Origin of the sequence: Szabonella alba (genome assembly GCF_016765775.1) — a bacterium.
Taxonomy (GTDB): Bacteria; Pseudomonadota; Alphaproteobacteria; order Rhodobacterales; family Rhodobacteraceae; genus Szabonella; species Szabonella alba.
Map to the genome: position 1 here is coordinate 568,533 of NZ_JAESVN010000001.1, position 57,318 is coordinate 625,850.

A 57,318-nucleotide genomic window follows, 5' to 3' on the forward strand; every position below is an offset into this window, starting at 1 on the left:
GATCTATCCACCCGTCCCTTCACCGCAAGCGCCGACAGTGGCACGACCTATACCGCCGATGCGGTGATCCTTGCCACGGGCGCGCAGGCAAAATGGCTGGGCCTGCCCTCGGAAGAGAAGTTCAAGGGTTTCGGCGTGTCGGCCTGCGCCACCTGTGACGGGTTCTTCTATCGCGGCAAGGAGGTCGTGGTGATCGGCGGTGGCAATACCGCCGTGGAAGAGGCGCTGTTCCTGACCAATTTCGCAACCAAGGTGACGCTGATCCATCGCCGCGACAGCCTGCGCGCCGAAAAGATCATGCAGGAGCGTCTGTTCAAGAACCCCAAGATCGAACTGCTGTGGAACCATGAGGTGACGGAAGTGCTGGGCGATGACACTCCGCCGGGCGTGACGGCGGTGCGCGCGCGCAATGTGCAGACGGGCGAAGTGACGGATGTGCCCTGTGCGGGCTTTTTCGTCGCGATCGGTCATGCGCCCGCCTCGGAACTGGTCAAGGATCAACTGGAATTGCACAATGGCGGCTATGTGGTGGTCGAACCCGGTTCGACACGCACCTCGATCCCGGGGGTCTTTGCAGCGGGCGATCTGACCGACCATATCTACCGGCAGGCAGTGACCAGCGCGGGAATGGGCTGCATGGCGGCGCTGGATGCCGAGAAATTCCTGTCCGGTCACGACTGAAGCCGGTTTTTGTTGACGTGGCGGCGGGGCTTGGGTCCAATTGCCGCCTCTTCAACTTCAACCGCAGGTTCGATGCCCAGATTCAGAACGCTCGCCGCAGGCGACCCCGCCCCATCCGTCACGCAACGCTCTCCCGCCAATCCGCGCTATGTGCTGGACAGCGCCGCCGGGCGTTGGCTGGTGCTGTGTTTCTTCCATTCCAACACCCATCCGCAAACAGCGGCCGCACTTGCGGCGGTTCGCGCGCGCACGGATTTCTTCAACGATCAGACCGGCTGTTTCTTCGGCATTTCCACCGACCCGGCGGATGAGGCCGAGGCGCGGATCGGCAACCGGCTGCCCGGCTTCCGTATCCTGTGGGATAGCGATCTGACTGTCAGCCGTGCCTATGGTGCGGCCTGCATCGACAGCGATCCGGCACCGTGCCGCGCGCTTTGGGTGGTGGTCGACCCGACGATGCGGGTTTATGAGGTCATACCCTTCGCGCAGGACGGCAGCGATATCGCGCGGCTGGGGGCCTGTCTGGACGCATTGCCGCCGCCCGATCGTTTCGCCGGAATCCCGCTGCAGGCCCCGATCCTGTATCTGCCGCGCGTGTTTGAGCCGGATTTCTGCCAGCGCCTGATTGATCTTTATGACGCGCAGGGCGGCGAGGTTTCGGGCTTCATGCGGCAGATCGACGGCAGGACGGTCGGCGTCAACGATCCCCGTCACAAAAGTCGCCGCGACGTGAATATCGAGGACAAGGCGCTGATTGCGGACCTGCAAAGCCGCATCCTGCGCCGCGTCGTCCCTGAAATCGCCAAGGTCCACCAATTCCATGTGACACGGATGGAGCGCTATCTCGTGGCTTGCTATGACGCGGTCGAGGGCGGGCATTTCGGCGCACATCGCGACAACACCACCTCGGGCACCGCGCATCGGCGCTTTGCGGTCTCGGTCAATCTGAACGCGGATTTCGACGGCGGCGAGGTCAGCTTTCCCGAATACGGGCCGCAGGGGTTCAAGGCTCCGCCGGGCGGTGCTGTGGTCTTTTCCTGCTCGCTGCTGCATGCGGTCAGTCGTGTGACGCGCGGGCGGCGCTATGTCTTTCTGCCATTTCTTTATGATGATGCGGCCGCCGCGATCCGTGACCGCAACCGCGCGCTGGTCGACCATTCAACGCTGGCAGCGGCAGGCGGCGCGACAGAGTAAGGCACTGGGACTAGGAAGACAGGACGATTGCCCCCGCATGGCACAAGGCCGGGCGGGGGCCACCCTTCAATGCACGTTGACCGCAGCCAGATCGTTCTGTTCCGCAATGGCAAAGGCGATGCTGCGGTCGGCGGCCAGGGCCAGCCTTTCGCCATCGGCACCGTGCAGCGCATAGATCACCTCGCGCCCTTCGGCCTGTTCGCGGATGTCCTCGGGCAGATCGGCCACGGCTACGGGGCGGATATAGACGGTCCGGGCATCGGCCCCGGGCAGCGACGGATAGGGGGTGTTCATCTCAGGCTCCTTTTCGGCAGCGATATCCCGGTCCTTCAAGGCCACCGGGAGGGAATGGACAGTCGGGCCGGGATCAGCGGCGCTCAATCCGGATAGTCTGCACCACCGGATCGGGCTGGGCGCGGATCAGATCGACATGCAGCAGCCCCAGTTCCAGCGCGGCGCCCGCAACCTCAACCCCTTCGGCCAGAACGAAGGACCGTTGGAAGGCCCGTGCAGCAATGCCGCGATGCAGGTAAAGCCGCCCCTCGGGATCTTCGGCCTGCCGCCCGCGCACGACAAGCTGGCGGTTCTCGACCGTGATCGACAGATCCTCGTCGCGGAACCCTGCCACGGCAAGGGTGATGCGATAGGCGTTCTCGGCCACGGCCTCGATATTGAAAGGCGGATAGGTTTCGGAGGCAGTCTTGGCCGTCCGTTCCACCAGCCGTTCAAGCTGTTCGAAGCCCAGAAGATGGGGATGCGCGCCGAAGCTGAGTTTGGTCATCGGATCTGTCCTTGCAGGAAGCGACATTCGGTCCGGTGATCCCGCATTCGGCAATCTCCGGTTCTCAGAATATGGGGCGCGGTGCGCGTCATCGCAAGAGGCTGAAAGCCCGCAGGCCCCTGCAGAAATATGGCGCAATACCCGCGCCAGCGGCTATAATTGCCCAAATGCAGCCTAACGACTCGGAACCGGAACCGCCATGAATGCCCCCAGCGAACTGCGCTATGACGAGATGCTCCGCATCAAGCTTGAGGTGCTGCGCCGCGAACATCGCGATCTCGATGAGGCGATCCAGGCCGTCGAGGCCAGCCTGCGGCCAGACCAGTTGATGCTGCGCCGGCTGAAAAAGCAGAAACTCGGTCTCAAGGACCAGATCGTGAAGATCGAGGATGAACTGATCCCCGACATCATCGCCTGACGGCCCGCGACCTTGGCGATTGCTGCGCGCCTGTGATCCGTGGCTGGGGGACTCCCGACCTTGTTTCACCTTGGCGCAACTACCTTCGGGGGTGAGGCGCGGGCAGCGCCGAGTGGGCAGAAGGCCCCTTTCTGCCTGTTGAAACGCGCGGAAGGCCTGTAAGCCGGATTCTGTCCGGGGGTTGCCCCCCTGGATGATCATTCCTCTGCCGCATCCGTTGCCGGTGCGGTCAAGCTGCCAACCCGGGCCTCTGGGCTGAAGCGTCCCTGCGGCGGTATCGGTTGTCCGACCTGCCCGCGTGAGGCCCCTATTCGGCATTGCTCCGGGTGGGGCTTGCCATGCGGTTCCGGTTGCCCGGCCCCCGGTGGGCTCTTACCCCACCGTTTCACCATCACCGCCGCGTCCCGTTGCCGGATTGCGACGGCTGTCTCTTCTCTGTGGCGCTTTCCCTCGGGTTACCCCGGCCGGGCGTTACCCGGCACCCTTGCTTCATGGAGTCCGGACTTTCCTCGTGCGCATCCGGTATCCTTTGCAGGACCAGAATGCGCCCGCGACCATCCGGCCTTCCGCGCAAGGCAGTCGTTACGCCGGGGCTGGCGTCAGGTCAACCGCGAAGCGTGCACGGGATAACGCCGGGCAAGATCGGCGGCCTCGCCGCAGTCGCGGGGTGACAGCGGGCCGCGCCGCCAGGGGGCAAAGCGCAGGCGAAAGGCGGCCAGCAGGATTTCGGGTGCCGCAGGCGGATAGCCGAAGCTGACCAGATCCCGCGCGAAACCGGAAGCGTCGGGCACGGCCTCCTGCGGTGCGGGCCAGACCGACAGACCCTGAAACGCCAGCCGTTTCCAGTCAAAGCGCGCGCCGGGGTCGGATTTGCGGGCAGGCGCCATGTCGGAATGACCGATGACGCCCTGTGGCGGGATCTGCCAGCGGTCCAGAATTCCGGCCAGCAGCCGCTCCAGCGCCGCCATCTGGGCGGCGGGAAAGGGTTCAGCCCCGTTATTGGCGAGCTCAATCCCGATCGAGCGGGAATTGACATCGCCCCGCCCGGCCCATTCCCCGGCCCCCGCATGCCATGCGCGCAGCGCTTCGGGCACCAGAGGCTCGGCATGGCCGTCGTAATCCAGCAGCCAATGGGCCGAAACCTCGGTCAGGGGGTCGCAGAGCCGCGCGCGGGCAAGGGGGGCGCTTTGCATTGCGGTGAAATGGATCACCACCAGTTCCGGCATCAACCCGTCGCGGCGCGGCCCGTGATTGGGCGAAACCACCCGACCGGCCCCGGGCCTAGTTCAGGGCGTTGCGGAAGGGGCGCGGATCCCAGCCGCAGGCGAAACCGTCGCCATCGGGATCGACGCCCAGCCGGTCACGTTCCGGCCCGCCTTGCGACAGAAATTCCTCTTGCGCCAGATCGGGTGAGGCGAAACGCGCGCAGGCGGTCTGGCTGTTGCGCTGGAACAGGCTGGAGCGATTATAGACCTGCGTCCCCGGATTGTGCCGGGTCGACAGCGCGAATTGCACAATATTGGGCCGGCCGCTATTGGTGCGTTCGGGCAGGGCGGTCGGGGCGATGACCTGATATTGCGCGCGCTGGCGAGCCAGACGCTCGGCATCACTTTCGATGGTTTCACGGGCGGCAACGGCATCGAAATTCTGTTCGTCGGAAATCCGGGCCGAGCCGGGATTCATCTCACCCGATTGCGGCTGAATGGTCAGGGGGGCATCGCCCCTTGGGCGCGTGGCCTGCTGGGCCGTCCCCGAACCGGACAGATCGCCGATCATCCTGCCCTGAGCCGGGCCGCCGGACGATGCGGAAGCCCCGCTGCCCGTGCCATCCAGCGCAGCTCCGATCCTTTCGGTCGAGAAGACAGGCGCGGCGCCGGTCGCAACCGGGGCCTGACGCTGGGCCTCCTGCTGGCGCAGGTAATCGGAATAATCGCCGAAGCCTACGCCTGCGCCACTATCGGGCACGGCCGGCGCGCAGGCGGCAAGCAGGGCTAGGGCCAGCAGGGCTTTGGGGGCGGACATCGGGCAAACTCCGGCAAACCTTACGTTGAGCGGGGCGGATTACCACCATTTTGCGGGCTTGGCCACAAATCCCGCCGCCTGTTCGAGCACATGGGCGTGATTCAGCAGATCGCCCTCTTCCCAGGGCCGCCCGATCAGTTGCAGACCCAGCGGCAGGCCCTGACGATCCAGCCCCATCGGCACGGATATGCCCGGCAGACCGGCAAGGTTGACCGTCACGGTGAACACGTCGTTGAGATACATCTGGATCGGGTCGGCGCTGGCCATTTCGCCCAGACCGAAGGCTGCCGAAGGCGTGGCCGGCGTCAGGATGGCATCAATCCCTGCCGCAAAGACCTGATCGAAATCGCGTTTGATCAGGGCGCGGACGCGGCGGGCGCGGTTGTAATAGGCATCATAGAACCCCGCCGACAGCACATAGGTGCCGATCATCACGCGGCGCTGCACCTCGGGTCCGAACCCTTCGGCGCGGGTCTTCTCATACATCTCGGTGATGCCGTCGCCCTGCGCCAGTTTCGCGCGATGGCCATAGCGGACCCCGTCATAGCGCGCGAGGTTCGAGGACGCCTCGGCAGGTGCGATGACGTAATAGGCGGGCAGGGCATATTTCGTGTGAGGCAAGGAAATATCAACGATTTCCGCGCCCGCATCCTTCATCATGGCGATGCCGTCGGTCCACAGCTTTTCAATCTCGGCAGGCATCCCCTCCATGCGGTATTCACGCGGGATGCCGATCTTTTTGCCCCGGATATCCCCGGTCAGTGCGGCCTCGAAATCCGGCACGGGCAGGTCGGCGGATGTGCTGTCCTTGGGGTCATGGCCCGCCATGGCCCCCAGAAAGATCGCCGCATCGCGCACCGATTTCGTCATCGGCCCGGCCTGATCAAGGCTGGAGGCAAAGGCCACGATGCCCCAGCGCGACACCCGGCCATAGGTCGGCTTGATGCCCACTATGCCGGTAAAAGCCGCAGGCTGGCGGATCGACCCGCCGGTATCGGTGCCGGTCGCCGCAAGGCAAAGATCGGCAGCCACAGCGGCGGCAGACCCGCCCGAAGACCCGCCCGGCGTCAGGGCGGTTTCGTCATTGCCGCGCCGCCACGGGTTGATCGCGTTTCCGTAACAGGATGTTTCATTGGACGAGCCCATGGCGAACTCGTCCATGTTCAGCTTGCCCAGCATGACCGCGCCTGCGTCAAACAGTTTCGCCGTCACGGTGGATTCGTATTCGGGGCGGAACCCGTTCAGGATTTTCGAGGCCGCCTGCGAGGGCACGCCTTTGGTGCAGAACAGATCCTTGATGCCAAGGGGAATGCCGCAAAGGTCGGGCGCATCGCCGCCCTTGATCCGCGCATCTGCCGCGCGCGCCTGTTCCAGCGCAATCTCAGGCGTCTTGTGAACATAGGCGTTCAGCCCGTCGCCCGCGTCCATCGCCGTCAGGCAGGCCATCGTCAGATCCGTCGCGGACAATTCGCCCTTGCGCAGCGCGTCGCGGGCCGCCGCGATGGTCAGTTCGTTTGCGTTGGTCATCATTCCACCACTTTCGGCACGGCAAAGAAGCCCTCGCGCGTGTCGGGCGCGTTCTTCAGGATCCGGCTCTGGATATTGCCGTCGGTCACCTGATCGGCCCGCCGCCTGAGCCGCATCGGCGTAACCGAGGTCATCGGCTCCACCCCCTCGACATCGACCTCGTTCAACTGCTCCATGAAGCCCAGAATACCGGAAAGTTCGGTGGCAAGGGCGGGAAGCTGGTCTTCCTCGACCCGGATTCGGGCAAGTTTGGCAACCTTGCGGGCGGTGTCGATGTCGATTGACATGGGCGCGGACCTTTTTCTCGGGACGCTTTCGTTTAACGGGGCGGCGGGTCCGGTGCAAGCCGGGCGGGGAAGGGCGCGCGACGCCTACAGCTCCGGACAGGATGGCGAGTACAGGTGGCCCAAACAAGAAGGGCGGTCCCTGAAGACATACCAGAGGAGTATGTCAGGACCGCCTCTTGAAACCACACCGACCGCTCGAAAACCAGTGCTACAGCACCGGCATTCGATCTGCTTACCTCCGGCCGGTAGTCACTTAGGCCGTGCGATAAATATGGCGGGCAGGCGGCAGTTTGTCAAACATTGCGGCGGATTCGCATTGGCTGAGGCGTCAATTGCGGTCAGGCCCCCCTATTGTGGACTAGGCCGCAACGAAAGCGGCGGGTTGATGCCGAAAACCGGGGCTCTACGGTCACAGCCGGTGCGGGAAACGCCGAATCAACCGACCCTCAGCCAATCTTGCGGCCCACACCCGGATGCCGTGCCCGGATCACTGCCGGACGCGCGGTGTCGTTCTGCGCGGCGCTGGACCGTCCCGGGCGCTGTTGCCGCGCGAAGGGCTGGGTGGTCGGGGTCTGGGCTGCGGTGGCAATCACGGATTTCATCCAGCGGCGTTGGGGTTTCATCGTCTTATCCTCGGATCCTTGGGCTGCCCTGACGGGCGGGACGGTTCTGATACCCGCGACATTCGCCTTGCAATGCGGCGCCTTGGCGGCGAGTTTCCGGATTTTCCGCGATAATGCCGAAGATCGGGTTAGCGGAAGGCGGTGGCATCCGCTACACCGTCGATTTCGGTGCCGCGCCCTTGTTTTCAAGGCGAATCCGGAAACCATCCTGTGGTTATGGCTGGTATTGTTTCCGGTCTTCCCGGGACAACCGGGCCCTGACGGCCCGATTTCCGCCCTGTTTCACAGCCGGATCGCGGAAATCAGGCGGCCATAATCCGCTTCACCCAGATGCGTGCTGCGGCGGAAGGAAAAGAAACGTTCCGCATCGCGATAGGTGCAGTGGCGCGTCCATTCGGCATGACCGATCCCGGCGTCCCGCAGCCGCGCCAGCCCGAAGGCCGGCAGGTCGAACAGGGGGCGGTCGCCCTTGCCACTGGCAAAGAAGCGGGCATTGCGGGGGTCATCGTCGATGAAGATTTCAACGAATTCCGGCCCGACCTCATAGGCGGCCTGACTGATCGTCGGGCCGATCACGGCCGCGACGCGGTCGCGTCTTGCGCCAATCGCCTCCATCGCGTCCAGCGTCGCCTCCAACACCCCGGCCTGCGTGCCGCGCCACCCCGCATGGGCTGCCCCGATCACTCCGGCCTGCCGGTCGGCAAACAGCACCGGCTGACAATCGGCCGTCAGCACCGCCAGCGCCAGCCCGGGCGTGGCGGTCACCAGCGCATCCGCCTCGGGGCGGGGCGCATCCAGCGGGCCGGTCAGTGTCACGACAAGCGGCGAATGCACCTGATGCAGGGTCTGCAGATCGCTGGGCGCAACCCCCATCGCCTCGGCGACCCGGGCGCGGTTGATCGCCACCGCCTCGGCCAGATCACTGCTGCCGGTGCCGCAGTTCAGCCCCTGAAACACGCCCGAGGAGGCACCGCCCTTGCGGGTGAAGAACCCGTGACGAAGCGGGAACAAGGCGTCAGAGGTGATGATGTCCAGCATGTCAGTCAAATCCCGGCGGCGGTTTGCATTCGGACGGATGAATCGCCAGCGCCTTGAACAGCGTTCCCATTTCCGCGTCATGGGTCAAGCGATGCGTTGCGGCGTGATGCGCGGCAAGCGGCCCATCGGTCAGGTTTTCGGCAAGCCGCGCCGCCCGTGGCCCGATCCCGAGCCGCGCCAGAAGCAGCCCCTGCGGCATCGGGCCTGCGCTTGCGGCGGGGCGCGCGGCCTCGGCAAGGGCGCGGAAATCGACATGGGCGGTCAGGTCGGCCCGGCCGGGTTCGGCCAGCGGATCGGTCGGGGCATGGCCGGACAGGGCCTGAAACGTATCCCCCAGTGACGGCCCCGCACCGTAATCGACGATCAGCGCCACGCCGCCCCGATCCGCGATGCGCGCCCCCAGACCGGCCGCGATGGCCGCCCCCGCCGGGCAGATCTCGACCACATCGCCCTCAACCGTGTCGGCCAGCCGCGCGGTCAGCGTGGCCAGCGGGGCGGGCGGGGTCAGTCCGCGGCGCAGCGCACCGTCATGCAGGCCGATCACGGTTTCCGACCAGCCATTTCCCCGGCGGGTGAACTGCCGGATCGGCAATGCATCAAAAAATTCATTCGCGATCAGGAAAAGCGGCCCATCGGGTAGATCCTCAACACGGTCGAACCAACGCGGATCATGGCCCGCCAGTCGTCCGGCCTGTGCTGTTCGCAGAACGGGGGAACCTTCAACCAGACAGAGCCGCATCGCGGCGTGAAAGCCCGGCACGGCGCGGGTGGCGCGCAACAGATCGGCCATCAGCGTGCCACGCCCGGGGCCAAGCTCGGCCAGACAGAACGGCGCGGGGGCGCCCTGATCCAGCCAGCTTTGTGCAAGGCAAAGGCCCAGCAATTCACCGAACATCTGGCTGATTTCCGGGGCGGTGGTGAAATCCCCGGCCAATCCCAGCGGGTCGCGGCCGGTGTAATAGCCGTGTTCGGGATGCATCAGGCATTCGGCCATGTAATCGGCCAGCGTCATGGGGCCGTTCTGCGCGATCCGGCGGATCAGAAGATCGGCCAGCGGGGTCATGCGCCTGCCATGCCCGGACCGCGCCGCGCGCGCAGGATCAGCCAGAGCCCCGCCAGAATCATCGGCAGTGACAGGATCTGCCCCATGGTCAGCCCATAGCCGCCGATATGCCATGCCAGACCCAGCGGATTGCCGGCTGTCACGAATTGCAGATCGGGCTGGCGGACAAATTCAACGAAAAACCGCGCGGCCCCGTATCCGGCGAAGAAAACGCCCGCCACCAGACCGGGCCGGAACAGTGCCCGCCCGCGCCAGACCAGCCAGATCAGCACGAGCCCGAGCAAAAGCCCCTCCAGCCCCGCCTCATAAAGCTGTGACGGGTGGCGCGCGCAGATCCCCTCGACCCCCGGACAATTCTGACCTGCACCGGGAAAGGCCACACCCCAAGGCATGTCCGTCGGGCGGCCCCAAAGCTCGGCATTGATGAAATTCGCGATCCGCCCCAGCAGCAGACCCGGCGGAGTGGCCAGCGCCAGCAGATCCGCGCCGGACCAGACCGGGATGCCCTCACGCCGGAAGAAGATCCATGCCGCCGTGACCACGCCCAGAAATCCGCCATGGAAGGACATGCCCCCCTCCCAGATCTTCAGGATGTCACCGGGATGGGTCAGATAGTGACCGGGTTGATAGAACAGCACGAATCCCAGCCGCCCGCCAAGGATGACGCCCGCGATGATCCATGTCAGCAGCCGTTCCACCTGTTCGCCCGTCATCGCCGCCGGACCGGGCCAGAGACCGGGTGAGGAAACCGCGCGCAGGATCAGCCGCCAGCCCAGCAGAAGCCCCGCGATATAGGCCAGCGCATACCAGCGCAGCGCGAAGGTCATGCCACCAAGGGTGATCGAGAAGAGTTCGGGCGAGATTTCGGGAAAGGGGATATGGGACTGCATCGCGCGCCTCCTGCAAGGGGATGCCTGCGGCGGGAAGGTCCCGCGTGATCCCGCGCGGCGCCGTTTTCCCGTCTGACGCGGGCGAAGTCAACCGAAGCCGCCGGGCGCGACCGGGGCTGCCACGTCCAACCCCTCCGGTCCTTTTTCTGTCCCCATTTATCCCGGGGGGTGAATTTGGCGCAGCCAAAGAGGGGGGCAGCGCCCCCCTGTGCCCTTGCCCGCGCCCTGCCGGGTCGCCATATAGACTGCAACAGTCAAGCCCGAACCCCGGAGGCCCCATGCAGAGCCGTAACAAGTTTCTCGATGATATGTCGCAGCTTATGACCAATGCGATGGGCGTTGCGCAGGGTGCGCGCAGCGAGGCGGAAACCGCGATGCGCGGTCTTGTCGACCGCTGGCTGGCCGACCGCGATCTGGTCACGCGGGAAGAATTCGACGCCCTGCGCGCCATGGCGCAGAAGGCGCGGGAGGAGAACGAATCACTTTCCGCCCGGATCGCCGCGCTGGAGGCCCGGATCGCCGCCGGGTCGGATAAGGTCTGAATCCCTGACCTGTCTTAATGGACAGGTCACCTGTCCCGATGGTCAGGCCCTTGCCGAACTGCCCTTGGATGACGTTACGTCACTGTTTTGTCGGGGTAAGTCCGGGGGGCAATTGCAGGTTGATTGACCGAAGGGAAGGTCGCAGAACTCCGACCGTGGAAGGCCGTCTGGGGTGCCTTCCCGATCCGGGGTCTGCTGCCATGTCCGATCTTTCCGCTTTTCTGACGCCGTTGCGGCGTGTTTCGGGCGTGCCGCGTTACAAGCGCGGCTTCGATACCGTTCTTGTCCTGCTCGGGTTGCTGGCGATCTGGCCGATGTTTCTGGCCATCGCGCTGGCGGTGCGGCTGTCCAGCCCCGGCCCCGTCTTTTTCGTGCAGTCCCGGATCGGGCTCAACGGACGGCGCTTCGACATGGTGAAATTCCGCTCGATGTATTGCGACGCGGAATCCCGCCGCGCCGGGCTTGAGGCGCAAAGCGAACGCGCGGGGATCTGCTTCAAGCTACGCGACGATCCACGCGTGACCCCTTTGGGCCGGTTCCTGCGGCGGTCGTCGCTGGATGAATTGCCGCAGCTTTTCAATGTTCTGACAGGCGATATGTCGCTGGTCGGCCCGCGTCCGGCCTTGCCGCAGGAAGTGGCCGCCTATCCGGATGAGGCACTGGGGCGTCTGGCGGCGCTGCCGGGCATCACCGGGCCATGGCAGGTGGCCGGGCGGGCCGATCTGGATTTCGCGCAGATGGTGGCGCTGGATCTCGATTATGTCCGCGCGCCCTCGCTCTGGCGCGATCTGACCATTCTGTCGCGCACGGTCACGGTCGTCGCAACCGGACGTGGTGCCTATTGATCCTGCCACGCGCTATGCCGGGGGTCCGACCCGGACCGGAGGCCGCACCCGGTTCTGCTTAACCGTCCGTTAACCTTGCCCGCGCCATGCTGCGGCATGGTTCCGCGCGCGCCCTTCCTGTGTCTGATGCTGCTGCTGGCCGCCTGCGGCGCGCAGCCCGCCCCCCATATGTTCGGCGCCGAACGCATCGAGACGCGTCGCGACGGGCGGGACTATGTGCTGTTCCGCAAGGGCAATCAGGTTGAGATCATCCGCCTTGGCTGGGCCGGGCGGGGGGAGCATCAGGCGATCCGCGCCACCATGGCCGGGCTTGTGCCAGAACTGACCGGCTGCACCCTTGTGCCCGCGACCCTGCAGGGCGACAGCGGTGAGATGCGGGGACGGATTTCCTGCCCGCGCGGGTGAACCTGTATTTTCCGTCAATCTGCGCTATGCTGCATCGCAGAAATGAAGGGGAATCATATGGCGCGAGTCATTACCATCGCTCAGCAGAAGGGCGGCGCGGGCAAGACGACGCTGGCCGTCAACCTTGCCATCCTCTGGGCGCGGCAGGGGCTGCGTGTCTCCTTGCTCGACACGGATCCGCAGGGCAGTCTGGGCCGCTGGTTCCTGACCCGGCGCGACCGGCTTGGTGAGGCCGGGGTGGAGTTCGGCACCGCCAGCGCCTGGGGTGTCGGCTATGAGATCGAGAAGTTCCGCAAGATCAGCGACATGATCCTGATCGACACGCCGCCCAAGGTGGACAGTGATCTGCGCCCCGCGCTGCGTGAGGCCGATCTGGTACTGATCCCGGTCGGAGCCTCGCAGCTTGACCTCTGGGCGACGGACGGGGTGCTGGATATGGCGGTGCGGTTGTCGAAACCCACGCTCTTGGTGCTGAACCGCGTCACTGCCGGATCCCGGCTTGCCGCCGAGATTGCCGAAGGTGCGGGCCAGATCGCGGCCCATGTCGCGACGGCCCGGCTGGGCCAGCGCGTCGCCTTTGCCGAAACGCTGGGGCAGGGGCTCAGCACCGCCGAGGGGCCGCGCAATGCCGCCCGGCAGGAGGTCGAGGCACTGGCGGCCGAAGTGCAGGCCTTGCTGGCGGAGGCCTGACCGGTTCCGCCAGCGTCGTCTGCCGGTCCGGCCGGGCACAATCGCCTGCACCTGGGGCGCCATAGATCAGCGCGAGGGGCGCGCCGTCCGGAAATGAAAAGGGGGGCACTGCCCCCCTTTTCATTTTCTGTTCCGGACTTTTGATCAGCGCCGCCGGTCGCGCCTTGCGCTCATCGGCTGGAAGGCCACGCCGACATGCGCCTCGCAATAGGGTTTTCCGGCGGTCGAAGGCAGGCCGCAGAACCAGAAATCCTCGGTTGCGGGGTCGCCGATCGGCCATTTGCAGGTCCGTTCGGTCAGTTCCATCAGCGTCAGCCGCTTGGCGCGCTTTTCCACCTCGCGCACCGAGGCCAGCGCCTCGGGGCTGATCTCATTGGCCGAGGGCTGCGGCGGCAGCGGCTGCCCCGCCGGCACGATGGCCTTGCGCAGCGGCAGCGTCGTCACATTGCCCGCAACCTGCGCCGCGACCGAGGGGGCCGGCCGTTCCACACGGCCCGGATCGGGCATACGCGGTGCGGCAGGTTCTGCCGCGACCGTTGCTGCGGGCGCGGGTTCGGCGCGCGGTGGCGCGCTGGGAGGGGCGGCAGCGGCGGGGGATGCCACAGGCGTTTCCGCCTCGCTTTCCTCCTTGCCGCCGACCCGGTTCGACAGGCCCAGCCGATGCACCTTGCCGATCACGGCATTGCGCGTCACCCCGCCAAGTTCTTTGGCGATCTGGCTGGCGCTCTGACCTTCGGTCCACATCTTCTTAAGCGTTTCGACCCGCTCATCGGTCCAGGACATCCACTGTCTCCGCATATCGGCAGGCAAGGCCTGCGGTCACACCCATTTTCGTTGTCGTCGGGTCCATCTTGGTCGGACCGATTTTACTCGGCTCCGATTTCAGTCGGGGCCATTTTGATCGGGCCCATTTTAATCGGGACGGGCACAGATACAAGCCGATGCGCCCGAGTTCAAGCGATCCGGCGCTTTACTTCTGCGATTGCCATGCTAATGACGTCGCATGATCTGTCGCACCGCCCTTTTTGCCCAGCCCCGACGCCGACGCAACCGCGCCTGACGACCGATCCCGCATGCCGCCTTTCCGGCCCGGCCTGCCCTCTTTCCCTGACCGACCCCACCGCTGAACTTTCAGCTTGACGTTGACTAAGCCCGTGCCCTTTGGCACCCATGGGCTTTCCATCCGGGACCCTGCCATGATCTCTTCCGTTTTGCCGACCTATAACCGCGCCCCTATCGCCTTCGCCTCGGGCGCGGGTTCCTGGCTGACCACGACCGGGGGGGAACGCTATCTTGACCTCGGGGCGGGGATCGCCGTGAACGCCCTTGGCCATGCCCATCCAAGGCTTGTCTCGGTCCTGTCCGATCAGGCCGCGCGGCTCTGGCATGTCTCGAACCTTTACCAGATCCCCGAACAGCAGCGCCTTGCCGATCTTCTGGTCGCCGAAACCTTTGCCGATACGGTTTTCTTCACCAATTCCGGCACCGAGGCGGCGGAACTTGCCATCAAGATGGTGCGCAAATACTGGCATGAAAAGGGGCAGCCCGACCGAAATCTGATCCTGACCTTCGAAGGCGCCTTCCATGGCCGGTCCACCGGGGCCATCGCCGCCGCCGGATCGGAAAAGATGGTCAAGGGTTTCGGCCCGCTGATGCCGGGGTTCCAAAGCCTGCCCTGGGGCGATCATGACGCGCTGCGCGCGGCACTGACCGATCAGGTCGCCGCCGTGCTGATCGAACCTGTGCAGGGCGAGGGTGGCATCCGCACCGTTCCCGACCAATGCCTCAAGGGTCTGCGCGACCTGTGCGACACGACCGGCGCGCTGCTGGTCTTTGACGAGGTGCAATGCGGCATGGGCCGCACGGGGCGGCTGTTCGCGCATGAATGGGCGGGGATCACGCCTGATATCATGATGGTCGCCAAGGGCATCGGCGGCGGCTTTCCGCTGGGCGCGGTGCTGGCCACGGAAAACGCTGCCTCGGGCATGGTCGCAGGCAGCCACGGCTCCACCTATGGCGGCAACCCGCTGGGCTGCGCGGTGGGGGCGGCGGTAATGGAAACCGTGGCAGATCCCGCCTTTCTGGCCGAGGTCAACCGCAAGGCGGGGCTGTTCCGTCAGGGTCTGGAAAGCCTTGTCGCCCGCCATCCCGACGTGTTCGAGGCTGTGCGCGGTCAGGGCCTGATGCTGGGTCTGAAATGCCGCGCGGCCAATACCGATGTGGTGAATGCCGCCTATGCCCAGCATCTGCTGACGGTTCCCGCCGCCGACAATGTTCTGCGCCTTCTGCCTGCGCTGAATATCCCGGATGAGGATATCGCCGAGGCGCTGACCCGTCTCGATGCGGCCGCCGCCGGACTGACCCCCTGATGCCCTCTTCATCTGTTTGCAAATATCCTCGGGGGGTCCGGGGGGCAGACAGCCCCCCGGCGCGTCCCGCTGGTCCTGACGTTCGAAAGACATGCGCATGAACCATTTTCTCGACATCCACACCACCACCGCACCCGATCTGCGGGCCATCATCGACAATGCCCGCGCGATGAAGGATGCCCGCAAGGGCCGTCCCCGGGGCATGGCCGATGACGACCAGCCGCTTTCGGGCCATATGGTCGCGCTGATCTTTGAAAAGCCCTCGACCCGGACCCGCGTCTCTTTCGATGTCGGCGTGCGGCAGATGGGCGGGCAGACCATGGTGCTGTCGGGCAAGGAAATGCAGCTTGGCCATGGTGAGACGATTGCCGATACCGCGCGCGTCCTGTCGCGCTATGTCGATCTCATCATGATCCGCACATTCGAGGAGGCGACGCTGCTGGAAATGGCCGAACATGCCACGGTGCCAGTCATCAACGGGCTGACCAACCGCACCCATCCCTGTCAGATCATGGCCGATATCATGACCTATGAGGAACATCGCGGCCCCATCGCGGGCAAGAAGGTGGTCTGGTGCGGCGATGGCAACAATGTCTTTGCCAGTTTCGCCCATGCGGCGGGGCAATTCGGCTTTGACCTGTCCTTCACCGGTCCGGAAACGTTGGACCCCGAACGGACATGGCTGGATTTCGCCGCCTCCAAGGGCCATCCCGTCACGATTGAGCGTAATCCCGACCGCGCGGTGGAAGGCGCGGATCTGGTGGTCACCGATACCTGGGTCTCGATGCATGACCCGGAATCGGCCAAGGAGCGGCGCCACAACCAGTTGCGCGCCTATCAGGTCAATGAGGCGCTGATGGCGCGGGCGAAACCCGATGCGCTGTTCATGCATTGCCTGCCCGCGCATCGCAATGACGAGGCGACAAGTGCTGTGATGGACGGCCCGCATTCGGTGATCTTCGATGAGGCCGAAAACCGGCTGCACGCGCAAAAGGCCGTCATGCGCTGGTGTCTGGGGCGTTAAACCTGCCGGGCGTTTCGCCGGGACTGGCGGAAGGGGTAAGGGGCGGGGTCAGTGCCGCCCCGGTCCTGCGCCATCGGCCCCCGCTGCCCGCCCCGCCTGCGCGGCAACCACCAGCAGCAGCAGCGCCATCGCGGCGAAAGTCCAGCGGAACCCCACCGCCTCGGCCACCCAGCCGATCATCGAGGGCGCGATCAGGATGCCGGAATAGCCCATCATCGTGACCAGCGCGATGGCGGCCCCCGCCTGCGCCCCGCCATGGTTTCCGGCGGCCGAAATGACCACGGGCACGGTATTGGCGATGCCCAGCCCCGCCAGCGCGAAGGCCAGAACCGCCCATGCGCTGCCCGGCGCAAGGCTTGCCGCAAGGATACCCGCCGCCGCGACCAAAGCCGAGACGCGCAGCACCCGCGCCGCGCCAAAACGGTTGCGGATCCCGTCACCCGCAAAGCGCATCACCGCCATTGCGCCCGAGAAGGCGCCGAAGGCCAGACCCGAGGCCGCGATTCCGGCGCCAAGCTCCTGTTTCAGGTAAAGCGCCGCCCAGTCCAGCACCGCGCCCTCGGGCACCATCGAAAACAGCGCCATCAGGCCGAGGATATAGATGGCCAGCCCTTTCGGCCAATGGCCGGGCCGGGCCGCCGGATGATCGCCTGCTGCCTGATCCGTCGCGGGTAGATCAGCGCGCAGCAGGCGCGGCAAGGCCAGCAGGACCGCCAGCAGCGCCAGCGTGCAGGCCAATGCGGCATGACCGACCGCCCCCATCGCCGCGATCAGGACCCCGCCGCCCATGCCGCCGGCAAATCCGCCAAGGCTCCAGAACCCGTGTGACGAGGACATGATTGCACGGCCCATCCGGCGCTCGACTTCGACCGCATTGGCGTTCATCGCAACATCCATGCAGCCGATTGCAGCCCCCATGACAGCCATGGCCAGTGCCAGCAGCGGCATGGACGGGGCCAGCACGACCAGCAGCAGCGCGATCATCGCCAGCGGTGCGAAGATCCGCAGCACGCCCACCGTGCCAAACCGCGCGATCAACCAGCCGGACCCCGCCATCGCGCCCACGGCCCCAAGGCCCAGCACAAGGATCAGCAGACCCAGAACGCTTTCGGTAATGCCGAAACGCGGCAGGATCAGCGGGATCTGCGGCGCCCAGCTGCCCATCACGAATCCATTGGCCAGAAACATCGCCGCGACCGCGCCGCGCCCCTGTCTGATCGCGTCCATGACCCCGCCTTCCGCTGTTGCGCCGGTCTGCATAGCGCAGCGCCGAGGGCGGGGGAAGGGCAGGCCCGCCGCATCGCAGGGGCGATCCGAAACGCTTTGAAACCTGCGCGTGACCGGGCTCGGCGAAAGCGCAGGGCCGGGTCCGGGCCTCGCCCCGCCGGTCAGGTGCCGCGCGGCTTGGCGCGCAGGGTGGGGTCGGCGGCGCGCGGATCCTCGGGCCAGGGGTGGCGGGGATAGCGCCCGCGCATATCGCGGCGCACATCGCCGTAAGAACTGGTCCAGAAACCCGGCAGATCCAGCGTGACCTGCACCGGCTTGCCCCCCGGTGACAGCAGCGTCAGCCGCAGCGGCAGGGATTTCGGCCCGACCGTCGGATGGGTCGTGGTGCCGAAAAGTTCCTGCAGGCGCAACTCAACCCCCGGATAATCGCCGGAATAGTCGATGGGAATGCGCCGCCCCAGCGGGGTTTCGAAATGCGAGGGCGTCAGCCGGTCCAGCATTTGCAGCGCTTCCCATCCCAGAAGCGCGCGCAGCGGTTCGGTCAGGTCCAGCGCGCGCAGATCGGCAAGGGTGCGGACCTTTGCCAGATAGGGCAGCAGCCATGCCCCGTCTGATCCCAGCAGCGCATCATCCGACAGGTCGGGCAGATCGGCCCCGTCGCGGCGGCAAAGGGCGACCCGGGCGCGCAGCCTTGCGGCGGCGGGCGTCCACGTCAGTCCGGTCAGGCGCAGCCCCTCGAAAGCGGCCTGTGCGATGGCCTCGGGCGGGGGATCGGGCCAGATCCGGTCATCCAGCACCAGCGCGCCAAACCGTTCCTGCCGCCGCATCAGGATGCGGCTTTCGCGCCGGTCCCATTCGCAGCGGTCCTGCCAGCGGATCTGCGCGGCATAAAGCGCGCGCAATTCCGCCTCGGTGATGGGGGCGGCCTGCCGGATGCGCGCCTCGCTGCGGTCGCCGTCCAGATCGGTCGCGACGATCAGGCGCTGGCCGGCAAGGGGCGTGCCCTCCTCCATCACGGCGCCTTTGCCGCCCGACAGCAGGAAACGCGGCGCATCGCCCTTGCGGCGCAGGCCGATGCGGTCAGGATAGGCCAGCGCCGCCAGCTGCCCGATGGACAGATCCTGCGGATCAATGGCGCGGACCTGCCGGGCAAGGCGTTTCGCCTCGGTCCGGATGCGGTCGGCCACGCCGCGATCCACGGTGAAGGGGTGATCGGCCTCAAACCCTTTGGCATTGCCCACCGCCTTCAGCCGCAGCGCCAGATCGGGCGGTGCGCCCCGGATCGGGTCACGCTCGGACAGGATCGCGGCCAGCGTGGTGGCGCGCTCTCCGCCACCTGCGGTCAGCAGCATATGGCCAAGGCGTGGATGCAGGGGCAGGGCGGCCAGCGCGCGGCCATGATCGGTAATCCTTCCCGCTTCCAGCGCGCCAAGGGCGGATAGCAGCGCCTGTGCCTCGGCCATGGCGCCGGGATTGGGCGCGGTCAGAAAGTTCAGGCCGTCAGCCCCGCCCCAAAGTGCGAGTTCCAGCGCAAGCGGCGTCAGATCGGCGGATTCGATCTCGGCGGGCGGGAAGGGGGCCAGCGCGCCCTCCTCCCCCCTGGTCCAAAGGCGGTAGCAGACCCCCTCGGCCACGCGGCCCGCCCGGCCCCGGCGCTGTTCGGCCTCGGCGCGGGTCACCCGTTCGGTCACCAGCCGCGACATGCCGGTATTGGGATCGAACCGCGCCCGCCGCGCCCGGCCCGCATCGACCACGACGCGGATATCGGGAATGGTCAGCGAGGTTTCGGCAATCGCGGTTGCCAGCACGATCTTGCGGCCTGCGGCGACCGGGGCAAGGGCTGCGCGCTGTGCGCTGAAATCCATCGCACCATAAAGCGGGCGCAGGGTGCAGCCGGGTGGCAGGCGGCCAGACAACGCCGCCTCACAGCGCCGGATCTCGGCCTCACCGGGCAGGAAGGCCAGAACGCCGCCCTCGGGCACCTCGTCCAGCGCCTGCAGGATCAGCGCTGCCATCTCGGCCTCAAGCCTTGCGCGCGCAGGCAGAGGGCGCAGCAGCCAGCGGGTTTCGACCGCAAAGGCCCGCCCTTCCGAGGTGATCAGCGGCGCGCGGCCCATCGGATCGGCCATCAGATCGGCGACGGGTGCCGCCTCCAGCGTGGCGGACATGGCCAGCAGGATCAGATCCTCGCGCAGTGCGCCGCGCACTTCCAGCGCCAGCGCAAGGCCCAGATCGGCATGAAGGGAGCGTTCGTGAAATTCGTCGAAGATCACCGCGCCGATGCCCTCAAGCCCCGGATCGGACTGGATCATCCGCGTCAGGATCCCCTCGGTCACCACCTCGATCCGGGTGCGGGATGAGGTTTTCGCCTCCCCCCGCATCCGGTAGCCCACGGTTTCACCGACCGGTTCCCCCAACGTCTGCGCCATGCGTTCGGCCGCCCCCCGCGCGGCAAGGCGGCGCGGTTCCAGCATCAGGATGCGGCCCTGCGTCAGCCCGGCCTCCATCAGGGCCAGCGGCACGCGGGTTGTCTTGCCCGCGCCCGGCGGGGCCTGCAGCACGGCCATGCGGCGCGCGGCAAGGGCGGCCAGCAGATCGGGGATTGCCGCGTCGATGGGCAAGGGCGCGGCAGGCGCGGGGGCGCGCGGAGATATCGGGTCAGGGGTGCTCACGCATCCATTATCGGCGTTTCATCAGCGCTTTGCCATAGAGCGTATCGGTCGAAACCTCGACCACGCGCATCCGCCCGTCGCCCGCAGGCGCATAGGTCAGGGTGAAGGGAAAGCGCGTCTTTTCGGCCATATCCTCGGGTGAAAATCCGGCCACGCGGCTGTAGACGCCGCTGCAGGTCACGGTGTCGCCCTGCCGTTGCGGCGCCGACAGCGTGATGCGGGTCGCACGGCGCCCGTCGAACATGTTCTGGTCAAAGGCGCATTCCCCACCGGCATCGACATCGCGCAGCGTGGCGTAAAGCGCCGTGACCGGGTCCACCGCGCCGCGCATCGTGGCGGGGTCCACATCATAGGGGCGCGGATCACGGGCGGGTTCATTCACCACATTGGCAGGACGGCCCCCGCGAAACTCCATCGAACTGCGGCTTTGGCGGCGGCCGGTATCGGCGTTTTCGCTGTAGCGCGCGGGGGCGTAGCGGCCCTGAGTGATGCTGCCCCCGGCCTCGGCGGTATATTGAAACCGGCGCAGCATCGCGGCGATGCCGGTGCTTTCCAGCCTGCCCGAAACGGAATAGCGGCTCCCCTCCTGAGCGGCGGCAATGGACAGCCGCCCCGCCGTGATGCCACGCAGGATGATGTCGAAACTGGCGCGGTCCTCGATGCGCGCGGACTGGGCAGCCATCGGGGTGGCAACCGCGAGGCCAAGCGTTGCGGCAAGCGCAATCGCGGGAAAACGTCGGCGGATCATCGACATCGGTTTTTCCTTTCCGGCCCGGTCCATTCACGGCAAGCGCATGTCCCTTGGCGCAAGATGGGGCCAAACCGGGCGCGGCGAAAGCCCCCGCCTGCCACCGGGCGTTGACATTTGCGTGGTCTCCCCCTTGGTTGGGCAAAACCGTGCCGGAGCCATGCCATGCAGATTTCCGACCTTGCAGACAGGATTGCGGCAGGCGACCGCCGGGCGCTGGCGCGGGGGATCACGCTGGTGGAATCCAACCGCGCCGATCACCGCAAGGCGGCGCTGGACCTGACCGAGCGGCTGCGCACCACGGGGCGTGAGGCGCTGCGCATCGGGCTTTCGGGCACGCCGGGCGTGGGCAAATCCACCTTCATCGAAAGTTTTGGCCTGATGCTGGCCGAAACCGGGTTGCGCATTGCGGTGCTGGCGGTCGATCCCTCATCCGCCCGCACCGGCGGGTCGATCCTTGGCGACAAGACGCGGATGGAACGGCTGTCGCGCCATCCATCCGCCTATATCCGCCCCTCGCCCAGCCAGTCGCATCTGGGCGGCATCGCACGCCGCACGCGCGAGGCGGTGGCGCTGTGCGAGGCGGCAGGTTTTGACATCGTGCTGATCGAGACGGTCGGCGTCGGGCAGTCGGAAACCGTGGTGGCGGAAATGTGCGATCTTTTCGTGCTGCTGCTGGCCCCGGCGGGGGGCGATGAATTGCAGGGCGTCAAGCGCGGCATCATGGAAATGGCCGATCTGATCCTTGTGAACAAGGCCGATGGCGATCTGAAACCCGTGGCGACACGCACCTGCGCCGATTATGCCGGGGCCCTGCGGCTGTTGCGGCGGCGCCCGCAGGATCCGGACGGCTTTCCCAAGGCGATGACGGTTTCGGCGGTCGAGGCTGCGGGGCTGGATACCGCATGGGCCGAGATGCGCGCGCTGATCGGCTGGCGGCGGGAGACGGACCATTGGACCGCGCGCCGCGCCGCGCAGTCGCGCCACTGGTTCGAGGAAGAGGTGCGCCGGGGCCTGCTGGCCGCCCTGACCGAGGATCCGGCGATCCGCGCCGCGATGGCCGATGCGGCCAGACGGGTGGCCGAAGGGCTGGACGGTCCCGATGCCGCCGCTGCGGCGATGCTGCAAGACCTGCGTCACAGGCCCGCGCCCGGCTGACCGGCCATTTTGTCCGTTGCCCGGCAAGGGCAGGCAGCGAACGCTGCCCTTGCGCCCGCTTAACCACGCCTTGCTAGTCCTGTGCCCGTCCCGGCGGGCGGCCAAGCTGCGCCTGTCCGGTCTCGGATGCACGCAAGCAAGGGGTCAGACGCGATGAACAAGGTGATTACCGACGGGCTTCTTCTGATGCCGCCGCCCTTTTCGGCGGGGTTGGGCAACTGGTCGCGTGAGGACGGCACGCCCGGATCGGCGAGTTGGGCCGGACAGCCCAATGCCGCATTCGTTCCGGCGGATCAGGATTTCGGCGGTTGCATGGAGATCCAGAAAAACCAGTCGGTAACGCCGGTGCGGTCCTATCTGCAGACCCCGATCCAGCCCGGCCTGTATCTGCGGGTGCGCGCAAGGGTCAAGGCGGTCTCGGGCAATCTGCCGACGGTGCGCATTGCGGCATGGGCGGGGCGGGGCGACGGTAGCGCGGTTGCGGGGCTGACCCTGTCAGGGCCGACCGTCCCGCTGACCGCCTATGGCGCGGTGGTCACGGTTTCCGCCATCATCGCGCCCGCCGCGCGGCAGGGCGTCGACATGGTCTGGGGGACCGAGCCGGTCTATGGCCATTTCGGGCTGAACCTGACCGGGCCGAATGGCGGGGTTGTCCGTATTGATGATATCGAGATCGAGGATGTGACCGATATCTTCCTGCGCAAGATGCTCGACTGGGTCGATGTGCGGGATTACGGCGCCCTTGGCAATGGCACCACCGATGACAGCGCGGCCTTTGCCGCCGCCGATGCCGATGCGAACGGGCGGTCGGTTCTGGTCTCGGCGGGCACCTATTTTCTGAACAATCATGTCGCTTTCGCGTCCCATGTCCGGTTTGAGGGCACGGTGGTCATGCCGCCGCAATTCCGCTTGTCCTGTTCCAAGAATTTCGATCTGCCGACCTATGAAGCCGCCTTCGGGTCCGAAGAGGCCGGATTCCGGCGCGGGCTGCAGACGCTGTTCCATTTCTCGGATCATGTTGTGTTCGATCTGCGCGGACGGCGTGTCACGATCCGGTCGCCGGTCGATGTGGCCGCACTGGCGGGGATCGACGCGCTGGTGCAGCGCCGGATTCTGGCCAACGGGATGCTGGAGGCCGCGAATACCGCCGACTGGGATGACGAGACCGCCAGTTCGGTTGCCACCTATACCCCGTCAAACCCCCTGCGCCTGACCAATGTGCTGAACCTTGCGGCGGTGCCGGTGGGCGCGCGCGTGATCGGCACCGGCGTCGGGCGAGAGGTCTATGTCACCTCGAAAGACATGGGCGCAGGCACGATCACGCTTTCCCGTCCGCTTTGGGGCGCGGCGGGCACGCGCAGCTATGATTTCGTGCGCTACAAATACATGCTGGATTTCAGCGGCTTTGCCAGTCTCAGCCGGTTCGAGATCTTCGATCTGGAATTCAACTGCAACGGCCGCGCCAGCGCGCTGATGCTGCCGCCCTCGGGCAAGACCTTCCGGCTGGCGGAATCGATCGTCAACAAGCCCAAGGATCGCGGCATCACCTCGATCGGCGATGGCTGTCAGGGTCTGTTCGTGGATCAGTGCCAGTTCCTGTCCAACGAACAGCCCGTTCCGGTGCAGGACCGCACCACCATCGCGATGAATGTGAATTCGAACGATGCCAAGATCCGCGACAACCGCGTGGTCCGCTTTGCGCATTTCGCCATTCTGGGCGGGTCGGGCAATATCATCCTCGGCAATCATTTCTTTCAGGGCGACGACCAGACGGCGGGGGTGCGCCGGGCGGGACTGATCTTCACGACACCCAATGTCAAATCGCTGATCACCGGCAACTATATCGACAACTGCTTTATCGAATGGGGCAATGAACATGATGCCGAGCCGGATTTCTCGAATGAGTTCTCCTTCGGCGGGCTGACGCTGACCGGCAATATCTTCACCACCAACGATGTCTCACCCGCCTTCCGCTGGTTCGTGGTGACGCCTTACGGGCCGGGGCATTTCCTGAACGGGCTGATGGTGAATGACAATGTGTTCCGCACGGTGAATGCGACCATCGACCGGGTCGAGGCGGTGGACACCACCCATGCGACACTGGATTTCACGCGGTTCCGCAATGTCATCATCGAGGCGAACACGTTCAACGGGGTGACGCGGGGCATGCAAAGCCCGGTGATGCTGCGCCATGACCAGAACACTGCCGCCGATACATGGGTGGTCGATGCCAGCCAGAACCTGCCCTTCGGCAGCCATGCCCGCAATGTGCAGTCGGTGGTGGCCGAAGGGGCGGTCACCACGGCGGGGGGCGTGACGAATTTTGCGATGCCCTATGTCGAAACCTCACGCGGGGCGGGCAGCAACCTGATTCATCTGCGCTGGCCGCAGGCGCTGCGGGGCCGGGCGCATGTGACGATCCGCTGCGACAATCCGAACTGATACAACCGGGCAGAACCGGGCCGGGCAGAACTGGCCGAGCAGGATCTGGGCGCGCGGGGCAAGTCCCTGCGCGCCCGGCGTCATTGCCCGGTCAGATCATCGCTGCCGATGCGGAATGCACGGGCAAATCCGGCATTGAGCAGTGCCGAAACCGGGCGCAGCCGGACGAAGGCAAAATCTGGAAAGTCGATGTAAAGCGTCGATTTGGGATGGTCCGCCAGCCAATGAGCGCGCAGTGCGTCGCGCGCGGGATCGTCCTTGTGGACAAAGGTGGCCTCGGCCCGGATCATCAGGCGCGGATGGGTCAGGGGATCGCCCTTGGCGCCCGGTTCCCCCACCAGCAGGGCGCAGGCCGGATGCGCATGCAGGGCAGCACTATGCGGGGCCAGCGCGGAAATCAGCGTGACCGGCCCGCCATCGGGTGCAAGCCCAAGCGCGACGCGGCTGATCCCCGGCGTGCCGGTTTCGGGATCGGTCCAGGCCAGCGCGGCAAAACGGGCCTCGCGCAGAATGCGGCGCGTCAGGTCCAGCGCCTCGCCATCGGCGGGACGCAGCGGATCGGGGCGCGGCCCCGGTTCTGGAGTGCGGGCTTGGGCTTTGAAGGGATCGGGCGGCATGGGGCACTCCTGCACGGGTTGACAGGCGGGCTGGCGTGGCGCTTGCTGGCTTTCATCCTTCGCTAAAGGCGGATCATGTCTGAAACAAGCCCCCCGACCGGTCCGGCGGTGCCGACGGCGCCTGAGTTTCTGCCCAAACTGCTGACCGTGCTGCGCGAAGGATACGGGATGCGCGATCTGCGCGCCGATGCCTTTGCCGGGCTGACCGTCGCCATTGTGGCGCTGCCCTTGTCCATGGCCATCGCGATTGCCAGCGGGGTGGGGCCGGAGCGCGGCCTTTACACCACGATTGTCGGCGGGTTCCTTGTGTCGCTGCTGGGCGGCTCGCGGTTCCAGATCGGCGGCCCGGCGGGGGCCTTCATCGTGCTGGTGGCGGCCTGCGTGATGGCGACGGGCCTTGAAGGGCTGCTTCTGGCCACGTTCCTGTCAGGCTTCATGCTGATCGGGATCGGGGCGCTGCGGCTGGGCACCTATATCAAGTTCATTCCCTATCCGGTGACGGTCGGCTTTACCGCAGGCATCGCCGTCATCATCTTTGCCAGCCAGATCAAGGATCTGTTCGGCCTGTCGCTGCCCGGCGGCGAACCGGCCGAAATTGTGCCGAAGCTTGGCGCGCTCTGGGCCGCGCGGGACAGCGTCTCGCTGGCGGCACTCGCAGTGGCGACGGGCACGGTGCTGACGATCCTCGGGCTGAAGCGCTGGCGTCCGCATTGGCCGGGGCTGCTGATCGCCGTGATTGCGGCATCGGGGCTGAGTGCGGCCCTGTCCCTGCCGGTGGACACCATAGCCGCGCGCTTTGGCGACTTGCCGCGTGTGCTGCCCGCGCCCGCCCTGCCGGGGCTGTCGGTCGATGCGGTCTGGTCGGCACTGCCCTGGGCGGTCAGCTTCACCCTGCTGGGGGCGATTGAATCGCTGCTTTCGGCGGTGGTCGCCGATGGCATGACCGGGCGGCAGCACCGGTCGAACGCCGAACTGGTGGCGCAGGGCGTGGCCAATATCGGATCTGCGGTCTTTGGCGGGTTCTGCGTGACCGGCACCATCGCGCGCACCGCCACCAATGTGCGGGCCGGATCACGCGGCCCGGTCTCAGGCATTCTGCATGCGCTGTTCGTGCTGGCCTTCATGCTGGTCGCGGCCCCGCTGGCGGGGTTCATTCCGCTGGCCGCACTGGCCGGGGTTCTGGCGATCGTGGCCTGGAACATGGCCGAGAAGGAAGAGCTTTGGGCGCTGATCCGCGCCACCCGCGCCGATGCGATGGTCGTGCTGGTCACCTTCGGTCTGGTCGTTTTCCGCGACCTGACGGAAGGCATCATCATCGGCGTGGCACTGGGCGGCGCGGTCTTCATCCGCCGCATGTCCGAGGCGGCCAGCGTGGATGAGGACGCGCCCCGCCGCCGCCATCCCCCTGCCGATTCCGGGGATGCCGCGCATGCCGGGATGGTGGTGTGCCATCTGCGCGGTCCCTATTTCTTTGGCGCCGCCGCGCGACTGGGGTCGGTCCTGGACCGGATCGCCGACCGTCCACAGGCCTTTGTCGTCGATTTCGCCGATGTGCCCTTCATCGACAGCTCTGGCGCGCGCAGCTTTGAGGTTCTGGCCCGCAAGACCGCGCGCAAGGGGGGGCTTTTGTATTTCGTGCGTGTGAATGACGAGGTGCGCGCCATGCTGGAAAAGCACGGGCTGGCCGAGGGGCATTTGCGCTATCGTGGCAATATCGAGGCGGTCGAGGCGGAACTGGGCCTCGCACCCTAAGGTCGAATCGCTTCCCTTCCTTCGGAACGTCCGGCGTCATGACCCACCGGCGGTGTATCGGATGATTGCGCTATCATCGCCGGGCTGTTCCGCTCTGTGCAGGCAAGCAGTCTGCGATGATTTTGCGGCGCGCCGCGCGATGATCTGCCATCGGGTGTCACAGGCCCCGCCTGTTGAGGCTGATCAGGCACCCGATCACGCGGGCGTGACCAACCTAAAGCCTTGAAAAGCCTTGTCAAAATTCTGCCTCAATTTACATCGTTTTCAGAATTGCGCCCGATGTCGTTAATTAATTTACAGAAAAATCCTTTTTACAAAAAGGGTTATGAGAAAATTGACACCTGCGCTAAACTCCTGCACAGGGAAGAACGGGCGCGCTGCAGGGCGTCCCGGATTTGGGGGCGCCCCCGGAGCGCTCCGGAAAGAGGAGGATCAACCATGTCGCAACCCATGCAGGCGCAAGGGGTCTATGCCGCATCCGATGATTTCATCGCGGGCGCCCATGTCAATGCCGACCAATATGCCGCTATGTATGCGGATTCGGTCGCGGACCCGGTCACGTTCTGGGCCGGTCAGGCGCGGCGCATCGACTGGATCCGCCCCTTCACCCGCGTCAAGAACACCGATTTCACGCTGGGGCAGGTCTCGATCAAATGGTTCGAAGACGGGCATCTGAACGTCTCGGCCAATTGCATCGACCGCCACATGACCACGCGGGCGGGTCAGACCGCGATCATCTGGGAACCCGATGATCCCAAGACCCCGGCCCTGCATATCACCTATGCCGAGCTTCTGGAAAACACCTGCCGCATGGCCAATGTGCTGAAGGCGCAGGGCGTGAAACAGGGCGACCGGGTGGTGATCTATCTGCCGATGATCCCCGAAGCGGCCTATGCGATGCTGGCCTGCGCGCGGCTGGGGGCGATCCATTCGGTCGTCTTTGCAGGATTTTCGCCCGATGCGCTGGCCAACCGGATCAATGGCTGCGATGCGCGTGTCGTCATCACCGCCGATACCGCGCCGCGTGGCGGGCGCAAGACCGCGCTCAAGTCCAATGCCGATGCGGCGCTGCTGAATTGCGACGACCGGGTGAAATGCCTTGTCGTGAAACATACCGGTGACCAGACCACATGGGTTTCGGGCCGCGATGTCGATGTGAAGGCCGAAATGGCCGCCGCCGCGCCCTATTGTTCCTATGTCGAGGTCGGGGCCGAGGACCCGCTGTTCATTCTTTACACCTCGGGTTCCACCGGCAAGCCGAAGGGGGTTGTGCATACCTCGGGCGGCTATCTGGTCTATGCCGCGATGACCCATCAGATGACCTTTGACTATCAGGATGGTGACATCTTCTGGTGCACGGCCGATGTGGGCTGGGTCACCGGACACAGCTATATCATCTATGGTCCGCTGGCCAATGGCGCGACCACACTGATGTTCGAAGGTGTTCCGACATGGCCCGATGCGGGCCGGTTCTGGGAGGTTTGCGCCAAGCATAAGGTCAACCAGTTCTACACCGCCCCCACCGCGATCCGCGCGCTGATGGGGCAGGGCGCGGAATGGGTGGAAAAGCATGATCTTTCCAGCCTGAAACTGCTGGGTTCGGTGGGTGAGCCGATCAACCCCGAGGCTTGGAACTGGTATAACACCCATGTCGGCAAGGGCCGCTGCCCCATCGTCGACACCTTCTGGCAGACCGAAACCGGCGGCCATATCATCACGCCGCTGCCGGGGGCGATCGCGCAGAAACCGGGTTCGGCGACCAAGCCCTTCTTCGGGGTGAAACCGGTCGTGCTGGACCCCGCGACGGGGGCCGAGCAGACCGAGACCGCGACCGATGGCGTGCTGTGCATCGCCGACAGCTGGCCGGGACAGATGCGCACGCTCTGGGATGATCACGCCCGGTTCGAGGAGGCCTATTTCAGCCAGTATCCCGGTTACTACTTTACCGGCGACGGCTGCCGCCGGGATGCGGATGGCTATTACTGGATCACGGGCCGCGTCGATGATGTCATCAACGTCTCGGGCCACCGTATGGGCACGGCCGAGGTGGAATCGGCACTGGTCGCGCATGAACATGTCGCCGAGGCCGCCGTCGTGGGCTATCCGCATGACATCAAGGGGCAGGGCATCTATGCCTATGTCACGCTGATGAACGATGTGGAACCGACGGAGGAGTTGCGCAAGGAGCTTGTCAAATGGGTCCGCACCGAGATCGGCCCAATCGCCAGCCCCGACCTGATCCAATGGGCGCCCGGCCTGCCCAAGACCCGTTCAGGCAAGATCATGCGCCGCATCCTGCGCAAGATCGCCGAGAATGATTACGGCGCCCTTGGCGATACCTCGACGCTGGCCGACCCCTCGGTGGTCGATCAGCTGATCGAGAACCGAATGAACCGGGGATGACCGCGATGCCCGACCGCATCGGTGCGCCCGCCGTCCTGATCCTGCTCGGGCCTCCGGGCGCGGGCAAGGGCACGCAGGCGCGCAAGCTGGAACAGGATTTCGGTCTGGTCCAGCTTTCGACCGGCGATCTCTTGCGCGCCGCCGTTGCCGCCGGAACCGCTGCGGGCCTTCAGGCAAAGGCGGTGATGGAGGCGGGTGGGCTGGTAAGCGATGAGATAGTGCTGGCGATCCTCAAGGACCGGATGGCCGCGCCCGATACCGGGCGGGGCGTCATCCTTGACGGTTTCCCGCGCACTGCCGGACAGGCCGGGGCGCTGGATGCGCTTTTGGCCGGGTCGGGCCAGCGCGTGACGGCGGCGATCTCCATGGAGGTGGAGGACGCCCCGATGATTGCCCGCGTTGCGGGCAGGTATACCTGCGCCAGTTGTGGCGAAGGCTATCATGATGAGTTCCGGCAACCCGCCAAGGCGGGCGTTTGCGACAGATGCGGCGGCACCGCCTTCAGGCGGCGCAGCGATGACAATGCCGAAACGGCGGGGGCGCGGCTGGCCGCGTATCACGCCCAGACGGCCCCCCTGATCGCCTATTACGAAGGGCGCGGCCTGTTGCACCGCGTCGATGCCATGCGCGGTATCGACGAGGTGGCGCAGGCCCTGTCCGGCATCGTGAGCCGCGTTTCGGGATGAAGGGAAGGGCTGCCCGCCATACCGGGGGGCGGTTGAGGGATAAATTCAGGGAGTAACGCAAATGGCGGAGAAAACATCGTCAAACGCCTATTGGGACGCGAATATCCGGATCATCAGCATCTGTCTGGCGATCTGGTTCCTGTGTTCCTTCGGTTTCGGCATCCTGCTGCGGCCGATGCTGTCGGGCATTTCCGTGGGCGGCACGGATCTCGGGTTCTGGTTCGCCCAGCAGGGATCCATTCTCGTCTTTCTGGTCCTGATCTTCTTCTACGCCTGGAAGATGAACAAGGTCGACGCCGAGCACGGCGTGGAAGAATAAGGGACACAGGGACATGGATCAATATACCCTCAACCTGCTGGTGGTGGGCGCGTCCTTCGCGCTTTACATCGGCATCGCGATCTGGGCCCGCGCGGGTTCGACCGCTGAATTCTATGCCGCCGGTCAGGGCGTTCCGCCCGTCATGAACGGCATGGCGACGGCGGCTGACTGGATGTCGGCGGCGTCCTTCATCTCGATGGCGGGCATCATCGCGCTGGCGCCTGCGGGCGGCTATACGCAATCGGCCTTCCTGATGGGCTGGACCGGGGGCTATGTGCTTCTGGCGCTGCTGCTTGCGCCCTATCTGCGCAAGTTCGGCAAGTTCACCGTGCCGGAATTCGTGGGTGACCGCTTCTATTCCGGCGGTGCGCGGCTGGTGGCGGTGATCTGCCTGATCGTGATCTCGGTCACCTATGTGATCGGCCAGATGCGCGGCGTCGGCGTGACCTTCGCGCGCTTTCTGGAGGTCAGCACCGATACAGGCCTTTATATCGGCGCGGCAATCGTCTTTGCCTATGCCGTGTTCGGCGGCATGAAGGGCATCACCTATACGCAGGTTGCGCAATATTGCGTGCTGATCGTTGCCTATACCATTCCGGCAATCTTCATCTCGCTGTCGCTGACCGGGTCGTTCCTGCCGCAGCTTGGTCTGTTCGGCACCTATGCGCCCTCGGGCGGGGATGTGGCCTTCCTGACCAAGCTTGATCAGGTCGTGGTGGAACTGGGCTTCACGCAATACACCTCGCATACGACCTCGACGCTGAACATGTTCCTGTTCACCATGTCGCTGATGATCGGCACCGCGGGCCTTCCGCATGTCATCATCCGCTTCTTCACCGTGCCGAAAGTGGCCGATGCGCGCTGGTCGGCAGGCTGGGCGCTGGTCTTCATCGCGCTGCTTTACACCGTGGCACCCGCCGTGGGGTCGATGGCGCGTCTGAACCTGACCACGACCTTCTGGCCGAATGCGGTTGCCGGTCAGGCGCTTGAGGGCGATGCGATCAGCCTTGAGGCGATCAATACCGATCCGAACCTGTCCTGGATCAACACCTGGGAAAATACCGGACTTCTGGCCTTTGAGGACAAGAACGGCGACGGCCTGATCCAGTATTACAACGATGCCAATCCGGCGATGCAGGCCATCGCGGCCGAACGCGGCTGGACCGGCAATGAACTGACCAAGGTCGACAATGACATGATGGTTCTCGCCAATCCCGAGATCGCACAGCTTCCGGGCTGGGTGATCGCGCTGGTTGCGGCGGGCGGTCTGGCGGCGGCTTTGTCCACGGCGGCAGGTCTGTTGCTGGCCATCTCCTCGGCCATCAGCCATGACCTTATCAAAGGCTCGATCAATCCGAACATTTCGGAAAAGGGTGAACTGATGGCGGCGCGGGTCTCGATGGCCTTCGCGATCGTGGTGGCGACATGGCTGGGGCTCAATCCGCCCGGCTTTGCCGCACAGGTTGTGGCGCTGGCCTTCGGTCTGGCGGCGGCAACCATCTTCCCAGTGCTGATGATGGGCATCTTCTCGAAGAAGGTGAACAAGGAAGGCGCGATTGCGGGCATGCTGGTGGGGCTGATTGCGACCTCGGTCTATATCTTCCTCTATCTCGGCTGGTTCTTCGTCCCGGGAACCGCGATGCTGGCCAATACGCCGGACGCATGGCTGTTCGGCATTGCCCCGGCCTCGTTCGGAACGATTGGCGCGATCCTGAACTTCGTGACTGCCTATGTGGTCTCGTCGATGACCCGGCCGGTGCCGGAGCACATTCAGGAACTGGTCGAATCGATCCGCGTGCCGAAAGGCGCAGGGGCCGCGACCGGCCATCACTGACAAAAACGGCCCGCCCCCCGGCAAGACCGGGAGGCGGGCACCCTTGTGGATGGATGACGCGCATGGTGACGGGCATGGACAGCACCACCACGGCAATCGTCGGGTTTCTGGAAACCGTGCATCCCTATGACACGCTGGCCGCGGCCGATCTGGCCCGGCTGGCCGCGCTGTTCAGCCGCCGCGACTATGCGGCAGGCGACGAAATCTACCATGCAGGACAGCCGCTGTCCGGCCTTTATCTGATCCAGCAGGGCTCGGTCGAGGTGCTGGAACCCTCGGGCGGGCTGATCTCGCTGCTGGGGCCGCGCAATTCCTTTGGCGAACGCGGATTGATGCGCGACGGGCTGGCCGTGACCACCGCGCGCGCGACCGAAGCATCGGCCATTCTTCTTCTGACAACGGCCGAGTTCCGGCGGCTGATCGCCGAATTTCCGGCCTTTGAACGGTTCTTTGGCAGGGGACGCGGACAAGAGGCGCGCGCCGCCGATCTGACAACGCAGAAAGTGGCCGATCTGATGGCGCGCAGCCCGGTGACGGCGCTGGCGGGCGACACGATCCGCCGCGCTGCCGAGCGGATGCGCGACAATCATGTCTCCTCCTTGCCGGTGCTGGAGGGCGACCGTCTGATCGGCATTGTCACCACGCGCGACATGACCGGGCGGGCGCTGGCGGCGGGGCTGGACCCCGAAAGCCCGGTCACCGCGATCATGACGCCCGATCCGGTGACCCTTGCGCCCGGCAATCTGGGCTCGGACATCCTGCATGTGATGCTGGAACGCCGCATCGGCCATCTGCCGGTCGTGGAGCGGGATCAACTGGTCGGCATCGTCACCCAGACCGACATCACCCGGTTTCAGGCCGTGTCCTCGGCGCTGCTGGTGCGCGATGCGGCCAGTGCCGCAGGGGTTGCCGATCTGGCCGCCGTCACCGCACGCATCCCGCGGCTTCTGATGCAACTCGTCGCCGCCAACAACCCGCATGAGGTGGTCACCCGCCTTGTCACCGACATTGCCGATACCGTGACGCGCCGCCTGTTGGCGCTGGCCGAGGCAGCGCTTGGCCCGCCCCCGGTGCCCTATCTGTGGCTTGCCTGCGGATCGCAGGGGCGGCAGGACCAGACCGGCGTTTCCGATCAGGACAATTGCCTGTTCCTCGACGATGCGGTGACCGAGGCCGATATGGACTATTTCGCCGAACTGACCCGGCGGGTCTGTGACGGGCTGAACGATTGCGGCTATGTCTATTGCCCCGGCGACATGATGGCCACGAACCCCCGCTGGCGGCAGCCGGTGCGCGTCTGGCGCGACTATTTCCGGGGCTGGATCGCCCGCCCCGACCCGATGGCGCAGATGCTGGCCTCGGTCATGTTCGACCTGCGCCCCATCGGCGGCACCGCGGCGCTTTACCGCGACCTTCAGGCTGAAACCCTGGGCCTTGCCTCGAAAAACTCGATCTTTGTCGCGCATATGGTGGCCAATTCCCTGAAACATGCCCCGCCGCTTGGGCTGTTGCGCGGCTTTGCCACCCTGCGCTCGGGCGAACATCGCGACCATATCGACCTGAAACATAACGGCGTGGTGCCGGTGACCGATCTGGGCCGGGTCTATGCGCTGATCGGCGCGCTGGAACCGGTCAATACCCGCGCCCGGCTCGAGGCGGCCGAAGCGGCGGGCGTGATTTCGGTTTCGGGCGCGCGCGACCTGATCGAGGCCTATGACCTGATTGCCGAGGTGCGGCTGGAAAATCAGGCCCGGCTGATCCGGTCAGGCCGCAAGCCCGACAATTTCATGGCGCCGTCCGATCTGTCGGATTTCGAACGCTCGCATCTGCGCGATGCCTTCGTCGTGGTGCGCACGATGCAATCCGCCGTGGGGCAGTCCCGCGGCGCCCGAAGCTGAGGTTTTTCCCATGACGCTTGACGTATTCCCTGTGACGATTGACCTGCCCCATGACGCTTGACGTGATCGCCGCCTTCTGTGCCGGGGCCGCGCTTGCCGGGTTCGTGATGATCCTGCGCAGGTTCACCGGCACCCTCTTGCCGCGCTGGTCGATCCCCGCCGCTGCGGGGCTGGGGATGCTGCTGTTTACGGTCTGGAACGAATACAGCTGGTTTTCGCGGGTCACCGGCCAGTTGTCACCCGAGGTGGCGGTGTTGTCGGCCCCGACCGAAAGCATGCCCTGGCGGCCCTGGACCTATCTTGTGCCGGTTTCCTTCCGCTTCATGGCGCTTGATGTGCCGGGTATGGTGTGGTCCGAACAGAACCCCGCCCTGCGCCGGGGCGATGCACTGCTGGTGCAGCGCTGGAAACCCACGCTGCGCATTCCCATGGCGTTTGACTGCGATCAGGGCAGGCGGGCCGATCTTCTGGCCGGGGCCACGCTGGCCCCCGATGGCACGCTGAGCGGTGCGCGCTGGCAGGAGGTCGCGCCCGATGACCAGTTGCAGCGCGCCGCCTGCCGGGAGGGTTGAGATGGCCGAGAATGCCGGGAATGCCGCCAGACAGCACCGGATCCTTGTCGTCGAGGATGAGGACAATATCGCCATCGCGTTGAATTACCTGATGATGCGCGAAGGCTATGCCCATGATCGCATCGCCAATGGCGGCGAGGCGCTGGACCGGATCCGCAAGACGCGGCCTGATCTGGTGCTGCTGGATGTAATGCTGCCCGAGGTTTCAGGCTATGAGATCTGTCAGGGCGTGCGGCTGGATCCGTCCCTTGCCGATGTGAAAATCCTGATGATGACCGCCCGTGGATCAGCGATCGAGCGGCGCAAGGGGCTGGCGCTGGGGGCGGATGGGTTCATCTCGAAACCCTTTGAATTGAAGGAATTGCGGGCCGAGGTGCGGCGCCTTCTGGATGGCGGGGAATAGAACGGTGGCGGCGGCGCGCCCGCAAATCCGGCTGCGCTTTTTTCTGGTTTTCGCGGCCCTTGGTCTGGCCGGGGTTGCGGCAATGGCGGCAGGGTTGGCCTTGGGCTGGAATCGCCTTCGCACCCCGGAACTCTCTGGCGCCTTCCTTCAGGGCGGGCTTTTCGGGGCTTTCGGGATTCTGGGCCTGACGCTTTGGGGCTGGTATCTTTTCGACAGTCATGTGGTGCGGCCGGCGGGGGCGGTTGCGGCCGCCTTGCGGGCAAGGGCGCATGGTGGCGTCGATCAGGCGCTGGAGGTGCCCGCCGCGTGGCCTCTGGGCGATCTGGCTCCAGCCGCCGCCGCTGCAGCACAGGCACTGGCCGAGGCCCGCGCCGCCGTTCAGGGGGCAGGGGCGCGGGAAACCGCGCATCTGGCCTCGGAAAAACACCGGCTTGAGAGGTTGCTGGCGGATGTCGAACTGGGCGTGATCCTGTGTTCGGGCAGGGATCAGCTTGTCTTCTACAATGGTGCGGCGGCGGCGATGATCGGGGCCGGGCCGGGGCAGGGACTGGCCCCCGGATTGGCCCCCGGACTTGACCGCGCGCTCTTCGACTATCTGCGGGCAGGCCCCATTCGTGATGCCCGTGACCGGCTGCGCGCCACGGGGGATGATCATGCCGCGTCAGATATCCTTTGCGCCACGGTGGGCGGCGCGCGGGTTCTGGCTGCAAGAATGCGGATTTTGCCGGACGAGGCGGGCATGGAGGCCCCCGGCTATGTGCTGACCCTGCGCGATGTCACCGCCGATCTGGCCGCCGAGGCACGGCGCGACGCGCTGCTGGCCGAAATGACCGACCGTCTGCGCCGCCCTGCCGCCAATCTGCAGGCCTTGCTTGAGGTGCTGCCCGAGGGCGAGGCCGCGCCGCGCGATCTGGACGGTGCCCTGCGCGCCGAGGTCCGGGTGCTGACCGATGCCGTGCGCGAGCTTGCCCGGCAGCAGGAGGAGGCGCGCGCCGAGGACATGCGTCATACCCCCGCCCGCGCGACGGATCTGCTGGACGGGCTGCGCGCCCGGATCGAGGCGCAGGGCAGGACCGTCACCACCGGGCAAAGCCCGCTTCTCATGCGCTGCAACGGGCCCGAGGTGATCGCCCTGCTGGCGCATCTGGCCGTGCGCATTGCGGATCAGGGGCTGGCCACGGCCTTCCGGCTGGCGATTGAGGAGGAGGGTGCGCTGGCCCTTCTGCGGCTGGGCTGGACCGGCGCGCCGCTGCCGGTCGCACGGCTGGAGGGCTGGCTGGCCGAACCACCCGATCCCGCGATCCCCACCATGACGGGGCAGGATATCCTGCACGGCCATGGCACCGAGATCTGGCCTGAAACCGGCGCGCAGGGCGAACAGCGGATCTGCCTGCCCCTGCGCAGCGCCCGGCATGCCGGGCAGCGTCCGCCGCCCCTGACCCACGCCGTTTCCCGCGCGGTGGTCTATGATTTCGACCTGCTGGACAAGACGCGTCATTCAGCGCTGGCGGAAACGCCGCTGTCGGAACTGACCTATGTCGTCTTCGATACTGAAACGACCGGCCTTTTGCCCGCCGAAGGCGATGAGATCGTGCAGATCGCGGCGCTGCGCATCGTGAACGGCCGCCGTGTTGCGGGCGAAGTGTTCGAGACATTGGTTGATCCGGGCCGCGCGATTCCGGCCCTTTCGACCCGCGTGCATGGCATCACGCAGCAGATGGTTGCAGGCGCGCCGGACATTGCCGGGGCAGGCCGCGCCTTGCATGACTTTGCCCGTGGCTCGGTGCTGATCGCCCATAATGCGCCGTTCGACATGGCCTTCCTGCGCCGCCATGAGGCTGCCATCGGCGCGCGGTTCGATCATCCGGTTCTGGATACGGTGCTGCTTTCGGCCGTGGTCTTCGGCCGGCAGGAGGATCACAGCCTTGATGCGCTTTGCGCGCGGCTGGGCATCACCATCCCCGAAGAGGACCGCCATACCGCGCTTGGTGATGCCGGGGCGACTGCCGGGGCCTTTCTGCGGATGCTGCCCATGCTGCAGGCGCGCGGCATCCTTACCTTCGGCGCGGTGTTGGCCGAGATGCGCCGCCATGGCCGCTTGCTGAAGGATCTGAACTGACGCGCTCGGCCCCGGATGAAAGCCGGATCCACGCCTTTTCATCTTGGCGGAAATACCTTCGGGGGGACGCCGCAGGCGCGGGGGGGCAGACAGCCCCCCGTCCCGCACTTTCAGCCCGCGAAAGGATCGTCAGGATAGCCCACCCCGGTCAGATAAAGCCCCTGCGGCGGCGAAACCGGGCCACAGGCGGCGCGATCCGCCGCCGCCAGCGCCCCGGCCACGCGGTCGGGCGGCCAGGCCCCCGCGCCCACCCGTTCCAGCGTGCCGATGATGGAGCGCACCTGATTGTGCAGGAAGGACCGCGCGCGCAAGGCAAAGCGGATCTCCTGCCCGCCGGGATAATCGCGGGTCTCGATGCTGATCTCGTCCAGCGTCTTGACGGGGGATGTCGCCTGACATGCGGCCGAACGGAAGGTCGTGAAATCATGCCGCCCGATCAGATGGGCCGCGCCCGCGCGCATCGCCCCGGCATCCAGATCATGCCCGACCCGCCAGACCAGTCCCCGGTCATGGGTGGCGGGCGCGCGCCGGGTGACAAGGCGGAACAGATAGCGCCGTTCCATCGCCGAGAACCGCGCGTGAAAATCATCGGCCACAGGGCGGCATTCGGCAATCGCGACGGGCAGGGGCCGCAGATGGGCATTGATCGCACCGGCCAGCCGGAACCCGTCCCAGTCGCGGTCCAGATCGCAATGCGCGACCTGTCCGGTCGCATGCACCCCGGCATCGGTCCGCCCGGCGGCGGTGATGGCATGCGGCCCCGGTTGCAGCCGGGCCAGCGCCGCCTCGATCGCGGCCTGCACCGTGGGCTGGCCTCCGGCCTGCCTTTGCCAGCCATTGAACGGCTCGCCATCATATTCGATCTTCAGCGCATATCGGGGCATCGGCCCCGGATACGCCAGCCCCCGCCCCGTTGGCAAGCCCCCGGCCCTGCGGGCAAGGGCCTGATTGCGATGGGTGGTTTTTTCCCCTTTGATCGACCGCACGCCGTCCCTATCTTCAGGCCAGAGCAGCAAGAGGGGATACCCCGTGGTTCTGGGCAGGATGGTGGATGAGGTCTCGCGCGGCGTGGGCTCGGTTGCGGCGGGGCTGACGGCGCCGTTCACCGCGCCGGTCATCCGGCTGGGCGTCACCGGTCTGTCGCGCGCGGGCAAGACGGTCTTCATCACCTCGCTGGTCGCCAATCTGCTGGACCGGGGCAGGATGCCGCAATTCTCGCCCGCAGGCCGGATCGAGGCGGCCTTTCTGCAGCCCCAGCCCGACGATACGCTGCCGCGTTTCGACTATGAAACACATCTGGCGGCGATGACCGGTCCCGATCCGCATTGGCCCGCCTCGACCCGCGCGATTTCCGAATTGCGCCTGTCCTTCCGGGTGCAGCCTTCGGGCTTTCTGGGCGGGCTGATCGGCGGGGTGACGGGGCCGCGTCTGGTTCATCTCGATATCGTGGATTACCCGGGCGAATGGCTGCTGGATCTCGCGTTGATGGATCGCAGCTATGCCGACTGGGCCGAGGCGACACTGGCGCGGCTGACCCGCCGCCCCGAGGCCGCGCGGTTTTTGCCCATGGCCATGGCCGAGGACGGATCCCTGCCGCTGGAGGAACCGCGCGCGCAGGCACTGGCGGCCTGTTTCACCGATTATCTGCAGGCCGCGCGGGCGGCGGGCTGGTCGGATTGCACGCCCGGTCGATTCCTGCTGCCGGGGGATCTGGCGGGCTCACCCGTGCTGACCTTCGCGCCGCTGCCGCGCCCGGCGACCACCCGGCGCGGATCGCTCTGGCGTGAGATGGAGCGCCGGTATGAGGCCTACAAATCCCATGTCGTGCGCCCGTTTTTCCGCGACCATTTTGCCCGGATCGACCGGCAGGTGGTCCTGATGGATGTGCTGGGGGCAATCCATGCCGGGCCGCAGGCGCTGGCCGATCTGCAGCGCACGATGGCCGAAGTGCTGACCGCCTTCCGCCCCGGGGCAAACGGGTTTCTTTCCGGTATCCTGATGGGGCGGCGGGTGGACCGGATCCTGTTTGCCGCGACCAAGGCCGACCATCTGCATCATGTGCAGCATGGCCGCCTGACCGCGATCACCGAGGCGCTGCTGCGCGAGGCGCGCGACCGCGCGGCCTTTGCGGGCGCAAAGGTGCAGGCCCTGTCTCTGGCGTCCCTGCGCGCCACGGTCGAGGAAAGCCGCGACCATCAGGGCCGCCACCTTGACATGGTGCGGGGCCGCCTGCTGCAGGACGGGCGTGAGGCTGCATTCTGGCCCGGTGATCTGCCCGAGGATCCGGGCCGCCTGCTGCATCCCGCCCGCGAAGGGCAGGAGGGCTGGCTTGATGCCGATTACAGCGTGATGAATTTCGCGCCCGCGCGCGGCACATTGAAACCGGGCTTCGGCCCGCCGCATATCCGGCTGGACCGCGCTGCGGAATTCCTGCTGGCCGACCGTCTGGAATGAAGGAGCGCGCAATGTCCCGCAATCCGGTGCTGATTGATCTGGGCGAGGATGCCAAAGGCGCAGGCAATCCGGCCGAGGCTCCGCCAGTGCCCGATCTGGATGCCCAAGGGCGGCCGGTCGAGACGCGCGCCCTGCAGGCGGCGGCACTGGTCGCGGCGGCGCGCCCCTCGGCGCTGGGGCGGTTCGCGCTTTGGGTGACGGGGGCGCTTTTGTCGCTGGTCATTTCAGTCGCGGTGCATGATTTCGTGATGCAGATGCTGGCCCGCAACAGCCTTCTTGGCGGGCTGGCGCTGGTGCTGACCGGGCTGGTGGTGCTGGCCCTGCTGGCGCTTGCCCTGCGCGAGGCTGCGGGGTTCTGGCGGCTGGCACGGCTGGACGGGCTGCGCGCCGAAACTGCGGCGGCGCGGAGGGGCGATCTTGCCGCCGCGCGCCGCGCCGCCGCCCATGTCGAGGCGCTTTATGCCGGGCGGCCCGAAATGCGCTGGCCGCTTTCAAGGCTGAAAGAGACGCGCGAGGGGATCCTTGATGCCGATGCCCTGCTGGATCTGACCGAGGCCGAATTGCTGGCCCCGCTGGATGAGGCCGCGCGCCGCCGGATCGAGGCCGCAACCCGCCGGGTGGCCACCGTCACCGCGCTGGTGCCGATCGCGCTGGCCGATCTGGCCGTGGCCCTCTTTGCCAATCTGGCGATGATCCGCGCAATTGCGGCGCTTTATGGCGGGCGCTCGGGCACTTTGGGCAGTCTGAAACTGCTGCGCCGGGTGTTTTCGCATCTGCTGGCCACCGGCGCGCTGGCGCTGGGCGATGACCTGATCGGGTCGGTTGCGGGCGGCGGGCTTTTGTCCAAGCTGTCGCGGCGGTTCGGCGAAGGTGTGGTCAATGGCGCGCTGACCGCCCGGGTCGGTGTGGCGGCGATGGAGGTCTGCCGCCCGATGCCCTTCACAGCCCTGCCAAGGCCCAAGGTCTCCAACCTTGTCAGCCGTGCCCTGACCGGGGTTTTCGACGGGTTCGGGGGCCGACCGCCCAGCACCTGAGCGGGCCCTTCCTTCAGATCCCCGTTTCCCCCGCCAAGGGCGGCAGCAACCGGCCCGCCACCAGCCGCGAGAGAATTGTGGGCAGCGGCGGGATTTGTGACAGCGGCGCCAGAAACCGGTCGCGCAGAACGGGCAAGACCCGGCTGTCGGACTGATATTGCGGGGTGAAGGCCGCGCTGAGCGCCTGATACAGCCGCAGATGCCAGCGCCGCATCCGGGCGTGATCGGCCAATGCGGATGCGATCCTGTCCTCCAGCGCCTCGCCCCGCCCTTGTGCCGCCAAGGCTCGCTCAAGCGCGCGGGCCAGCGCCAGCGCATCCAGCAGCGCCATATTCGCCCCTTGCCCCAGTTGCGGGCTGGCGCGATGCGCGGCATCGCCCAGAAAGGCCAGTCGCGGCGCAAAGGGCCTGCGCAGGCTGCCATGGGAATAGCGGGCCGAAACCATCTGCCCGGGATCGGTCACGGCCTCCAGAAAATCCGCATAATCGGGCCAAAGTTCTGCCGCCTCGGCCTTCCAGGCCGCCAGCCCGGTTGCGCGCCAGTCTTCCATCCCCGTCACAGGCAGCGACCAGAAGATCGCGGCCTGCGGCCCCTCGCGCCCCGGCACGGTGCCAAGTGGCAGAACCCCCGCCATCCGGTCAGCCCGGCGATAGCGCTGGGTCAGTTCATCCCGGGGCAGGGGGGTGGTTTTGGGCCAGGGCACCGTGCCCCAGACCGCGCCATAAGGCAGAGACCGGGCCTGCAAGGGGGACAGGCAGGAGGCCGCCCCGGTCGCATCGACGACCAGATCGAAGGGCCCCAGCCGGTCGCCGCCGATCCCCAGCCAGCGCCCGCGCGGGCAGATCATCGTCGTCTCGATCCGGTGGCCGGTGGTGATGCGCAGCCCGGAGGCCGTGACCGCCGACAGAAGGGCGGCATGCAGGCTGGCCCGATGGATCGCAAGACCCATGCGGTCCGGCGCGGCCCCGGGTGGCGCATAGGCGACATCCAGCACTACGCGGCCCGCGCCGACCTCAAGCCCCTGCATCCGGCGGATCGGCTGGCCAGCCGCGCGGGCCGCAGCACCCGCGCCGACCGCGTCCAGCACAGCCATGCCCACGGGCTGGATCACCAGACCTGAGCCCACGGGGCGTGGCGCGTCGAACTGGTCAAACACCATGACCTCATGCCCCGCCCGGGCCAGCATCGCCGCCAGCGCCAGCCCCCCGATCCCCGCCCCCGCAACTCCGACCTTCATCCTTGATCCCGCCCTTGCCCGCACTCTCTGGACCCTGCCCGTTTCCGCGCGTATAACCCGCGCCATGCGACAGAGATACAGGGCAATCGCACGAATTATTGGCCCGGCGACCTGAGAGGCTCAGGCGCCGGGGTGATGGCCTGCGCCAAGCGGCCCCCTGTTTTCCGCTCCACATTTCCCCAAGGATCACGCCCTCATGTGCGCCGATACGCCCGACTACCGCGATACCGTCTTTCTGCCCGAAACCGAATTTCCGATGCGGGCGGGCCTGCCCGCGCGGGAACCCGGCTGGCTGGCCCGCTGGGAAGAGATCGGCATCTATGACCGGCTGCGCGACAAGGCCCGGGCGGCAGCGGCGGCAGGCCAGCCCCGCACGCCCTTCACGCTGCATGACGGCCCTCCTTACGCGAATGGCCATCTGCATATCGGCCATGCGCTGAACAAGGTGCTGAAGGATATGGTCGTGCGGTCCCAGCAGATGATGGGCCATGACGCGCGCTATGTGCCGGGCTGGGATTGCCACGGTCTGCCCATCGAATGGAAGATCGAGGAACAATATCGCGCCAAGGGGCTGAACAAGGACGATGTCGATATCGTCGCCTTCCGTCAGGAATGCCGCAATTTCGCGGCGGGCTGGATCGACATCCAGCGCGACGAATTCAAGCGTCTGGGCATCACCGGCAACTGGGCCGATCCGTATCTGACGATGGATTACCACGCCGAGGCGGTGATCGCGGGCGAATTCCTGAAATTCCTGATGAACGGCACGCTGTATCAGGGATCGAAACCCGTGATGTGGTCGCCGGTCGAGAAAACCGCGCTGGCCGAGGCGGAGGTGGAGTATCACGACCATACCAGTCATCAGGTTTGGGTGAAGTTCAAGATTGTCGGGGCTGCAGGAGGGGCGAACAGTGCGGCGTTGGTTGAGGCAGAGCTTGATGAACTGCGCAACGAGACGAGCGTGGTTATCTGGACAACGACCCCTTGGACCATCCCTCAAAACCGGGCAATAGCTTTCGGTCCGTCGCTTGAGTATGGCCTTTATGAGGTTCTGGAAATCAGTGAGGGTTCGACTGCTCAAGTCGGAGAAAAGCTCTTGATTGCTGACAAACTGGCAAACGGAGTTTTTTCCGCTGCGAAAGTTCTGGATGTAAAACGCATCCGAAGCATCTCGTCGTCGCAACTTGAATCTCTGACCCTCGCCCATCCTTACCGTGGCGTCGAAGGCGCCAACGGAGAGTGGGATTATCGAGTCCCCATGCTGCCCGGCGATCATGTCACCGATGATGCGGGCACCGGGTTTGTCCATACCGCGCCCAGCCATGGCGATGACGACTATCAGATCGGCCTGAAACATGGCCTGCCGATGACCTATAACGTCATGGAAGACGGCACCTACCGCGCCGATCTGCCGGTCTTCGGCGGGCAGGCGATCATCCTGCCGGATGGCAAGGAAGGCCCGGCCAATGTGTCGAACATCAAGCAGTTGGCCTATGCCGGTGCGCTGTTCGCCAAGGGAAAGCTGAAGCACAGCTATCCGCATTCGTGGCGGTCCAAGGCGCCGGTGATCTATCGCAACACGCCGCAATGGTTTGTCGCCATCGACCGCGAACTGGACGATTGCCTGTCCACCTATGGCGACACGATCCGCAAGCGGGCACTGAATTCGATCAACCAGTTGGTGACATGGACGCCGCAAACCGGGCGCAACCGGCTGCATTCGATGATCGAGGCGCGGCCAGACTGGGTGCTGTCGCGTCAGCGGGCCTGGGGTGTGCCGCTGACCTGTTTCGTGAAAAAGGGTGCCAAGCCCACCGACCCTGATTTCCTGCTGCGCAATGCAGAGGTCAACGCCCGCATCGTCGCGGCGTTTGAGGCTGACGGCGCGGATGTCTGGTATGTGCCGGGCTTCAAGGACAAGGTTCTGGCGGGCATTGTTGAACCGGCGGATTACGATCAGGTCATGGATGTGCTGGACGTCTGGTTCGACAGCGGTTCGACCCATGCCTTCGTGCTGCGTGACCGCGCCGACGGGTCAGAGGACGGGATTGCCGATCTTTACCTTGAAGGCACCGACCAGCATCGCGGCTGGTTCCATTCCAGCATGTTGCAGGCCTGTGGCACCAAGGGCCGCGCGCCTTATCGCGGCGTGCTGACCCACGGTTTCACGCTGGATGAAAAGGGCATGAAGATGTCCAAGTCGCTGGGCAATACCGTCGCCCCGCAAGAGGTGATCGACGAATATGGTGCCGATATCCTGCGGCTTTGGGTGGCGCAGTCGGATTACACGGTCGATCTGCGCATCGGAAAGGAGATTCTGAAGGGCACCGCCGACAGCTATCGCCGCCTGCGCAACACGATGCGCTACATGCTGGGCGCGCTGAACGGCTGGGACGGGCAGCGGGTGGAGCGGGCGGATATGCCCGAGCTGGAACAGCTGATCCTGCACCGGCTGGCCGAACTGGATGGCCGTGTCCGCAAGGGCTATGCCGCTTATGACTTCCAGGGCCTGTTCCAGGAAATTTTCACTTTTGCAACATCTGACCTGTCGACCTTCTATTTCGATCTGCGCAAAGATGCACTTTACTGCGATCCGACGGATAGCTTGATCCGGCGGTCCTGCCTGACGGTGATGGATGCGATCTTCCATCGCCTGACGCTTTGGCTGGCGCCGGTCCTGCCCTTCACCACCGAAGAGATCTGGCTTTTCCGCTTCCCGTCCGGGGGCGACAGTGTACATCTGCAGGACTTCCCCGAAACGCCCGCCGGTTGGCTGGACCCCGCGCTTGCCGCGCGGATGGCCCGTGTCCGGGCGGTCCGCCGTGTCGTGACCGGCGCGCTGGAGGTGGAACGGCGGGCAAAGACCATCGGGTCCAGCCTTGAGGCCGCCCCCGTGGTGCATCTCTCGCCGGAACTGGCGCAGATCGTGACCGATCCGGATAGCTTTGCAAAACTCTGCATCACATCCGCCGTGACGCTGACCACCGATCCGGCCCCCGAAGGTGCGTTCGCGCTGGAGGATGTGCCGGGGGTTGCCGTGGTCTTTGCCCATGCAGAGGGCGAAAAATGCGCCCGCTGCTGGCAGATCCTGCCGGATGTGGGCCGGCACAAACACCCGCAGACCTGTGCGCGCTGCGATGCGGCTTTGGGCTGATCCTGTGTGACAGAAAGGGAAGGGGGGCGTTCCGCCCCCCTCTGCGCGTTCCGCGCATTCACCCCCCTGAGGATATTTTAGGACAGAAAAAGCGGGCAGAGCCTGCTGGTGTCCCGGCCGTTCAGCGCCGTTCAGGGATGATCTGCTGCGCGATGCCGGCGAAGGTCAGGTAAAGCGAGGTCACGACCAGCCCCCAATGCGCCCAGCTTTCAGGATGGAAATCCACCCATGCGGCCCAGCCCGCAAAGAAGGTCCAGGCAAAGGCCATGGCCAGATTGACCGGATACCAGCGCGCCGTGCGGGTCGGATGGATGAATTTCAGATTGGTGAACATGGCCACGGTCAGCGCCGCGACGAAAAACAGGATCGTCCAGTGCCCGGGCGACAGCGCAAACATCACCAGCACGAACATGTTCCAGCAGGCCGGGAAGCCCGCAAAGGAATAATCCTTGGTTTTCATGCGGGTATCGACGAAATAGATCACCGACCCAAAGGTGATGACGATGATCGCCAGCCATCCGGTCCAGCCCGGCAACAGCCCCGATGAGAACAGCGCGAAGGCCGGGATGAACACATAGGTCAGATAGTCGATGATGAGGTCCAGCAACTCCCCGTCATAGGTCGGCCAGTTGGTCTTGACGTCAAAGCGCCGCGCCAGCGGGCCGTCGATCCCGTCTACGATCAGCGCGACCAGCAGCCACAGGAACATCAGGTCCCATTCCTCGTTCACCGCCGCCAGCATGGCCAGCATGGCAAAGACCGCACCGGTCGCGGTGAACAGATGGACGAGAAGGGCCTTGATCTTGAGGGTCATGCTGATCCTGTCTTTGTTCCGGGCCGGCCTGTTCTGTTGGCCTCTGGTGTCAGGCGCGCGGATGCGACGCCGCGTATACCTGCATCAGGCGCGCGGTATCAACCGCCGTATAGGCCTGTGTCGTGGAAAGTGACGCATGGCCCAGCAATTCCTGTATCGCGCGCAGGTCCCCCCCCGCGCTGAGCAGATGGGTGGCAAAACTGTGACGCAGCGCATGCGGCGTGGCCGTGGCGGGCAGGCCCAGCCGGTTGCGCACGCGTTCCATCGCGGCGGCAATCAGGCGCGGGTTCAGCGGCCCGCCCCGCACCCCGCGAAACAGCGGCGCGGCAGGCGTCAGGTCATGCGGGCAGAGGCGCGCATAGCGGTCTACCGCATCTGCCGCCGCCGGGATCACCGGGACAAGCCGCATCTTGCCACCCTTGCCCGTGATGCGCAGCGTGTCGGGCAGGGGATGGCACGCGCCGGTCAGGCCAAGCGCCTCGGAAATCCGCAGCCCGCAGCCGTAAAGCAGCGTGACCACCGCCGTGTCACGGGCCGCGATCCAGGGCGCACGGGCATCGTCTCCGACACTGTCCATCACATCGCGGGCGGCGTCCTCGCTCAGGGGGCGGGGCAGTTTGCGGCGGTATTTCGGGGCGCGGGCCGACAGGGTGGCGGTTGCGTCCAGTCCCTCACGGTCAGCCAGCCATACGGTGAAGCCTTTGACCGCCGACAGGGTTCGCGCTAGCGAGCGCGAGGAGACGCCACGCCCCCGCACCTCGGCCATGAAGGCGCGCATTTCCGACTGGCCTGCCGTTGCCGCCGCATGCCGCCCCTCGGTGCCGCCGCGATGCCGCGCCAGAAAATCCAGCCATCCTGCGACATCAGTGTTATAGGCCTTCAGCGTGTTTTCGGCGGCGCCGTCCAGACCGCGCAGATGCGTCAGCCATTCCGCCAGCGCCGCACGCAGCGCAGGAGAGATTGCCAGCGTCACGAAAGCCAGCGGCGCATCGTCCGCTCGAACACACCCGCGAAAAAGGCCAGAAGATCCGTGCCTTGCGCGGGTTTGAAGTGGTGCGGGTCCTCGGACCCCAGTGCCAGCATCCCCGGAAGCCGCCCCTTGCCGAAATCAAGCCGCATCAGCGCCTCGGACTGCACGAAACCGGCCTTTTCTCCGTAAAGCGCATCCGATTGCGGCACGACCTGCCGCAGTGTGACCGGGCGCAGCGACACATTGCGCCCGCCCGCGACATAATCAGCGATGAACCCGGGTTCGGCGACGTAAAGCACATCACCCAGACGGCGCAGCGCGGGATCATCGCTGCTTTGCACCGATTCCAGTACCAGCCGGATACAATCGACCCGCAAAGTCTGCGCAACCTCGGTGCCGAGGCTGCGCAGGAAATCCTCAAACCCCAGCGGATCGAGCAGTTGCAGGATCGCGCGATGCACCTGATTGGTGCCGGCAAGGTTTTCATAGGCCGCCGCGATGACGGACCGATGTGTGTCTTCCAGCCGGTCCAGCCTGCTTTCCAGCCGTTCCATCGCGATGCCGCGCAGATCGACGATATTGCTGCCCATCGCACGCTCATTCGCCGCGATCAGTGCGCGCATCACGTCACGATCCTCAAGAATCGTTTCCGGGGCCGCGATGATGCGGTCGCGCAAATCCTGTTCGATCATCCGCTGCCTGTCCTGCGCCCTGACTGTGTCCCGCGCCTGTCTTTGCCCTGCGCCTGCCCCGTGGTCGTCAGGGCATCCTACACGGATTTCAGAGAATTTTCTGCCCCGTTTTTTCCCAGTCCTTCATGAACTGCTCCAGCCCCTTGTCGGTCAGCACATGCGCGGCGAGGCTTTTGATGACGGCGGGGGGGCGGTGATGACATCGGCGCCGATCATCGCGCATTGCGTGACATGGTTCGCATTGCGGATCGAGGCGGCAAGGATCTCGGTCGTGAAGTTGAAATTGTCATAGATCGTGCGGATATCGGAAATCAGGTCGGTGCCGTCGAGATTGATATCATCAAGCCGCCCGATGAAGGGCGAAATGAACGTGGCCCCCGCCTTGGCGGCCAAGAGCGCCTGATTGGCCGAGAAACAGAGTGTAACATTGACCATGAACCCGTCGCCCGACAGCACCTTGCAGGTTTTCAGCCCGTCCCAGGTCAGCGGCACCTTCACCGCGATATTGGGGGCGATTTCGGCCAGTTTGCGACCTTCGGCGATCATGTCATCGGCCTTCAGCGCCACGACCTCGGCCGAGACAGGACCCGAGACGATGCCGCAGATCTCTTTCGTGACCTCAAGGATATCGCGCCCGGATTTCAGGATCAGCGAAGGGTTCGTCGTGACCCCGTCCACCATGCCCAGATCGTTAAGTTCGGCAATCGCCGCGACATCGGCTGTATCGACAAAGAATTTCATGGGGCCTCTCCTCGGGGTCTGGCGGGGTGTTGCTGGTCGCTTTGCCGGTGTATTAGCGCAAAGCGGGCACGGGCGAAAGGGACAGGCGTGACAGAGGGGTTCTGGCCAGAGGGGGAGACGGTCGGCGTGGCCGTGACCGAGGCCCTTGGCCGCAATCTGGGGCCGCTTCTGGATTACCGCGCGCCTGCGGGCGGCTGCAGGTTGGGTGATTTCGTCGAGGTGCCGCTGGGGCCGCGCCGGATGCTGGGCGTGGTCTGGGGCGCGGGGACGGGGGGATTTGACCGCGCGAAGCTGCGCGCCATCCACCGCGTGCTGGATGTGGCCCCGATGCGCGATGAGATGCGCGCCTTCCTGACCCGGGCCGCCGATTACACACTGACGCCACTGCCCGCGATGCTGCGCCTTGCGACCCGCGCGCCGGGGCTGGACGCGCCGCCCGCGACACGGCGGATCTACCGGCTGGGCGGGGCCGAACCCGACCGCATGACCGATGCCCGGACCCGGGTGCTGGAGGTGCTGCGCGATTATGGCGGGCTGGCCTTCACCCTGTCGGAACTGACGGCGCAGGCGGGGGTGACGGCCTCGGTCGTCAAGGGGCTGGTGAAACAGGGCGCGGTGCTGGAAGAGGACGCACCGCGCGATCTGCCCTATCCTGCGCTTGACGCGGATGCGGCACAGGTGCGGCTGCAGGGCGATCAGGTGGCGGCGGGCGCGGCGCTGGCAGCCTCGGTCGCCGAAGCGGCGGGGCAGGGGGGCTTTTCCGCGACGCTGCTGAAAGGGGTGACCGGATCAGGCAAGACCGAGGTCTATCTTGAAGCCGTGGCCGAGGCGCTGCGCAAGGGGCGTCAGGCACTGGTCCTGCTGCCCGAAATTGCGCTGACCGGTGAGTTCCTGACCCGGGTCGAGGCGCGGTTCGGGCGGCGGCCCGCCGAATGGCATTCGGGCGTCACCATGACCGAACGCCGCCGCCTGTGGCGCATGGCCGCCGAGGGGGGCGTGCAATTCGTCGCCGGGGCGCGGTCGGCGCTGTTCCTGCCCTTCCGCGATCTGGGGCTGATCGTGGTGGATGAGGAACATGACAGTTCCTACAAGCAGGAAGAGGGCGTGATCTACAATGCCCGCGACATGGCCGTGCTGCGGGGGGCGCTGTGTGGGGCGGCGGTGGTGCTGGCCTCGGCAACGCCCAGTCTGGAAAGCTGGGCCAATGCGCAGGCGGGCAAATATCGCAGGCTGGATCTGGGCGCGCGCTATGGTGTGGCCGAACTGCCCGCGATGAAGGCCATCGACATGCGCGGTCAGAAACTGCCCGCCGACCGCTGGATTTCGGCTCCGCTTGAGGCGGCGGTCGCGGCGCGGATCGCGGCGGGGGAGCAGGCGCTGTTGTTCCTGAACCGGCGCGGCTTTGCCCCCGTCACGATCTGCCGGGCCTGCGGGCATCAGATCGGCTGTGACGATTGCGATGCGCGGATGGTGGAACACCGGTTCCTCAAGCGGCTGATGTGCCATCAATGCGGTGCCACGAAACCCGTGCCCACCGCTTGCCCCGCCTGCGGGGTCGAGGGGCGGCTGGCCCCGGTCGGCCCGGGGGTGGAGCGTCTGGCCGAAGAAGTGACGGCGACATTCCCCGATGCGCGGGTCGAGATCCTGTCCTCGGACCTGTTCGGATCGGCCCGTGCGCTGAAGGAGCGGATCGAGGCGATTGCCCAAGGCGGGGCGGATATCATCATCGGCACGCAGATCGTCGCCAAGGGGCATAATTTCCCGGCGCTGACGCTGGTGGGCGTGATTGATGCCGATCTGGGCCTGCAGGGGTCCGACCTCCGCGCTGCGGAACGCACGTTTCAACTGATGCGGCAGGTGGCAGGGCGTGCGGGCCGGGCCGAACGACGCGGCGAGGCGCTGCTGCAGACGCATCAGCCCGAACACCCGGTGATCCGCGCCATTCTGGGCGGCGATGAAGAGGCGTTTCTGGCCGCCGAGGCCGCCGAGCGCCAGCAGGCGGGATCGCCGCCCTATGGGCGCATGGCGGGGATCATCCTGTCCTCACCCGATGTGGCAGCAGCCTTTGATCTGGGCGGCGAGATGGCGCGGCGCGACGGCCCCCTGCGCGCCATCGGGGCCGAACTATACGGCCCCGCCCCAGCCCCGATCGCCCGGGTGCGGGGGCGGCACCGCGTGCGGCTGCTGGTGAAGGCGCCCAAAGGCGCACCGTTGCAGGCCGCACTTGCCGACTGGATCGCGCAGTTCCGCCTGCCCGCCAATCTGCGGCTGGCCGTCGATATCGACCCGCAGAGTTTTTTCTAGGAGGCTGGCCGGGTTGCGCTGCGATTGCTTCGGGCGGAGCAGGAAAAGCACTGCTTTTCCCCGCCCGTCGCACAACAGCAGGCCCGAAACCGCCAGACAAGCACGATGACAGAGGACAGCGGCTGCCGCTTCGCATGACCGGGGCGACGGCCCCGGACAGAGAAAGTTTCATTGTTTTTGATGCGTTGCAGGAACTGAACCACAAAGGGCTGCCCCCCACCGATGCAGCCCTTGCGCCCCTATTCCGCCGCGCGGCGCGGCAGGACCCAGCCCGGGCGGATGAAATGGCAGGTATAGCCGTTCGGGATCCGCTCCAGATAATCCTGATGCTCGGGCTCGGCCTCCCAGAAATCGCCTGCCGGTTTCACCTCGGTCACCACCCGCCCGGGCCAGAGCCCCGAGGCATCGACATCGGCAATCGTGTCGCGCGCAACGCGCTCCTGTTCCTCGTTCAGGAAATAGATCCCCGAACGGTAGGACGGGCCGCGATCATTGCCCTGCCGGTCGGGCGTGGTCGGGTCATGGATTTGGAAAAAGAATTCCAGAACCTGCCGATAGGACAGGACCGCGGGGTTGAACGTGATCTCGATCCCCTCGGCATGGCTGCCATGGTTGCGATAGGTCGCATTCGCCACATCGCCGCCGGTATAGCCGACCCGGGTGGAAATCACGCCCGGAACCCTGCGGATCAGATCCTGCATGCCCCAGAAACAGCCCCCGGCCAGAATTGCGGTTTCCTGTGTCATCTCCGGTCCTCCACTTGCGGCAGATAGGCGCCATAGCCCTCGGCCTCCATCCGGTCGCGCGGAATGAAGCGCAGCGAGGCGCCATTGATGCAATAGCGCAATCCGCCCAGTTCGCGCGGTCCGTCATTGAAGACATGGCCCAGATGGCTGTCGCCATGGGTTGAACGCACCTCGGTGCGGGTCATGCCAAGGGTGAAATCCTTGATCTCGGCAATATGGGCTGGATCTGCCGGGCGGGCGAAAGACGGCCAGCCGCAACCCGATTCAAATTTGTCGGCCGAGGTGAACAGTGGTTCCCCCGAAACGATATCGACATAAAGCCCCGGCTCGTCATTGTGCAGGAAAGGGCCGGTCCCGGCCCGCTCGGTCCCGCTTTGCTGGGTGACGCGGAACTGTTCGGGCGTCAGGCGGGCCAGCGCCTCGGGCGTCTTGGCATAGCGTGTCATGGCAAACTCCTCTTGGGGATGGGCCAGATATGGGGGTTGGGATCGGCTTCGTCAAACCCGGGACGCAGGCGCGCATTGATGTCTTTCGCGTGACCGGCGACGGGCGATCAACTTCCTGTTGCCTTGCGGAACATGGCGGCGCTAATGTTTCACAACGCCCCCGATCTGTTGGGGTGGATTTCGCGTTACAGATTGAATTTTGGCAATGCAATTTCCGGACCGTTTGCGCAGGCCGCCGGATGGCGCGCGCGGGGACGGCAGCACGAGGGGGCGTTTAAATGGCCAAGAAAACCGCAGCGGAACTGAAGGAAGAGGCTTCGGCGCTGAGCGACCTGATTGTTCAGGGCCGCAAACGGGCGATGAATTACGCGCTTGTCATGGGCAAGGAAGGCTGCGCGCTTGAGGCGCATCCGACCAAGGGGCCGGATGTGATGTGGCGGCAGGCCAAGGTGGCGGCGGGCGGGACGCGCGGCACGCAGGGCGTGATGAATGTCTCGGGCAAGCTGATTGAGCTGAATTGCGAGACCGAGGATTTCCCCGGTACATTGCCGAAATTGTTCAAGCGCCACCTGAAGGAACGCGGCCTGTCCTTCAAGGTCGTGATGATCCTGCCAAACGGGTCCCGTCTGGATGACGGCGAGGATGAGGGCGAGGGCACGCAGCAGGAAGACAGCACCGATACCGGCAGCCTGCCGGAAACCGAACCCGGCGGCACGCTGACCGAAGCCCCGCCCGAGGCTCCGCCCGAAGCACCCGCCCAGACCGATCCGATGGCGGAGCTGTCCCAGAGGCTGCGTGATCTGGTCGGCAAGGTCCGTGCGTTGGGCACATCCGGCGGATCTGCGGCCGAGAAACTGGGCAAGGGCTTGCAGGCGGCAGCGTCAGAAATCAAATCGGGCAATGCCGACCGGGCGCGGATGCTCTTGGATGCGGTCGCGAAATCGCTGGGCGATCTGCGCGGCGACGGTCCTCCGCCTCCGCCGCCTCCGCCATCGGGAAGCACCACACCCGAGGTCGATACCGATGAATTGCGCCGTCAGTTGCAGACGGAATTCGACGGGCTGGCGAAGAATCTTGAAACCCTGCGCCAAAAGGCGACGAAAGAGGTTTCGGGCAAGGTCGGGCAACTGGCCACAATGTTCGGCACCCTGCTGGGGCAGGGCGATCTGAAAAAGGCGGCCGGTGTGCTCAAGCTGCTGGGCACCACGCTGACCTCGGAACTGTCGAAGCTGGCCGAAACGACCGGCGGCAAGGTCGAGGATGCGCCCGGGACCAATCCCAATGCGATGATCGCCGAACATGGCAAGCTGAGCGTCAAGGAACGTGCGGCCCTTCTGGACATGTCCAAACGCGATCCGGCGCAGTTTGCGGCGGCCGCAGGCGCGCTGGCGGCGATGGACAAGGATGGCGTGGTCGATATCACGCCCGAGGCGCGGCGTCTGGCGCTGGCGGATCTTGAGACTGCCCGCAAGCAGGAGGAAGCGCATCGCAAGGCGCTGGCCGAAGCGGAAAAGGAACTGGCCGTTTTCGCAGGCGATACGCCGATCCCCGGCTCTCTCTGGGAAACCGCGCATACCGCCGCCGAACAGGCGAACAAGGCGTTCCGCGACTTCGCGGCTGCGGTCAAGGACCCGGCCAAGATGACCGAGAAGGAACGTCAGGAGACGATGGTTGAGGCGCAGCGGCTGGACCGGCTGCGCAAGGAGGCGCAGGCCGAGGCCGCCAAGGCCAAGAAGGACATGGAAGATGTGGCCAGACAGAAGGTCGCGGATGCCGGGACCGATCTGGACGGATCGAAACAGGCCTCGCTTGAGGCCCGGCGCGAGGTTGAGGCCAAGGACGCCAAGCGCGCGCTGGTCAATGCGCTGACCTTCGGCCCACTGTCGCCCGGGGGCAAGCCGCCGATGGCCGAGGCCGACAAGACCGCCTTTATCGAGGCCTTCGGCAAGGATGGCGTGATGGCGCGGCAGGCGCTGGACATGGCCGTGGCCGCACCCGACCCGTCGGTGATTGCGCGCAATGTCGGCATGGTGACGGGCAAGGTGGCCGATGGCTTTGCCGATGACAGCGGCAAGAAACTGGACCTGCCGCCCGAACAGATGCGCGCCATGGGGATGAATGCCCTGCGCATGGGCAGCCTGCAGGGTGAGGACTATTTCAAGGGGTTCGATGCTTATCTGAAATCGGGCAAGCAGCATGAGCCTGATCCTTCGGGCGGGATGGGCGCGCCGCTGGACGATTACAAGGCCGAGGACGCGCGCAAGAAGAAGGTCGCGCTGGCCCGGACGCAGCAGATGGGGGCCGCCGCGCTGGACGGTTCCGGCAAGGTGAATTTCGACAGTCCCGAGGCCAAGGCCGCGATGGACCAGATGCTGTTCCACCCGGGGTCATTGACCACCTTCACGCCGCATATGACGCAGAAGATGGCCGAGACGAAGGCGCTGTTTTCCGACCCGGCCAAGGGGCCGATCGCGCAGCGCACCATCGACAAGACGCGCCTGCCGGGCACGGATCAGCCGGGCCGCAAGGCGTCGCTTGATATCGTGGCGCGGACCATGGGCAAGCCCGAAGGCGCAGTCACCGATGACGATGCCAAGGGCTCGGTTCTGGCCGCGATGATGACACCGCTCAGCCAGGGGCCGGTCGGGTCCTGCTTTGCCACGGCACCGGTGCGCGCCATCCGCGAAACCGATCCGCTGCGCGCGATGGAGGAATATTCCAAGATCGCCCGCACCGGCCAGTTCAAGGCGCAGGACGGTTTCACCATCCCTGCGAACCGCCGCGTGCCGCAGAACGAAAACGTGCTGATGCGCAGTTGGGAATATTCGGTCGCGACCGTCACGCAGGAACAGACGCAGGGCCGCAAGCGGCAGGAACTGACGACATCGCTGATGCCCGGAACCGATCCGGCCGAGGGGCTGGACCGGATCAAGGATATCGTCGGCAAGGACTGGAACGGATCGAAATCCTTCCTGCCGTTCAGCAAGCCCGATGAGGGCGTCAAGCTGCGCCTGACCAAGGCGATCCAGCAGAAGATGCGGTTCGAATACAATGCCGGGCTGGACGCCACGGGCGGCGGCGGTGACGGCAGTTCGACCAATGGCGTCTATCAGATCTTCGTGGGCGATGTACCGCTGGATTCCGAAGCCGCCTTCAAGAAGGAACTGGCCAAGCTGGCGCTGGAGGCCGCGAAAGAGAAACCCGACAGCAAGAAAGGCAAGGAGATCGTCGCGCTGGTCAATTCGCAAGCCTTCATTGATGAGGTTGTCGCGGCCTATGGCCCGCCGCCGACCAATCCGAAGGTGGAACGCGATTCGCCGTGGAACCTTGGTGGAGGGGGGCTTGAAACCGAGGCGTCGAAAGTCGTCGATGGCGGCAATCCCGTCTATGACATCATCATGCCGCCGCCCGGCACCCCCCCGGGGCCGGTGGGCGCGCGCAACAAGGCGCTTCTGGAAACCATCGTCAACGCCCAGCAGAACCGCGGCGGCAGTGACATGGTGCTGATGGGAACCACCGGGGCAAGCGCGAACCATGCGTTCAACACCCTGCCCAATGACCCGTCGGTTGCGGGACTTCAGCCGCCTGATATCGGCGACAAGATCGACGATGTTCTGATCAAGCCCGGCCAGAAGATTGCTTCGACGAAACTTCCTGCCGAGCAAGCGGCTGTCGTCTTTGAGAAAACCGTTCTAAAGGTCATGGACCGTGTCCATCCCGATGATCGGGAAATGGTGATGGAGGCGCTCAAATCCTTGCCTGCGGCATCGCTTTCCCCTGCCGAGATCAAGGCCGAGATCCTGAAGGTGCTGACGAAACACCGCACTGACAAATATGTTGCCGATCGGGAACCGGGTGCGGATCCGGCACGGATTGAACAGGTGCGCCAGCATTTTGAAGCTGCAAATGACAAGTGGATCGGTGAAAAACTCAGCAATGCGCTGACTGAGGAAATGCGCCCGCCCGAAGTGGTGATTGCCGATACCAACTGGGGTGGTGCCGAGGGGCAGACCCTGTTCGTGATGGTGCCGGATGCAACGACCGGTGAACTGGGCCTGTTCAAGAAGGATGTATTCACCGGCAAGCTGACGCCTGCGGGCGACAACTGGAGCAATGCGAAATGGGACACCACCCGGCGGTAAGGCGGCTCCACCGCGCCCGGAACCCGAACAAAGGATACACCAATGACTGATGCACTTCCCGCCATCGAGATGGACTTTTCGCCCGGCGGCGCCCCGGTGGTGATCGTCGAAACGGTGAAGGTGACCGACCCCGCCGCGATCCTGCCGCTGGCCCCTGACCTTACGAAACCGGAATGGGTTTTCGCCTATACCGCGCTGGTCAACCATCTGGCGCAGGGCGCGCGGTTCGAACCGATCTATGACCCGGAGGAGTTCAAGACCGCCTACATGGCGAAATACAATGCCGAGGACCCCGAGGAAGTGCCCGATCAGGGCGTCACGCGGCTGCATGATTTCGGCATCCCCGATTTCGCCGCGATCTCGCCCCCGCATATGGACGGCGAAACGCTGATCTTTTTCGCCGAGAATGCCTATATGGGCATCCCGTATCGCGTGTCTATGAACCCCGGGCAGCAGCCCGATTATCAGCCGGTCGCGATTGTCGAATAAGGGCGGGCGGTCAAGGGGTAGTGGGTCAGTTTGAATTGTCTTTTTTGCGGGGCTTGTAAGGGCCGCGTTTTTTCGGCGCCGGTTGCGCCGCTTCCACCAGCGCAACAAGGTCTTCCACTTCCCAAGGGCTGGACACAAGGCCAGCAGCCATCGCGGGCGTCATGCGCAGCGTCTTGTGGGTGCGGCAGAAGTTGTAGTGCATGAAGTGCAGCGCCACGGCGTAAGCGTGATTTTCTGCCTTCTTGGAGAAAGCGTTGGTCAGGCGGGTGAAGCGACGCATCCCCATGCGCATGGTCAGGTTCTGGCGCTCAACGTGCGACGTTCCAACTTGCGCCATGTCAGGCTTGCCGAAGATCGCTTCCTTGATTGCCCCAGTGCATTCGGCGGGCGAATACTTGCGCTCGTGGCCTTTGGTGCCGGTCGGGTCGCCATACTGCTTGATCAGCATCGCATAATCCACATCGCCTGAGAAAGCATCGGCCACCGCCTTGAGGTAAGCGCCATGACCGTCCGTAGTCAGTTGAACGCGGGTTGCCAGACGGTCAGCCAGATCGAACATGAACTCGCGCGCGGTGGCGGCAGAGCGGTCGCCTACGGTGTAGGAGATCATCAGTTTGCTATCCCGGTCCATCGCGGTCCATGTCCAGATATCGCCTGCGTCAGCCGGAGCGGCTTTCGCCTCTGCTACGTTGCGTTCTTTGGCATAGCAGAACGACCAAATTTCATCTGCTTGCACATGCGAAGCTTTGACGCCGCGAACGTGTTCATCGTGGTAGGCGGCGCAAGCCTTCCCGGCATCTTCCAGCAACTTGGTAACGGTGTTTTTCGACACGTCCGCAATGCGCG

49 protein-coding genes, 1 other RNA gene and 1 pseudogene (2 of these 51 running past the window's edge) are annotated in these 57,318 nt (G+C 65.6%); 26 read left to right on the plus strand and 25 right to left on the minus strand.

The window, feature by feature from the left end:
- Positions 1-681, plus strand: the 3' portion of a protein-coding gene (gene trxB / locus JL811_RS02630; protein ID WP_202687183.1) for a thioredoxin-disulfide reductase. 261 nt of this gene lie to the left of the window's left edge; the window shows 681 of its 942 coding nt (coding positions 262-942); its start codon lies off the left edge, out of view; its stop codon occupies positions 679-681.
- Positions 682-753: 72 nt separating this feature from the next.
- Entirely contained in the window at positions 754-1,875 is a 1,122-nt protein-coding gene (locus JL811_RS02635) for a 2OG-Fe(II) oxygenase (protein WP_202686751.1), read from the plus strand.
- A 66-nt stretch (positions 1,876-1,941) separates the two neighbouring features.
- Here JL811_RS02635 and JL811_RS02640 read toward each other — a convergent pair whose 3' ends face one another.
- Both JL811_RS02640 and JL811_RS02645 read right to left on the minus strand, forming a co-directional pair.
- Entirely contained in the window at positions 1,942-2,169 is a 228-nt protein-coding gene (locus JL811_RS02640) for a DUF1150 family protein (protein ID WP_202686752.1), read from the minus strand.
- A 73-nt stretch (positions 2,170-2,242) separates the two neighbouring features.
- Positions 2,243-2,656, minus strand: coding sequence for an Hsp20 family protein (locus tag JL811_RS02645; RefSeq protein ID WP_202686753.1), 414 nt, complete (start codon positions 2,654-2,656; stop codon positions 2,243-2,245).
- Between the two features lie 199 nt (positions 2,657-2,855).
- On the opposite strand from JL811_RS02645, the gene JL811_RS02650 reads away from it, so the two are divergent.
- Entirely contained in the window at positions 2,856-3,074 is a 219-nt protein-coding gene (locus JL811_RS02650; protein ID WP_202686754.1) for a YdcH family protein, read from the plus strand.
- 143 nt (positions 3,075-3,217) lie between these two features.
- Here JL811_RS02650 and rnpB read toward each other — a convergent pair.
- The 9 genes from rnpB to lgt all read right to left on the minus strand — a co-directional run bounded on the left by rnpB (position 3,218) and on the right by lgt (position 10,524).
- Positions 3,218-3,644, minus strand: an RNA gene (gene rnpB / locus JL811_RS02655) — RNase P RNA component class A.
- A 29-nt stretch (positions 3,645-3,673) separates the two neighbouring features.
- Positions 3,674-4,300, minus strand: coding sequence for an N-acetylmuramoyl-L-alanine amidase (locus tag JL811_RS02660; protein ID WP_202687184.1), 627 nt, complete (start codon positions 4,298-4,300; stop codon positions 3,674-3,676).
- 55 nt (positions 4,301-4,355) lie between these two features.
- Positions 4,356-5,096, minus strand: coding sequence for a hypothetical protein (locus JL811_RS02665; protein ID WP_202686755.1), 741 nt, complete (start codon positions 5,094-5,096; stop codon positions 4,356-4,358).
- A gap of 39 nt (positions 5,097-5,135) precedes the next feature.
- Positions 5,136-6,623: an Asp-tRNA(Asn)/Glu-tRNA(Gln) amidotransferase subunit GatA gene (gene gatA / locus JL811_RS02670; protein ID WP_202687185.1), complete on the minus strand. Its 1,488-nt coding sequence runs from the start codon at positions 6,621-6,623 to the stop codon at positions 5,136-5,138.
- Positions 6,623-6,910, minus strand: a complete 288-nt coding sequence (gene gatC, locus JL811_RS02675; protein WP_202686756.1) for an Asp-tRNA(Asn)/Glu-tRNA(Gln) amidotransferase subunit GatC — start codon at positions 6,908-6,910, stop codon at positions 6,623-6,625. The genes gatA and gatC overlap by 1 nt, the downstream gene beginning before the upstream one ends.
- Before the next feature lie 446 nt (positions 6,911-7,356).
- Positions 7,357-7,533: a hypothetical protein gene (locus tag JL811_RS02680; protein WP_202686757.1), complete on the minus strand. Its 177-nt coding sequence runs from the start codon at positions 7,531-7,533 to the stop codon at positions 7,357-7,359.
- A gap of 282 nt (positions 7,534-7,815) precedes the next feature.
- Entirely contained in the window at positions 7,816-8,571 is a 756-nt protein-coding gene (pgeF, locus tag JL811_RS02685; RefSeq protein WP_202686758.1) for a peptidoglycan editing factor PgeF, read from the minus strand.
- Position 8,572: 1 nt separating this feature from the next.
- Positions 8,573-9,634, minus strand: a complete 1,062-nt coding sequence (locus JL811_RS02690) for a class I SAM-dependent methyltransferase (protein WP_202686759.1) — start codon at positions 9,632-9,634, stop codon at positions 8,573-8,575.
- Positions 9,631-10,524, minus strand: coding sequence for a prolipoprotein diacylglyceryl transferase (gene lgt / locus JL811_RS02695; protein WP_202686760.1), 894 nt, complete (start codon positions 10,522-10,524; stop codon positions 9,631-9,633). Before lgt ends, JL811_RS02690 begins: the two co-directional genes overlap by 4 nt.
- 278 nt (positions 10,525-10,802) lie before the next feature.
- Between lgt and JL811_RS02700 the strand changes: the two genes are divergently transcribed.
- From JL811_RS02700 to parA, 4 genes are all read left to right on the plus strand, one after another.
- Positions 10,803-11,066 (plus strand): accessory factor UbiK family protein, encoded by a 264-nt coding sequence (locus JL811_RS02700; protein WP_202686761.1) that lies wholly within the window; start codon positions 10,803-10,805, stop codon positions 11,064-11,066.
- Between the two features lie 200 nt (positions 11,067-11,266).
- Entirely contained in the window at positions 11,267-11,911 is a 645-nt protein-coding gene (locus JL811_RS02705) for a sugar transferase (RefSeq protein ID WP_237684742.1), read from the plus strand.
- Between the two features lie 96 nt (positions 11,912-12,007).
- On the plus strand, positions 12,008-12,316 hold the full coding sequence (locus JL811_RS02710) for a hypothetical protein (protein WP_202686763.1): 309 nt from the start codon (positions 12,008-12,010) through the stop codon (positions 12,314-12,316).
- A gap of 57 nt (positions 12,317-12,373) precedes the next feature.
- Positions 12,374-13,006, plus strand: a complete 633-nt coding sequence (gene parA, locus JL811_RS02715; RefSeq protein WP_202686764.1) for a ParA family partition ATPase — start codon at positions 12,374-12,376, stop codon at positions 13,004-13,006.
- Positions 13,007-13,150: 144 nt separating this feature from the next.
- Here parA and JL811_RS02720 read toward each other — a convergent pair whose 3' ends face one another.
- Positions 13,151-13,789, minus strand: coding sequence for a GcrA family cell cycle regulator (locus tag JL811_RS02720; RefSeq protein ID WP_202686765.1), 639 nt, complete (start codon positions 13,787-13,789; stop codon positions 13,151-13,153).
- Between the two features lie 413 nt (positions 13,790-14,202).
- Here JL811_RS02720 and JL811_RS02725 point away from each other — a divergent pair, with 413 nt between their 5' ends.
- Positions 14,203-15,375 carry an aspartate aminotransferase family protein gene (locus JL811_RS02725; protein ID WP_202686766.1) on the plus strand — a complete coding sequence of 391 codons (1,173 nt, stop codon included), beginning with the start codon at positions 14,203-14,205 and terminating at the stop codon, positions 15,373-15,375.
- Between the two features lie 97 nt (positions 15,376-15,472).
- On the plus strand, positions 15,473-16,399 hold the full coding sequence (gene argF / locus JL811_RS02730) for an ornithine carbamoyltransferase (protein ID WP_202686767.1): 927 nt from the start codon (positions 15,473-15,475) through the stop codon (positions 16,397-16,399).
- Between the two features lie 48 nt (positions 16,400-16,447).
- Here argF and JL811_RS02735 read toward each other — a convergent pair whose 3' ends face one another.
- From JL811_RS02735 to JL811_RS02745, 3 genes are all read right to left on the minus strand, one after another.
- Positions 16,448-17,626: an MFS transporter gene (locus tag JL811_RS02735; RefSeq protein WP_202686768.1), complete on the minus strand. Its 1,179-nt coding sequence runs from the start codon at positions 17,624-17,626 to the stop codon at positions 16,448-16,450.
- A 161-nt stretch (positions 17,627-17,787) separates the two neighbouring features.
- Positions 17,788-20,298, minus strand: a complete 2,511-nt coding sequence (gene hrpB, locus JL811_RS02740) for an ATP-dependent helicase HrpB (RefSeq protein WP_337924700.1) — start codon at positions 20,296-20,298, stop codon at positions 17,788-17,790.
- A 7-nt stretch (positions 20,299-20,305) separates the two neighbouring features.
- Positions 20,306-21,052 (minus strand): DUF3108 domain-containing protein, encoded by a 747-nt coding sequence (locus tag JL811_RS02745; RefSeq protein WP_237684743.1) that lies wholly within the window; start codon positions 21,050-21,052, stop codon positions 20,306-20,308.
- A gap of 159 nt (positions 21,053-21,211) precedes the next feature.
- Here JL811_RS02745 and meaB point away from each other — a divergent pair, with 159 nt between their 5' ends.
- Positions 21,212-22,204 carry a methylmalonyl Co-A mutase-associated GTPase MeaB gene (meaB, locus tag JL811_RS02750; RefSeq protein WP_202686769.1) on the plus strand — a complete coding sequence of 331 codons (993 nt, stop codon included), beginning with the start codon at positions 21,212-21,214 and terminating at the stop codon, positions 22,202-22,204.
- Positions 22,205-22,357: 153 nt separating this feature from the next.
- Entirely contained in the window at positions 22,358-24,646 is a 2,289-nt protein-coding gene (locus JL811_RS02755; RefSeq protein ID WP_202686770.1) for a glycosyl hydrolase family 28-related protein, read from the plus strand.
- Between the two features lie 80 nt (positions 24,647-24,726).
- Here the strand turns inward: JL811_RS02755 and JL811_RS02760 are convergent, their stop codons facing one another.
- Positions 24,727-25,263: a HugZ family pyridoxamine 5'-phosphate oxidase gene (locus tag JL811_RS02760; protein WP_202686771.1), complete on the minus strand. Its 537-nt coding sequence runs from the start codon at positions 25,261-25,263 to the stop codon at positions 24,727-24,729.
- Positions 25,264-25,338: 75 nt separating this feature from the next.
- Between JL811_RS02760 and JL811_RS02765 the strand changes: the two genes are divergently transcribed.
- The 9 genes from JL811_RS02765 (at position 25,339) to JL811_RS02805 (ending at position 37,249) form a co-directional block, all read left to right on the plus strand.
- Positions 25,339-27,015, plus strand: a complete 1,677-nt coding sequence (locus JL811_RS02765; protein ID WP_202686772.1) for a SulP family inorganic anion transporter — start codon at positions 25,339-25,341, stop codon at positions 27,013-27,015.
- 438 nt (positions 27,016-27,453) lie between these two features.
- Positions 27,454-29,418: an acetate--CoA ligase gene (gene acs / locus JL811_RS02770; protein ID WP_202686773.1), complete on the plus strand. Its 1,965-nt coding sequence runs from the start codon at positions 27,454-27,456 to the stop codon at positions 29,416-29,418.
- Positions 29,415-30,104, plus strand: a complete 690-nt coding sequence (locus JL811_RS02775; protein WP_237684744.1) for an adenylate kinase — start codon at positions 29,415-29,417, stop codon at positions 30,102-30,104. The genes acs and JL811_RS02775 overlap by 4 nt, the downstream gene beginning before the upstream one ends.
- A 61-nt stretch (positions 30,105-30,165) precedes the next feature.
- The gene (locus JL811_RS02780; protein WP_202686774.1) at positions 30,166-30,423 is read left to right on the plus strand and encodes a DUF4212 domain-containing protein; all 258 of its coding nucleotides are present in this window, start codon (positions 30,166-30,168) and stop codon (positions 30,421-30,423) included.
- 13 nt (positions 30,424-30,436) lie between these two features.
- Entirely contained in the window at positions 30,437-32,257 is a 1,821-nt protein-coding gene (locus JL811_RS02785) for a sodium:solute symporter family protein (RefSeq protein WP_202686775.1), read from the plus strand.
- A 74-nt stretch (positions 32,258-32,331) separates the two neighbouring features.
- Positions 32,332-34,155 (plus strand): DUF294 nucleotidyltransferase-like domain-containing protein, encoded by a 1,824-nt coding sequence (locus tag JL811_RS02790; protein WP_202687189.1) that lies wholly within the window; start codon positions 32,332-32,334, stop codon positions 34,153-34,155.
- Between the two features lie 50 nt (positions 34,156-34,205).
- On the plus strand, positions 34,206-34,727 hold the full coding sequence (locus JL811_RS02795) for a hypothetical protein (RefSeq protein ID WP_202686776.1): 522 nt from the start codon (positions 34,206-34,208) through the stop codon (positions 34,725-34,727).
- A gap of 1 nt (position 34,728) precedes the next feature.
- Entirely contained in the window at positions 34,729-35,130 is a 402-nt protein-coding gene (locus tag JL811_RS02800) for a response regulator transcription factor (protein ID WP_202686777.1), read from the plus strand.
- A complete protein-coding gene (locus tag JL811_RS02805) occupies positions 35,117-37,249 on the plus strand; it encodes a 3'-5' exonuclease (RefSeq protein ID WP_202686778.1) in 2,133 nt (710 codons plus the stop codon). Before JL811_RS02800 ends, JL811_RS02805 begins: the two co-directional genes overlap by 14 nt.
- 110 nt (positions 37,250-37,359) lie before the next feature.
- Here the strand turns inward: JL811_RS02805 and truA are convergent, their stop codons facing one another.
- Positions 37,360-38,133 carry a tRNA pseudouridine(38-40) synthase TruA gene (gene truA, locus JL811_RS02810; RefSeq protein WP_202686779.1) on the minus strand — a complete coding sequence of 258 codons (774 nt, stop codon included), beginning with the start codon at positions 38,131-38,133 and terminating at the stop codon, positions 37,360-37,362.
- A 145-nt stretch (positions 38,134-38,278) separates the two neighbouring features.
- Between truA and JL811_RS02815 the strand changes: the two genes are divergently transcribed.
- Together JL811_RS02815 and JL811_RS02820 are read left to right on the plus strand one after the other, a co-directional pair.
- Complete coding sequence (locus tag JL811_RS02815) at positions 38,279-39,703, plus strand: YcjX family protein (protein ID WP_202686780.1); 1,425 nt, start codon at positions 38,279-38,281, stop codon at positions 39,701-39,703.
- A gap of 11 nt (positions 39,704-39,714) precedes the next feature.
- Positions 39,715-40,737, plus strand: coding sequence for a YcjF family protein (locus JL811_RS02820; RefSeq protein WP_202686781.1), 1,023 nt, complete (start codon positions 39,715-39,717; stop codon positions 40,735-40,737).
- Positions 40,738-40,750: 13 nt separating this feature from the next.
- On the opposite strand, the gene JL811_RS02825 is transcribed toward JL811_RS02820, so the two are convergent.
- Positions 40,751-41,974, minus strand: coding sequence for an FAD-dependent oxidoreductase (locus JL811_RS02825; protein WP_202686782.1), 1,224 nt, complete (start codon positions 41,972-41,974; stop codon positions 40,751-40,753).
- A 196-nt stretch (positions 41,975-42,170) separates the two neighbouring features.
- Between JL811_RS02825 and ileS the strand changes: the two genes are divergently transcribed.
- Positions 42,171-45,128, plus strand: a complete 2,958-nt coding sequence (gene ileS / locus JL811_RS02830; protein WP_202686783.1) for an isoleucine--tRNA ligase — start codon at positions 42,171-42,173, stop codon at positions 45,126-45,128.
- Between the two features lie 121 nt (positions 45,129-45,249).
- On the opposite strand, the gene JL811_RS02835 is transcribed toward ileS, so the two are convergent.
- From JL811_RS02835 to fsa, 4 genes and pseudogenes are all read right to left on the minus strand, one after another.
- Entirely contained in the window at positions 45,250-45,942 is a 693-nt protein-coding gene (locus JL811_RS02835; RefSeq protein WP_202686784.1) for a CDP-alcohol phosphatidyltransferase family protein, read from the minus strand.
- A gap of 49 nt (positions 45,943-45,991) precedes the next feature.
- Positions 45,992-46,915: a tyrosine-type recombinase/integrase gene (locus JL811_RS02840; protein WP_202686785.1), complete on the minus strand. Its 924-nt coding sequence runs from the start codon at positions 46,913-46,915 to the stop codon at positions 45,992-45,994.
- Complete coding sequence (locus JL811_RS02845; RefSeq protein WP_202686786.1) at positions 46,912-47,604, minus strand: DUF484 family protein; 693 nt, start codon at positions 47,602-47,604, stop codon at positions 46,912-46,914. Before JL811_RS02845 ends, JL811_RS02840 begins: the two co-directional genes overlap by 4 nt.
- Positions 47,605-47,692: 88 nt before the next feature.
- Positions 47,693-48,345, minus strand: a pseudogene (gene fsa, locus JL811_RS02850) (fructose-6-phosphate aldolase).
- 87 nt (positions 48,346-48,432) lie between these two features.
- Here fsa and JL811_RS02855 point away from each other — a divergent pair.
- Entirely contained in the window at positions 48,433-50,649 is a 2,217-nt protein-coding gene (locus tag JL811_RS02855; protein WP_202686787.1) for a primosomal protein N', read from the plus strand.
- A gap of 239 nt (positions 50,650-50,888) precedes the next feature.
- Here the strand turns inward: JL811_RS02855 and msrA are convergent, their stop codons facing one another.
- Both msrA and msrB read right to left on the minus strand, forming a co-directional pair.
- Complete coding sequence (msrA, locus tag JL811_RS02860; protein ID WP_202686788.1) at positions 50,889-51,395, minus strand: peptide-methionine (S)-S-oxide reductase MsrA; 507 nt, start codon at positions 51,393-51,395, stop codon at positions 50,889-50,891.
- Entirely contained in the window at positions 51,392-51,841 is a 450-nt protein-coding gene (gene msrB, locus JL811_RS02865) for a peptide-methionine (R)-S-oxide reductase MsrB (protein ID WP_202686789.1), read from the minus strand. The genes msrA and msrB overlap by 4 nt, the downstream gene beginning before the upstream one ends.
- A 278-nt stretch (positions 51,842-52,119) precedes the next feature.
- Between msrB and JL811_RS02870 the strand changes: the two genes are divergently transcribed.
- On the plus strand, positions 52,120-55,983 hold the full coding sequence (locus tag JL811_RS02870; RefSeq protein ID WP_202686790.1) for a hypothetical protein: 3,864 nt from the start codon (positions 52,120-52,122) through the stop codon (positions 55,981-55,983).
- A 42-nt stretch (positions 55,984-56,025) separates the two neighbouring features.
- The gene (locus JL811_RS02875; RefSeq protein WP_202686791.1) at positions 56,026-56,472 is read left to right on the plus strand and encodes a hypothetical protein; all 447 of its coding nucleotides are present in this window, start codon (positions 56,026-56,028) and stop codon (positions 56,470-56,472) included.
- A gap of 25 nt (positions 56,473-56,497) precedes the next feature.
- On the opposite strand, the gene JL811_RS02880 is transcribed toward JL811_RS02875, so the two are convergent.
- On the minus strand, positions 56,498-57,318 hold the 3' portion of the coding sequence (locus JL811_RS02880) for an IS1 family transposase (RefSeq protein ID WP_202686792.1). Its footprint extends 76 nt past the window's final position; 821 of the gene's 897 nt are visible here — the last part of the coding sequence; its start codon lies beyond the right edge, outside the window — the gene reads right to left on this strand; its stop codon occupies positions 56,498-56,500.

What these genes read in the sequence shown, in the direction of transcription:
- JL811_RS02635 (WP_202686751.1), top strand. Translation starts at nt 754, where the DNA reads ATGCCCAGATTCAGAACGCTCGCCGCAGGCGACCCCGCCCCATCCGTC.
- JL811_RS02640 (WP_202686752.1), bottom strand. Translation starts at nt 2,169, where the DNA reads ATGAACACCCCCTATCCGTCGCTGCCCGGGGCCGATGCCCGGACCGTC.
- JL811_RS02645 (WP_202686753.1), bottom strand. Translation starts at nt 2,656, where the DNA reads ATGACCAAACTCAGCTTCGGCGCGCATCCCCATCTTCTGGGCTTCGAA.
- JL811_RS02650 (WP_202686754.1), top strand. Translation starts at nt 2,856, where the DNA reads ATGAATGCCCCCAGCGAACTGCGCTATGACGAGATGCTCCGCATCAAG.
- JL811_RS02660 (WP_202687184.1), bottom strand. Translation starts at nt 4,300, where the DNA reads ATGCCGGAACTGGTGGTGATCCATTTCACCGCAATGCAAAGCGCCCCC.
- JL811_RS02665 (WP_202686755.1), bottom strand. Translation starts at nt 5,096, where the DNA reads ATGTCCGCCCCCAAAGCCCTGCTGGCCCTAGCCCTGCTTGCCGCCTGC.
- gatA (WP_202687185.1), bottom strand. Translation starts at nt 6,623, where the DNA reads ATGACCAACGCAAACGAACTGACCATCGCGGCGGCCCGCGACGCGCTG.
- gatC (WP_202686756.1), bottom strand. Translation starts at nt 6,910, where the DNA reads ATGTCAATCGACATCGACACCGCCCGCAAGGTTGCCAAACTTGCCCGA.
- JL811_RS02680 (WP_202686757.1), bottom strand. Translation starts at nt 7,533, where the DNA reads ATGAAACCCCAACGCCGCTGGATGAAATCCGTGATTGCCACCGCAGCC.
- pgeF (WP_202686758.1), bottom strand. Translation starts at nt 8,571, where the DNA reads ATGCTGGACATCATCACCTCTGACGCCTTGTTCCCGCTTCGTCACGGG.
- JL811_RS02690 (WP_202686759.1), bottom strand. Translation starts at nt 9,634, where the DNA reads ATGACCCCGCTGGCCGATCTTCTGATCCGCCGGATCGCGCAGAACGGC.
- lgt (WP_202686760.1), bottom strand. Translation starts at nt 10,524, where the DNA reads ATGCAGTCCCATATCCCCTTTCCCGAAATCTCGCCCGAACTCTTCTCG.
- JL811_RS02700 (WP_202686761.1), top strand. Translation starts at nt 10,803, where the DNA reads ATGCAGAGCCGTAACAAGTTTCTCGATGATATGTCGCAGCTTATGACC.
- JL811_RS02705 (WP_237684742.1), top strand. Translation starts at nt 11,267, where the DNA reads ATGTCCGATCTTTCCGCTTTTCTGACGCCGTTGCGGCGTGTTTCGGGC.
- JL811_RS02710 (WP_202686763.1), top strand. Translation starts at nt 12,008, where the DNA reads ATGGTTCCGCGCGCGCCCTTCCTGTGTCTGATGCTGCTGCTGGCCGCC.
- parA (WP_202686764.1), top strand. Translation starts at nt 12,374, where the DNA reads ATGGCGCGAGTCATTACCATCGCTCAGCAGAAGGGCGGCGCGGGCAAG.
- JL811_RS02720 (WP_202686765.1), bottom strand. Translation starts at nt 13,789, where the DNA reads ATGTCCTGGACCGATGAGCGGGTCGAAACGCTTAAGAAGATGTGGACC.
- JL811_RS02725 (WP_202686766.1), top strand. Translation starts at nt 14,203, where the DNA reads ATGATCTCTTCCGTTTTGCCGACCTATAACCGCGCCCCTATCGCCTTC.
- argF (WP_202686767.1), top strand. Translation starts at nt 15,473, where the DNA reads ATGAACCATTTTCTCGACATCCACACCACCACCGCACCCGATCTGCGG.
- JL811_RS02735 (WP_202686768.1), bottom strand. Translation starts at nt 17,626, where the DNA reads ATGGACGCGATCAGACAGGGGCGCGGCGCGGTCGCGGCGATGTTTCTG.
- JL811_RS02745 (WP_237684743.1), bottom strand. Translation starts at nt 21,052, where the DNA reads ATGTCGATGATCCGCCGACGTTTTCCCGCGATTGCGCTTGCCGCAACG.
- meaB (WP_202686769.1), top strand. Translation starts at nt 21,212, where the DNA reads ATGCAGATTTCCGACCTTGCAGACAGGATTGCGGCAGGCGACCGCCGG.
- JL811_RS02755 (WP_202686770.1), top strand. Translation starts at nt 22,358, where the DNA reads ATGAACAAGGTGATTACCGACGGGCTTCTTCTGATGCCGCCGCCCTTT.
- JL811_RS02760 (WP_202686771.1), bottom strand. Translation starts at nt 25,263, where the DNA reads ATGCCGCCCGATCCCTTCAAAGCCCAAGCCCGCACTCCAGAACCGGGG.
- JL811_RS02765 (WP_202686772.1), top strand. Translation starts at nt 25,339, where the DNA reads ATGTCTGAAACAAGCCCCCCGACCGGTCCGGCGGTGCCGACGGCGCCT.
- acs (WP_202686773.1), top strand. Translation starts at nt 27,454, where the DNA reads ATGTCGCAACCCATGCAGGCGCAAGGGGTCTATGCCGCATCCGATGAT.
- JL811_RS02775 (WP_237684744.1), top strand. Translation starts at nt 29,415, where the DNA reads ATGACCGCGATGCCCGACCGCATCGGTGCGCCCGCCGTCCTGATCCTG.
- JL811_RS02780 (WP_202686774.1), top strand. Translation starts at nt 30,166, where the DNA reads ATGGCGGAGAAAACATCGTCAAACGCCTATTGGGACGCGAATATCCGG.
- JL811_RS02785 (WP_202686775.1), top strand. Translation starts at nt 30,437, where the DNA reads ATGGATCAATATACCCTCAACCTGCTGGTGGTGGGCGCGTCCTTCGCG.
- JL811_RS02790 (WP_202687189.1), top strand. Translation starts at nt 32,332, where the DNA reads ATGGACAGCACCACCACGGCAATCGTCGGGTTTCTGGAAACCGTGCAT.
- JL811_RS02795 (WP_202686776.1), top strand. Translation starts at nt 34,206, where the DNA reads ATGACGCTTGACGTGATCGCCGCCTTCTGTGCCGGGGCCGCGCTTGCC.
- JL811_RS02800 (WP_202686777.1), top strand. Translation starts at nt 34,729, where the DNA reads ATGGCCGAGAATGCCGGGAATGCCGCCAGACAGCACCGGATCCTTGTC.
- JL811_RS02805 (WP_202686778.1), top strand. Translation starts at nt 35,117, where the DNA reads ATGGCGGGGAATAGAACGGTGGCGGCGGCGCGCCCGCAAATCCGGCTG.
- truA (WP_202686779.1), bottom strand. Translation starts at nt 38,133, where the DNA reads ATGCCCCGATATGCGCTGAAGATCGAATATGATGGCGAGCCGTTCAAT.
- JL811_RS02820 (WP_202686781.1), top strand. Translation starts at nt 39,715, where the DNA reads ATGTCCCGCAATCCGGTGCTGATTGATCTGGGCGAGGATGCCAAAGGC.
- JL811_RS02825 (WP_202686782.1), bottom strand. Translation starts at nt 41,974, where the DNA reads ATGAAGGTCGGAGTTGCGGGGGCGGGGATCGGGGGGCTGGCGCTGGCG.
- ileS (WP_202686783.1), top strand. Translation starts at nt 42,171, where the DNA reads ATGTGCGCCGATACGCCCGACTACCGCGATACCGTCTTTCTGCCCGAA.
- JL811_RS02835 (WP_202686784.1), bottom strand. Translation starts at nt 45,942, where the DNA reads ATGACCCTCAAGATCAAGGCCCTTCTCGTCCATCTGTTCACCGCGACC.
- JL811_RS02845 (WP_202686786.1), bottom strand. Translation starts at nt 47,604, where the DNA reads ATGATCGAACAGGATTTGCGCGACCGCATCATCGCGGCCCCGGAAACG.
- msrA (WP_202686788.1), bottom strand. Translation starts at nt 51,395, where the DNA reads ATGACACAGGAAACCGCAATTCTGGCCGGGGGCTGTTTCTGGGGCATG.
- msrB (WP_202686789.1), bottom strand. Translation starts at nt 51,841, where the DNA reads ATGACACGCTATGCCAAGACGCCCGAGGCGCTGGCCCGCCTGACGCCC.
- JL811_RS02870 (WP_202686790.1), top strand. Translation starts at nt 52,120, where the DNA reads ATGGCCAAGAAAACCGCAGCGGAACTGAAGGAAGAGGCTTCGGCGCTG.
- JL811_RS02875 (WP_202686791.1), top strand. Translation starts at nt 56,026, where the DNA reads ATGACTGATGCACTTCCCGCCATCGAGATGGACTTTTCGCCCGGCGGC.